Annotated in this window: 40 protein-coding genes and 4 tRNA genes; 19 read left to right on the top strand and 25 right to left on the bottom strand. The window is 61.2% G+C overall.

The window, feature by feature from the left end:
• Positions 1–149 precede the first annotated feature (149 nt).
• From HX873_RS26090 to HX873_RS26080, 3 genes are all read left to right on the top strand, one after another.
• Complete coding sequence (locus HX873_RS26090) at positions 150–1238, top strand: asparaginase (protein WP_003219965.1); 1089 nt, start codon at positions 150–152, stop codon at positions 1236–1238.
• A gap of 230 nt (positions 1239–1468) precedes the next feature.
• Positions 1469–1720 (top strand): DUF1654 domain-containing protein, encoded by a 252-nt coding sequence (locus HX873_RS26085; protein ID WP_008438695.1) that lies wholly within the window; start codon positions 1469–1471, stop codon positions 1718–1720.
• A gap of 4 nt (positions 1721–1724) precedes the next feature.
• Positions 1725–2414, top strand: coding sequence for an endonuclease (locus tag HX873_RS26080; protein ID WP_008438696.1), 690 nt, complete (start codon positions 1725–1727; stop codon positions 2412–2414).
• 43 nt (positions 2415–2457) lie between these two features.
• Here the strand turns inward: HX873_RS26080 and HX873_RS26075 are convergent, their stop codons facing one another.
• A complete protein-coding gene (locus tag HX873_RS26075; protein ID WP_032899812.1) occupies positions 2458–2835 on the bottom strand; it encodes a hypothetical protein in 378 nt (125 codons plus the stop codon).
• Between the two features lie 263 nt (positions 2836–3098).
• Between HX873_RS26075 and csrA the strand changes: the two genes are divergently transcribed.
• Complete coding sequence (gene csrA / locus HX873_RS26070) at positions 3099–3293, top strand: carbon storage regulator CsrA (protein ID WP_003192511.1); 195 nt, start codon at positions 3099–3101, stop codon at positions 3291–3293.
• Positions 3294–3413: 120 nt separating this feature from the next.
• Here csrA and HX873_RS26065 read toward each other — a convergent pair whose 3' ends face one another.
• Positions 3414–3872 (bottom strand): DUF2214 family protein, encoded by a 459-nt coding sequence (locus HX873_RS26065; RefSeq protein WP_008438699.1) that lies wholly within the window; start codon positions 3870–3872, stop codon positions 3414–3416.
• Between the two features lie 170 nt (positions 3873–4042).
• Here HX873_RS26065 and HX873_RS26060 point away from each other — a divergent pair, with 170 nt between their 5' ends.
• A complete protein-coding gene (locus HX873_RS26060; RefSeq protein ID WP_003219977.1) occupies positions 4043–4303 on the top strand; it encodes a hypothetical protein in 261 nt (86 codons plus the stop codon).
• 159 nt (positions 4304–4462) lie between these two features.
• Entirely contained in the window at positions 4463–4777 is a 315-nt protein-coding gene (locus HX873_RS26055; RefSeq protein WP_008438700.1) for a hypothetical protein, read from the top strand.
• Between the two features lie 16 nt (positions 4778–4793).
• Here the strand turns inward: HX873_RS26055 and HX873_RS26050 are convergent, their stop codons facing one another.
• Complete coding sequence (locus HX873_RS26050) at positions 4794–5468, bottom strand: HAD-IA family hydrolase (protein WP_003219982.1); 675 nt, start codon at positions 5466–5468, stop codon at positions 4794–4796.
• 243 nt (positions 5469–5711) lie between these two features.
• Here HX873_RS26050 and HX873_RS26045 point away from each other — a divergent pair, with 243 nt between their 5' ends.
• The 5 genes from HX873_RS26045 to HX873_RS26025 all read left to right on the top strand — a co-directional run bounded on the left by HX873_RS26045 (position 5712) and on the right by HX873_RS26025 (position 9357).
• A complete protein-coding gene (locus HX873_RS26045) occupies positions 5712–5924 on the top strand; it encodes a phage infection protein (RefSeq protein WP_177123411.1) in 213 nt (70 codons plus the stop codon).
• Between the two features lie 161 nt (positions 5925–6085).
• Positions 6086–6856, top strand: a complete 771-nt coding sequence (locus HX873_RS26040) for an alpha/beta fold hydrolase (protein WP_008438701.1) — start codon at positions 6086–6088, stop codon at positions 6854–6856.
• A 111-nt stretch (positions 6857–6967) separates the two neighbouring features.
• Positions 6968–7225: a DUF2790 domain-containing protein gene (locus tag HX873_RS26035; RefSeq protein ID WP_003219985.1), complete on the top strand. Its 258-nt coding sequence runs from the start codon at positions 6968–6970 to the stop codon at positions 7223–7225.
• A gap of 51 nt (positions 7226–7276) precedes the next feature.
• Positions 7277–7948, top strand: a complete 672-nt coding sequence (locus HX873_RS26030) for a heavy metal response regulator transcription factor (RefSeq protein ID WP_003219986.1) — start codon at positions 7277–7279, stop codon at positions 7946–7948.
• The gene (locus HX873_RS26025; RefSeq protein WP_177123410.1) at positions 7945–9357 is read left to right on the top strand and encodes a heavy metal sensor histidine kinase; all 1413 of its coding nucleotides are present in this window, start codon (positions 7945–7947) and stop codon (positions 9355–9357) included. Before HX873_RS26030 ends, HX873_RS26025 begins: the two co-directional genes overlap by 4 nt.
• On the opposite strand, the gene pcp is transcribed toward HX873_RS26025, so the two are convergent.
• The 4 genes from pcp to HX873_RS26005 form a co-directional block, all read right to left on the bottom strand.
• Positions 9350–9997: a pyroglutamyl-peptidase I gene (gene pcp / locus HX873_RS26020; RefSeq protein WP_008438704.1), complete on the bottom strand. Its 648-nt coding sequence runs from the start codon at positions 9995–9997 to the stop codon at positions 9350–9352. The two genes, HX873_RS26025 and pcp, sit on opposite strands and share 8 nt — an antisense overlap.
• Before the next feature lie 7 nt (positions 9998–10004).
• Positions 10005–10955 carry a DUF979 domain-containing protein gene (locus tag HX873_RS26015; RefSeq protein WP_003219989.1) on the bottom strand — a complete coding sequence of 317 codons (951 nt, stop codon included), beginning with the start codon at positions 10953–10955 and terminating at the stop codon, positions 10005–10007.
• Positions 10952–11665, bottom strand: coding sequence for a DUF969 domain-containing protein (locus tag HX873_RS26010; protein WP_003219990.1), 714 nt, complete (start codon positions 11663–11665; stop codon positions 10952–10954). The genes HX873_RS26015 and HX873_RS26010 overlap by 4 nt, the downstream gene beginning before the upstream one ends.
• Positions 11666–12002: 337 nt before the next feature.
• Positions 12003–12428: a GNAT family N-acetyltransferase gene (locus tag HX873_RS26005; RefSeq protein WP_177035808.1), complete on the bottom strand. Its 426-nt coding sequence runs from the start codon at positions 12426–12428 to the stop codon at positions 12003–12005.
• A gap of 165 nt (positions 12429–12593) precedes the next feature.
• Here HX873_RS26005 and HX873_RS26000 point away from each other — a divergent pair, with 165 nt between their 5' ends.
• Positions 12594–13508 (top strand): SGNH/GDSL hydrolase family protein, encoded by a 915-nt coding sequence (locus tag HX873_RS26000; RefSeq protein ID WP_177069224.1) that lies wholly within the window; start codon positions 12594–12596, stop codon positions 13506–13508.
• Between the two features lie 263 nt (positions 13509–13771).
• Here HX873_RS26000 and HX873_RS25995 read toward each other — a convergent pair whose 3' ends face one another.
• The gene (locus tag HX873_RS25995; RefSeq protein WP_174717779.1) at positions 13772–14548 is read right to left on the bottom strand and encodes an AraC family transcriptional regulator; all 777 of its coding nucleotides are present in this window, start codon (positions 14546–14548) and stop codon (positions 13772–13774) included.
• Positions 14549–14759: 211 nt separating this feature from the next.
• On the opposite strand from HX873_RS25995, the gene HX873_RS25990 reads away from it, so the two are divergent.
• The 6 genes from HX873_RS25990 (at position 14760) to HX873_RS25965 (ending at position 22639) form a co-directional block, all read left to right on the top strand.
• On the top strand, positions 14760–16376 hold the full coding sequence (locus HX873_RS25990; RefSeq protein ID WP_177020887.1) for an APC family permease: 1617 nt from the start codon (positions 14760–14762) through the stop codon (positions 16374–16376).
• Between the two features lie 30 nt (positions 16377–16406).
• Positions 16407–17333, top strand: coding sequence for a 4-hydroxyproline epimerase (locus HX873_RS25985; RefSeq protein WP_008438732.1), 927 nt, complete (start codon positions 16407–16409; stop codon positions 17331–17333).
• 38 nt (positions 17334–17371) lie between these two features.
• Complete coding sequence (locus tag HX873_RS25980; RefSeq protein ID WP_177123409.1) at positions 17372–18319, top strand: dihydrodipicolinate synthase family protein; 948 nt, start codon at positions 17372–17374, stop codon at positions 18317–18319.
• A 179-nt stretch (positions 18320–18498) separates the two neighbouring features.
• The gene (locus HX873_RS25975) at positions 18499–20070 is read left to right on the top strand and encodes an aldehyde dehydrogenase (NADP(+)) (protein WP_177123408.1); all 1572 of its coding nucleotides are present in this window, start codon (positions 18499–18501) and stop codon (positions 20068–20070) included.
• A 3-nt stretch (positions 20071–20073) separates the two neighbouring features.
• The gene (locus tag HX873_RS25970) at positions 20074–21333 is read left to right on the top strand and encodes an FAD-binding oxidoreductase (protein WP_177123407.1); all 1260 of its coding nucleotides are present in this window, start codon (positions 20074–20076) and stop codon (positions 21331–21333) included.
• Positions 21334–21547: 214 nt separating this feature from the next.
• On the top strand, positions 21548–22639 hold the full coding sequence (locus HX873_RS25965) for a carboxylesterase (protein WP_250884727.1): 1092 nt from the start codon (positions 21548–21550) through the stop codon (positions 22637–22639).
• A gap of 23 nt (positions 22640–22662) precedes the next feature.
• Here HX873_RS25965 and gltS read toward each other — a convergent pair whose 3' ends face one another.
• From gltS to HX873_RS25950, 3 genes are all read right to left on the bottom strand, one after another.
• Positions 22663–23874, bottom strand: coding sequence for a sodium/glutamate symporter (gltS, locus tag HX873_RS25960; protein ID WP_177123406.1), 1212 nt, complete (start codon positions 23872–23874; stop codon positions 22663–22665).
• A 440-nt stretch (positions 23875–24314) separates the two neighbouring features.
• Complete coding sequence (locus HX873_RS25955; protein ID WP_256349668.1) at positions 24315–25532, bottom strand: hypothetical protein; 1218 nt, start codon at positions 25530–25532, stop codon at positions 24315–24317.
• Between the two features lie 187 nt (positions 25533–25719).
• Positions 25720–25796, bottom strand: a tRNA-Val gene (locus HX873_RS25950).
• A gap of 183 nt (positions 25797–25979) precedes the next feature.
• On the opposite strand from HX873_RS25950, the gene HX873_RS25945 reads away from it, so the two are divergent.
• A complete protein-coding gene (locus tag HX873_RS25945; RefSeq protein WP_008438740.1) occupies positions 25980–27263 on the top strand; it encodes an FAD-binding oxidoreductase in 1284 nt (427 codons plus the stop codon).
• 166 nt (positions 27264–27429) lie between these two features.
• Here the strand turns inward: HX873_RS25945 and HX873_RS25940 are convergent.
• From HX873_RS25940 to HX873_RS25875, 14 genes are all read right to left on the bottom strand, one after another.
• Positions 27430–27506, bottom strand: a tRNA-Asp gene (locus HX873_RS25940).
• A 105-nt stretch (positions 27507–27611) separates the two neighbouring features.
• A tRNA-Asp gene (locus HX873_RS25935) sits at positions 27612–27688 on the bottom strand.
• A 55-nt stretch (positions 27689–27743) separates the two neighbouring features.
• Positions 27744–27819, bottom strand: a tRNA-Val gene (locus HX873_RS25930).
• A gap of 107 nt (positions 27820–27926) precedes the next feature.
• Positions 27927–28691, bottom strand: coding sequence for an SDR family oxidoreductase (locus tag HX873_RS25925; RefSeq protein WP_003212687.1), 765 nt, complete (start codon positions 28689–28691; stop codon positions 27927–27929).
• A gap of 11 nt (positions 28692–28702) precedes the next feature.
• A complete protein-coding gene (locus HX873_RS25920; RefSeq protein ID WP_008438742.1) occupies positions 28703–29914 on the bottom strand; it encodes an O-succinylhomoserine sulfhydrylase in 1212 nt (403 codons plus the stop codon).
• 66 nt (positions 29915–29980) lie between these two features.
• Positions 29981–31486, bottom strand: coding sequence for an amidophosphoribosyltransferase (purF, locus tag HX873_RS25915; RefSeq protein ID WP_003212683.1), 1506 nt, complete (start codon positions 31484–31486; stop codon positions 29981–29983).
• A 41-nt stretch (positions 31487–31527) separates the two neighbouring features.
• Entirely contained in the window at positions 31528–32085 is a 558-nt protein-coding gene (locus HX873_RS25910) for a CvpA family protein (RefSeq protein ID WP_003212681.1), read from the bottom strand.
• 254 nt (positions 32086–32339) lie between these two features.
• Positions 32340–33002 carry an SPOR domain-containing protein gene (locus HX873_RS25905; RefSeq protein ID WP_087693954.1) on the bottom strand — a complete coding sequence of 221 codons (663 nt, stop codon included), beginning with the start codon at positions 33000–33002 and terminating at the stop codon, positions 32340–32342.
• Positions 32986–34293, bottom strand: a complete 1308-nt coding sequence (gene folC / locus HX873_RS25900) for a bifunctional tetrahydrofolate synthase/dihydrofolate synthase (protein ID WP_177123405.1) — start codon at positions 34291–34293, stop codon at positions 32986–32988. Before folC ends, HX873_RS25905 begins: the two co-directional genes overlap by 17 nt.
• Complete coding sequence (gene accD / locus HX873_RS25895) at positions 34290–35210, bottom strand: acetyl-CoA carboxylase, carboxyltransferase subunit beta (protein WP_003212675.1); 921 nt, start codon at positions 35208–35210, stop codon at positions 34290–34292. The genes folC and accD overlap by 4 nt, the downstream gene beginning before the upstream one ends.
• Before the next feature lie 243 nt (positions 35211–35453).
• Positions 35454–36086, bottom strand: a complete 633-nt coding sequence (locus tag HX873_RS25890) for a phosphoribosylanthranilate isomerase (protein ID WP_102606396.1) — start codon at positions 36084–36086, stop codon at positions 35454–35456.
• Between the two features lie 63 nt (positions 36087–36149).
• A complete protein-coding gene (truA, locus tag HX873_RS25885; RefSeq protein ID WP_177123412.1) occupies positions 36150–36974 on the bottom strand; it encodes a tRNA pseudouridine(38-40) synthase TruA in 825 nt (274 codons plus the stop codon).
• 156 nt (positions 36975–37130) lie between these two features.
• Complete coding sequence (locus HX873_RS25880) at positions 37131–39719, bottom strand: FimV family protein (RefSeq protein ID WP_177123404.1); 2589 nt, start codon at positions 39717–39719, stop codon at positions 37131–37133.
• 160 nt (positions 39720–39879) lie between these two features.
• Positions 39880–40890 (bottom strand): aspartate-semialdehyde dehydrogenase, encoded by a 1011-nt coding sequence (locus tag HX873_RS25875; RefSeq protein ID WP_177123403.1) that lies wholly within the window; start codon positions 40888–40890, stop codon positions 39880–39882.
• Between the last annotated feature and the right edge of the window lie 131 nt (positions 40891–41021).

The following is a 41021-nucleotide window of genomic DNA, read 5'->3' as shown; positions in this document are numbered from 1 at the left end:
GATATAAATCAATAGGTTAAATTCTATTGCCAAACAAAATCCCGCTGGTACAAATCCTGCTCTTACTCAGCACCTCGTGGCGTTCAGAACCGCCCGGGTGTTTCTAGATGAACCTGCATCAGCACTCATCAAAACTAGAGAGAAGAATAATGAAATCTGCGTTGAAAACTTTCGTACCGGGCGCGTTAGCCCTCCTGCTGTTGTTCCCCGTTGCCGCTCAGGCAAAAGAAGCTGAAACCCAGCAAAAACTGTCCAACGTGGTGATCCTTGCCACCGGCGGCACCATCGCCGGCGCCGGCGCCAGCGCGGCCAACAGTGCGACCTACCAGGCCGCCAAGGTCGGCATCGAACAATTGATCGCCGGTGTTCCTGAGCTTAGCCAGATCGCCAATGTCCGCGGCGAACAAGTATTGCAAATTGCCTCCGAAAGCATCACCAACGAAAACCTCCTGCAACTGGGTCGTCGTGTCGCCGAACTGGCCGACAGCAAGGACGTCGACGGCATCGTGATCACCCACGGTACCGACACCCTGGAAGAGACTGCCTACTTCCTCAACCTGGTGGAAAAGACCGACAAGCCAATCGTCGTGGTCGGCTCGATGCGCCCAGGCACCGCCATGTCGGCTGATGGCATGCTCAACCTGTACAACGCCGTTGCCGTCGCCGGCAGCAAGGACGCCCGCGGCAAAGGCGTACTGGTGACCATGAACGACGAGATCCAGTCGGGTCGCGACGTCAGCAAGATGATCAACATCAAGACTGAAGCGTTCAAGAGCCCATGGGGCCCGCTGGGCATGGTGGTAGAAGGCAAATCCTACTGGTTCCGCCTGCCAGCCAAGCGTCACACCATGAACTCGGAATTCGACATCAAGACCATCAAAAGCCTGCCGGACGTCGAAATCGCCTATTCCTATGGCAACGTAAGCGACACCGCCTACAAGGCTCTGGCCCAGGCCGGCGCGAAAGCCATCATCCACGCCGGTACCGGCAATGGTTCGGTGTCGTCCAAGGTGGTGCCTGCCCTGCAGGAACTGCGCAAGCAAGGCGTACAGATCATTCGCTCTTCCCACGTGAATGCCGGTGGTTTCGTTCTGCGTAACGCCGAACAACCAGACGACAAATACGACTGGGTAGTTGCCCATGACCTGAACCCGCAGAAAGCCCGCATCCTGGCCATGGTCGCCCTGACCAAGACCCAGGACAGCAAGGAACTGCAACGGATGTTCTGGGAATATTGATCGCTCCCGGGCCCGGCCGGCAACGGTTGGGCCATCCCGCTCGTGGCGTACCGCGAGCGGGTCTGATTTCCCCCGCTTTATCCCCCGCGCAAAAAAACCTTTGAAAAACAAAGCGTTCCTACACCAAATCGGCAAAACCACTGTCAGAAGAACTTCTTGAATTTTAAGCAGTTGCGAAATTGCCCACAGTTAAATACTGTATGCACGTACAGCATAATAAGGAATACTCCGTGGCAAAGCCTTCTTCCGCAGCACCCGCAGCGCCTGACGCCTATCAACGCCTGGCCGTTCGCGTGCAAAAAATCATCAATTCCACCAACGCCCAGAAGAACAAGGCGGCGTTGATCTTCCGTTTGCCGGAGGAACCGGAAGACGAGTGGGCACGACTACTGGAGGAAATCGCAGAAAACGACAACGTCACCCTCGCCTATCGCGATGACGGTGGCGTGCAGATTTTCTGGGTTGTGCCGAAGGAAGATTGAGTCAATGAGTGTCCGTTTTATCAGTCTGTTGTGTGTGTTTTTTGCTGTTACCGCTCAAGCCCAAGCCCCCAGGACGTTCAGCGAAGCCAAGAAAATCGCCTGGAAACTGTATGAACCGCAATCCACAGAGTTCTATTGCGGCTGCAAATACAACGGCAACCGGGTAGACCTGAAAGCCTGCGGCTATATCCCGCGCAAAAACGCCAACCGGGCGGCACGTATTGAATGGGAACACATTGTTCCGGCCTGGCAGATCGGCCATCAGCGCCAGTGCTGGCAGGATGGCGGGCGCAAGAACTGCACCCGCAAGGACGCAGTCTACAAGCGGGCCGAAGCCGACCTGCACAACCTGGTGCCGAGCATCGGCGAGGTGAATGGCGACCGAAACAATTTCAGTTTTGGCTGGCTGCCGGTACAAAGCGGCCAATATGGATCATGCCTGACCCAGGTGGACTTCAAGGCCAAGAAGGTCATGCCCCGCCCTTCCATTCGCGGCATGATCGCCCGAACCTATTTCTATATGAGTAAGCAGTATGGCCTGCGCCTGTCGAAACAGGATCGCCAGCTGTATGAAGCCTGGAACAAGACCTACCCGGTACAGCCCTGGGAACGCCAGCGCAATCAAACCGTGGCGTGCGTGATGGGGCGCGGCAATGAATTTGTCGGCCCGGTGAACTTGAAAGCCTGCGGCTGAACGAAAAAAGCGGGAGCGCCATGGCCTCCCGCTTGTCGACTCTTTACTGCGCAACCTTGTGTTCGATGACCTCGGACACCGTGTCATTCTTCTTCGCAGTGGCCAGTTTCTCGGTCAACTGCGCTTGTTTCGCCTCGGCCTCGGCCTTGGTGCTGAATGGGCCCAGCAGCACCTGGTCCTTACCGTCTTCCTTCGCCAGATAGAAACTGAAACCGTGTTCCAGCAACCACGCGGTCAAGTCAGTCATCGCCTGCAGCTTGTGATCCGGCGGCCCCACCCATACATCCCATTCTTGAGAGGCGATCGCGCCGACCGCAGGTTGCGCCTGGGCGGGCGCCTCGGCAACGGCAGGCCTGGCCTTGGGGGCGTCGACACTTTTACCTTCACCGCAACCGGCCAATGCCAACACCGCAATTGCCATCGCTACTTTACGCACTACCCTGCTCCTTAGAGGATCAAAGAGGCGACTTTATCATTCACTGTCTATTCTGGCCGTCATAAACGTTGGCTTAAACAATGCGAATGATGTATCGCAGACCTGTATGATGGCGGCATGGGAATTAATGCCGCCTCTATGCGTCCTAAAAGAGGCAGCCACAGGGAAGCGCTTCGCAGTAAGCTACACACATCCGACATCTGCCCTGTCTGAAACATGTGTCCTTCAAAGCAATCAAGGAGAAGTCCATGCTGATACTCACCCGCAAAGTCGGTGAAAGCATAAACATCGGTGATGACATCACGATCACCATCCTGGGCGTTAGCGGCCAGCAAGTAAGAATCGGCATCAATGCTCCAAAGGACGTTGCCGTGCATCGCGAGGAGATCTACCAACGTATCCAGGCGGGCCTGACGGCTCCGGATAAAAACCAGACACCTTGAAGCGCCTCCAGTAGCCAGCCCTTTCGTTCACTGTAACGGCTGGCGAAAACCTCTTTCAGCCTGCTCGCGGCTTCCCGCGGCCAGCGCGCCCTATTCCCTTGTTCCAGCGTCAGGCCAGCGTCATCCCAGGCCGACACCGCGTGCCATGCCACTCGCTGCAATCATCATCAGCACCAGCAGTAACGCCTGCACATGGCTGATGCGCGCAAAAAGACCTGCCTGGTGCAAATCGAGGCGCGTGCCACGCGCCAACGCGATGCGCCATTTGATAAAGCGAATCATCGGCGCGAGCTCCAGTAACAAAATTAATACAAGCAGCGTCATCTTCACGTGAAACAACGGCTGGTGCAGGTAATAATCACTGCCCTTTTCGTAGCCGCCAAAGGCCCGCAGGCCACCGGTTACCAATAACACCAGGGCACTGATTCCCCAGATGTTGTCCGCGATCAATACGCGGCGCAGGGTGGATGGGTCACTATCAGATACACCGCGCAATGCCTTGCCACGCGCAAGCACGGCCGACAATGCCATGGCGAATGCCAGTAAATGGACTGCTGCAAGAAACCACTGAACCAACATAAGGCGTACTCCCTTTTGTATGACACATGGCAGGAACACTTCTCAGTAATAGTCGCTGGCTGCGTTCAACGCATGAAACAGCCTGCAAACAAAGGGAACTTGTGGAGTTTTCCAGGGCCGAATCTCGTGACAAATCCCCTACAGTCTGCAGCGCGCCAAGGAGCACGTTGATGAGGCGTACCGTTAAACAGCCTTACTTATCCAAGTCTTGGTTGATTGTCACGCTGATCAGCGTGGCGTTTGTGGCGCTGGAGTATGGCCTCAAGTTCGAAATCGAAGGCTCCTCCGACAAAGCCTACTCATGGCTGGACCTGACGCTGTTCCTGAGCGCGTACTTGTTTTTCTTCTGCCTCAAGCCCATTCAGGTCGCCGTCCATCGCAGACTGTGCCGGCGCGCGCCTCACAGTGATCGCCGCAAAGCCTCATCCTGACGGCTTTGGGTTTCATCTTGAAGTTCGTTGCCCCAGCGCGGTGTATCCCGCAAGCGGGTTGAAACCGTCGCCGCACTTGCTATCAGATCGCCGGTATTTACAGCTGCGCGACACAACCTATGCTTGGGCATGCACGGTCGGTGAAAGGTTGTAGCGCTGATGGACACACTGAGTAAAAGCGAAATCGAATCAGCACTGGCAGCGCGCCTGCCGAGCTACAAAATCGTCTGCACCCTGCATGCCGATGGCACGCTTTCCGCGATTCTCAGCGGCCCGGAAGCTGATCACTTTGCAGTGACCGGCATCGTCCGCGCCCACCATCGAGGGCCGGAGGCGATTGCCAGGCTTGCCAGCGAAATCCTCAAGGAAATGGTCTTGTCCCGCCAGGGGCTCAAGGGCAACCGCCTGCAGACGCTGACTGGAAACGGCTCCAACGTTGAACCGCCCCTTTACGAAGAAGGCCGATCCGGGTAACCGGGTCGGCCTTTTTTTACGCCAGGCGCTGTAGATGCAACAGCCCGGCTTCGTCCCGCTGAACCTGTAGACGCTCATACCCGTCAATCGAAGGATGCGCGGTGACCATGGGCACAAGGTGGGTCGACGTCACCACCATCACATCGGCCCCCGCCGCCTCGCCGGCGCGAATCCCGACGCTGGCATCCTCAAACACCAGGCAGTCCTGTACCGGTACTCCCAGCCGTTGCGCACCGAGCACATAACAGGCCGGATCCGGCTTGCCGCTGGCGACATCCTCCGCGGTGACCAGCACCGCCGGCGGGTTGATCCCGGCCGCCTGCATACGGCGCAGAGCCAGTGCCTTGGGGGCAGACGTAACCAGCGCCCATTGATCGCCGGGCAATGCGTTGAGGAATTCCACCGCGCCCGCAATCGCCACCACCCCTTCCACATCCTCAAGTTCAGCCTCGGTAATCCACTGCGCCTCAGCCTGCGCGTCCACACCGGGCAACGCCTGGCGGGTGATGGTATCGATGGCCCGGGCACCATGGATGGTCTTCAGAAAGGCCTCGACATCCAGCCCATGGCGTTCAGCCCAGGTGGCCCATACGCGCTCGGCGGCGGCAATGGAGTTCAGGAGTGTGCCATCCATATCGAACAGAAAGGCGCGGTAACGGTGGGCGAATACAGCTGAATCGCGGGTGGACACTGCTCGGCTTCCTCTTGCTTTCGTCACCCGGTCTTGGGCGCTGACGAACCACTTGCCTGGTGCAATCTACGGATCGGCCCAAACGCTGTAAACCTTCCCGTGGTTTGTATCGGACTGTATGGGAACCCCGCCTGGATACGCGAACCCGCATTTCGCCACGCCTGGGCACACATGGCAGATACACCCCGGCGATTAACTACGACCACCAGCCAATCCGGCTGACTCACGCGTAGGAGCCTCATCATGTTCAATCTCTCGAAAGCTTCGTCCCTGGTACTCGGCCTGACTGTCATCGCGGGCCTCGGGCTGTCATCCATGGCGTCGGCCGACACCGACGCTGGCGCGGTCAAAGACCAGTCATCCCACCTGCTCGCCGAGGGCGGCGCAGATCGCCTGCACGAACGCGGCCTGGCGGAAGGCGGCGCTGAACGCCTGCAAGCAGCCCGTACTGTCTGATGGGTCACCGTCCAACCAGGGCAGCCTTCCGGCTGCCCATTGCATTACAAACTTGTCATCAAGCTGTCAGTGTTGCCCGCACCCTCACTTCATACAGTGAAGTCGTCAGTCACCCACAGCGGGTGACCCAACTTCCCACTGAAAATGAAGCGAGCCCGCCCATGAAACCTGCAAGCAAACTCTGCCTGATCGCCGCCAGCCTGTTGATGCTGGGGACCGGCGCCGCCGTGGCCGGCCCGATTGCACCGGTGAAAGCCAATAACGTAGTGCTGGTACACGGCTCCTGGGCCGACGGTTCCAGTTGGTCCGAAGTGATTACCCGCCTGCAGGCCGCCGGCTTGCATGTAACCGCCGTGCAAAACCCGCTGACCTCGGTGGCGGATGACGTCGCTGCCACCAATCGCGTACTCGATCAACAGGACGGTCCTACCGTGCTGGTCGGCCATTCCTACGCCGGCACCGTGGTCAGCGACGCCGGGGCCAACCCCAAGGTCAGCTCCCTGGTATACGTCGCCGCCCGCGCTCCGGACGCCAACGAAGACTTCGTCGCCCTGTCCGCCAAGTACCCAAGCACACCCGTGCGGGCCGGTGTGGTGGAGCACGACGGTTACCTGACTCTGAATCAGGACGCCTTCCTCAAGTACTTTGCCGCCGACGTACCCCACGCCAAGGCCATGGAGCTGTACGCCGTGCAACAACCGATCGCCAAGACCCTGTTCAGCGGTCGCACCGTCAACGCCGCGTGGCACACCAAGCCGTCCTGGTATGCGGTGTCCAGCAATGACCAGACCATCAACCCGGACCTGGAACGCTTTCTCGCCAAGCGCATGAACGCCACCACCATCGAGGTGCCATCGAGCCACTTGTCCCTGGTTTCCCACGCCAAGGAAATCACCGACCTGATCCTCGAAGCGTCCGGCCGCCAGCCTTAAGCCCTTCATTACGATCTTGTCATCATCCTGTTGGCTGGCTGTTTGTGTCGCCTGGTTACTGTGAACTCACTGCCGGATACCGGCAGCCAACCCTTAAAGAGAGATACCGCCATGAAACTGTTTATCCTTGGCTTTGCTGCCCTCCTCGCCACCGGCTCGGCCTTTGCCGATACCACCGCCACCACCTCGGTGATCCATGACACCCCCGGCTTCTTCATGCACATGGACGTGGCCAAAGTACTGTCGAGCACCGATACCTACGGCCAGTGCGGCATTGTCCCTGCGCGCCTCGACTACCTCGACAGCCAGGGCCGCGAACACGTGCTGGACTATCAAGTACAGGGCATCGGCTGCCCCAATGACAATTGATCGGGCTACACTTGCGCCACGCAAGAACTGCACATCACCAGGGCGAATCCCATGAATATCCTCGTAGTCGAAGACGAGCCCAAGGCGGGCAACTACCTGCTTAACGGCCTGCAGGAACTGGGTTACTCCGTGAGCCTTGCCCGCGATGGCGTGGACGGTTTGCACCAGGCCCTGGAAACCCCGTTCGACGTGATCGTGCTGGACGTGATGATGCCGAAGATGGACGGCTGGGAAGTGCTGCGTCGCCTGCGCAAGGAAGCCGACACGCCGGTGCTGTTCCTGACCGCCCGGGACGATATTGCCGACCGCATCAAGGGCCTGGAACTGGGCGCCGACGATTACCTGATCAAGCCGTTTTCCTTCGCCGAACTGGTGGCGCGCCTGCGCACCCTGACCCGGCGCGGGCCAAGCCGTGAAGAAGAACACTTGCAGATCGCCGACCTGCAGATCGACGTGCTCAAGCGCCGCGTCAGCCGTGGCGGCGTGCGCATCACCCTGACCAACAAGGAGTTCGCCTTGTTGCACTTGTTCGCCACCCATCAGGACCAGGTACTCTCGCGCTCGCTGATTGCCTCAAGGGTGTGGGACATGAACTTCGACAGCGACACCAATGTGGTCGACGTGGCCGTGCGCCGCCTGCGCCTGAAAATCGACGACCCGTTCCAGCTCAAGCTGATCCATAGCGTGCGCGGCATCGGCTATCGCTTCGATACGCAACCATGAGCAAGCCCCGGCATTACTCCCTGACGCTGCGCCTGGCGCTGATCTTCGCCCTGCTGGCGTTCGCCCTGCTGGCGACCCTCGGCGTGGCGCTGTACCGCGACCTTGAGCGCGAACTGATCCACCGTGACGACGCTGCGCTGATCTACCGCGTCGACCAACTGCGCAACCTGCTGAACGACAGCAACACCCTGGACCTGATCAAGACCAAGCCCGAACTGTTCCAGAACATGCTGGGCAACCGCGAATCGGTGCTGAGCATCGCCGCACCCGGGCAGAAACCGCTGCTGGAAGTGAACCCCGGCAACATCGACATGCCCGACGTTGCACCGGTGCCCCGGGACCACGCCCTGGAATTCGCCGACGTGCAGCATTTACCCGGCGTCAATGGCGTCCCCTTCTCCACCCTCGCCGCCACCATCGATTCAGGCGACCTGGGCAGCCTGCAAGTCACTACCGGGCGGTTGATGACCGAGCGCACCGCAGTGCTCGCCAGCTACCGGCTGAGTGTCTATATCCTCGCCAGCATCGCGGCATTGGTACTGGCGGTGGTCGGTTACCTGATGGTGCATCGCGGCCTGCTGCCATTGCGGCGCCTGGCCGTGCATGCCCAGGGCATTGGCGTCGGCAACCTCGCCGCGCGCCTCGACAGCCACGGCGCCCCCAAAGAACTGCTGCCGATGATTGATTCGTTCAACACCATGCTCGAACGCCTGGCCAAGGGTTTTGTGCAACTGGGCCAGGTCTCCACCGACATGGCCCACGAACTGCGCACGCCGATCAATAACTTGCTCGGGGAAACCCAGGTGGCGCTGCAGCAACACCGTAGCATCGAGGCCTACCAGCAACTGCTGGCCTCCAACGTCGAAGAACTCGAACGCCTGGCGCGCATGCTCGACAACATGCTGTTCCTGGCCCGCACCGACCCGGCCAGTGCACTGCGCCAGCGCCAGGAACTGGACGCGGCCGATGAAGTGGAACGCATGGCCGACTACTTCGAAGGCCTGGCGGGCGATGTCGACATCAGCATCCTCGCCCAGGGCGCCGGTGTGATCTGGGCCGAGCCGATGCTGCTGCGCCGTGCCCTGGCCAACCTGTGCGCCAACGCCATCAAATATGGTGCGCCCGCCTCTGAACTGCTGATCCAGGCCGCACCCTGCGCCGAAGGCATCAACCTGACGGTGACCAACCACGGCGCGACCATCCCGGCGGAGCACTTGCCCAGGTTGTTCGAGCGGTTTTATCGCGTGGATGAAGCACGGGAGCGTTCGGCGCATTCCAATGGATTGGGGCTGTCGATTGTCGCGACCATCATGCAGTTGCATAACGGCCGATACAGCGTGAGCAGCGAGAACGGTGTGACATGCTTTGCGTTGTTTTTCCCGGGACGCGAAGCCGAAAACCTCAGCTGACTTGCCCACCCGTTTCAGTGATATCCACCAGGGTATTCCAGGCCGTCAGCAGCGCAATCCGCAAGCCCTCGACCTGCATCGGCAACGCCATCGAGGCCGGCTCGGGTATTCGGCCCACCACCTGCTCGGGCAGCCACGGCACATGGATGAAACCGCTGCGTACCCCTGACCCGGCGAGCGCGTGCTGCAACAGATAGAACACCTGGTTGCACACGAAAGTGCCGGCGGTTTGCGACACGCTGGCCCCAATGCCGGCCTCGCGCACGGCCCTCACCATGGCCTTGCTCGGCAAGGTGCCGAAGTAGGCCGCAGGGCCGCCGGGCAGCACTTCCGTGTCGACAGGTTGCTCACCCAGGTTGTCCGGGATCCGCGCGTCGTTGAGGTTGATCGCGACCCGCTCGATGGAAATATCACTGCGCCCGGGGCCCAGCCCGACAGCAATGACCATCTGCGGGCGGTGTTCGGCCAACAGCTGAGCCAGGCGCTCGCCCGCCGTGGCAAAGGCACAGGGTAACTGCCGCGCGACAATCCGCACATCAGCGCCCAACTGCACACCCTCCAACAGGCGTACCGCCTCCCAGGACGGGTTGACAAGGTCTTGGTCAAACGGTTCGAAACCCGTCAGCAATACAGTGCGCATTACAGCCTCACATCAGCAGGTAGAGCAGGACAATATTGACCACCAGCATCATCAACGCGGTCGGCATCTGTGCCTTGATGACCGCGTTTTTATCCGGCAGCTCCAGCAACGCCGCCGGGACAATATTGAAGTTGGCCGCCATGGGTGTCATCAGCGTACCGCAGTAACCGGAGAACATGCCGATGGCAGCCATCACCGCCGGGTTGCCGCCGTAGATGCCCACCAGCACCGGTACGCCAACGCCGCCGGTCATCACCGGGAAGGCGGCAAAGCCATTGCCCATGATCACGGTAAACAGTGCCATGCCCAACACATACACCATCACCGCTACCAGCTTGTAATCCAGGTTGATATAGGTGGTGGTGATGTGCGCCACCGCTGTGCCCACGCCCGCTTCGTTGAACAACAGCCCGAGCATCGCCAGCATCTGTGGCAGCACCATCGCCCAGCCCAGCGCTTCGGTGAGGCGCCGGGATTCGCGAAGGGCTTGCACCGGCGTGTCCCGCGTCAGCCAGCAGGCCAGCGCCAGTGCAATCAGGCAGCCGATACCCAGGGAAACAAAGGTGGTGTTCTTCGGGTCCAGCAGCGGCACGCCGCCGATCTCGGTGTGTTTGAGCAATACCGAGCCGATCACCGTGGTCAACGGAATGGCCAATGCCGGGATAAACAATTTATGCCCCAGGCGACCAGCGCTGGCCCGTGCGGCCTTGTCATGCAACTGGGCATGCGCGCCGCGGCCTACGCCGCCCAGGCCCGCGATGAGTGCCATCACCACCACGCCCACGCCGACCACCACCGAGGGCAGGCGCTCCCCCACCAGGAACGGAATGGCAAACAGCAGCCAGAACAACGAACTCGACCAGCGCTTGGGGTGGGTGCGATCCATCAGGATCATCCCGGCGGTGATCACCAGCAGAACGCCGGCCAGCCAGTACAGGTATTGAATGGAAATGATCATTGCGCCGCCTCCGCTGTGTTGGCCGGTAACAGCTCTCGGGTCAGCATTCGGTCAAAGCGGTGCAAGCGAATGGCGTGAATGATGAAGGCGCAGATCGCCGTCGGGATGCCCCAGACCGCAATGTGCAGAGGTTCGACATCAATCCCCGAACCCAGCAGGAAGGTGTGCATCAACGCAATCGCACCAAAGGCGACGAAGATATCCTCGCCAAAAAACAGCCCGACGTTGTCGGTCGCGGCACACATGGCCAGGACCTTGTGGCGAAGCTTGTCGGGGAGTTTGCCATAGCGTTTTTCTGCCGCACCTTCGGCCATCGGCGCCAGCAACGGGCGCACCATCTGCGGGTGCCCGCCCAGGCTCGTCAGGCCCATGGCCGCTGTGGATTCACGCACAAACAGATAGATGATCAGCAAGCGCCCAACCGTGGCCCGCTCAAAGCGCGCGATCCAGTTTTGCGCATGCAGGCGCAAGCCATGGCGCTCCAGCAAGCCGATGACAGCCAGGGGCAACAACAGGATCAATTGCAAGGCGCGAGTCTGGAGGAAGCCGTCGCCCATGGTGGCGAGGATCTTTTCCAGTGGAAAGTGGGCGGCAAACCCGGTGGCAATCGCTGCCGCCGTGACGACCAGCAGCGGATTGAAGCGCAACACAAAGCCGACCACGATGACGAGTACGCCAATCAGCGGCCATAGGTTCACAACAGTTTGCATGGTGGTGAGGTCCTTAAGTGCGCGCTGCGGCGCCAGTAAAGCAGGTAGTGAACAAAGGGTTCACTGCAAGAAAACGGCGTGCAGCCCGGCTCGATTTTTTATTGTTGACCTGGAAGGTCGAGCGTCAGTGGCCGCATCTTTGCTGCTTGGGGAGGGAGGTGTCCAACAAGAAAAATTGTTGCTGCAATCCAATAAAGTTTGTGGGTGTTTGAAGCGTTAGAGGGCATTTGTCGGCCCGTTTGAAGAGAAGGCCCAGGTGCAGAACGTGCTCAGGTACTTGAAGTCCGATAAAGGGCTGGACGGCTTGGTCACGTGGCGGTCGGTGACCCGCTAGCCCTCAGCCCAGGTGCTTCTGGAAAAAGTGGCGCGTGTGTCCTGGCGGGTACTCGGCAATATGCCCGAACTCGCTGAAACCCAGCTTCCGGTAGAACCCGGGCGCCTGGAAGCTGAAGGTGTCCAGCCAGATCCCCGCACACCCTTTCTCCCGTGCCAGCTCCTCAGCCGCGAGCATCAGCCGCGAGCCCATGCCTTGAGTGCGCATTGACTCAGGCACGCTCAACAGCTCAATGAACATCCAGCCATAGGAAATTTTCCCGTACAGGCCGCCCACCACTTCCTGGCTGGCGGGATCACGCAGTAACAGCCCAAACGTTTCGAACGGGTTCTCGCCGCATTGGCTGATGTTGTATGCCCTCAGCGGCTGAAGGATGGCCTGGCGCTCTTGCTCCGTAACTTCAAAAGACAACTCTATCGCTGATGCCATCTCAATCTTCCTGATGTGAATGCCCAATTCTGCGGACACTACCAGCGATAGCCACCTGTCGCATACAGGACAGTCTTTGCGCCCTCAGCTACACACAGGTCGCAACCGCCCGCGGGCATGCACTTCATCGCCAGTACTCTTGGAGCACCACCCGGGAGATTTCCAATGACTCTACGCGCTTGCTTGGCCGCTCTATTGGTACTGACCGCCTCCACCGCCTTTGGCGCTCCCCGCTACGATCACCTCTATGCGTTCGGCGATAGCTACTCCGATAACGGTGCGGGTGAACGCTTCACCAAGACCCTGGCCACTCTGAAGGTCAAGGATGCCCAGGAACTGCCCGGCTCGTTGTACTGGAAGGGCCGCTGGAGCAATGGCCCGACTGCCGTCGAGAACCTGGCCCACGCCTTGAAAACACCCTTGACCGACTACGCAGTGGGCGGCGCCAAGAGTGGCAATGGCAACTACTACGCCTGGATGGAGCCCGCCCGCGACACCGGCGTTTCAGGCCAGATCGCTGACTACCTGAAGTCCGCCAAGGCACAAAAAGCCGACCCGAAGGCGCTGTTTTTCATTTTCATCTCGGCCAACGACTTTTTTGAATGGGCCGACTTCTCGCACACCGAGTCGGTTGCCGTACTCAGCCAGAACAGCGTGGCAAATATTCAGAAAGCCACCGAGACACTGATTACAGCGGGCGCAAAACACGTGATGGTAGTGGGCACCACGGATTTGAGTCATGTGCCAGCCGTGGTGCAGGGCAATCAAGTCGAGAACGCGAAAAACTACCAGCAGGTACTGGAACAAAAACTGCCGGTTGTGCTGAGCACATTGGCTAAGGCGCATCAGGTCAGCATCAGCTACTTCGACCACGTGGCGTTCAGCGACAAGCTGCGCGCAGCTCCCCAGGTGGCGGGGTTGAAAGACCTGGATACGCCCTGCCAACACACCTATCCGGACGTGAAGCCGGTGTGTGAAAACCCGGATGCGCATTACTACTGGGATGAATGGCATCCGACGCGCAAGGTGCATGCGCTGGCAGCACAGGCGATGCTTGAAACGTTGAAGGCCGGCCAGTGATTACCCAGGTGACGCCGTCCTACTGAGTCAAGGCGAACACCCACCGATAACCGCTTCTCTTCTGAACGAATCGGGAGAGCCCCCGGTGCTTTTGTCGGTGACATCCACCACGCAGCCACTCACCGGCACGGACTGGACGACTTGATAAGTCGCACCAACGGCAGGGATAAAACTGACCAGGTTTGCGCAACTGCGAAGAGCGTTGGCGCCCTCCTTGTTGGCGCCACCGCTGCTCATGACATTCACGTAGATCCAATTAGACATCACCGCACACTGGTCGCCTGCCGATACTGGCGCGGCGTAAACCCGGTCAACGCCTTGAACTGCCGGGTAAACGCACTGTGGTCGGTATACCCGCACTGCAACGCCACCTCAGTGATCGGCAGCTCGGTATGCAGCAGCCGGTGCGCATGTTCCAGGCGTACCTTCTGGATCATCTGGCGCGGTGTCAGGTGGAACACGCGCTTGCAGTAGCGCTCCAGCTGCGCCACGGAAATCCCGGCGATCCGCGTCAGTTCACCCAACGTGACCCGCCGATTGAAATGCGCCCGGATGTGCTCGTCCACCGCCGCCAGCCGTTGATAGGCCGGGTGGGTTTCGCTGGCGGTTTGCAGGTCGACCGAGATGCCCGCCAGGCCGATGATTGCAGCGTCGCGGCTGTACAGCGGCCATTTGTGGGTCAGGCACCAACCCGGCTCGCGGGTACCGTAGAGGTGCAGTTCCAACTGGTCTTCGAGGACAAATCCCTGCTCCAGCACCCGCCGATCCTGCTCGGTATAGCCGGGCCCCAACTGCGCGGGAAATACCTCGGCGCTGGTTTTTCCCAACAGCGGTTGCAAGTCCTTCAAGCCGCACCGCTGCACCAGGGTGCGGTTGGCCAATACGTAGCGCGCCTGCACGTCCTTGATAAAGATCGCGGCATTGGGAATCACGTCCAGCATCGGCAACAGCAACCCCACGCCGGCCAGTAATTCTTCGATGGTCTGTGGACGATTGGACTCGCTCCCTTGGCATAGGGTCGCGAACGCGCTCTGCATCATGACGCTCTCTCCTGCATTTTACGGACAGGCCAGGCGCCCGGGGGGCGGTGCCTGGCGAGCAGATTGCCGCATGGCGGTGGCCCTGTCGAGCACTCGAAATTGTGCTGATTTCGTCATCGCAGCCTGCGCAAAACATCAATCGCGGCGCCGTTGATGGGTTCACTGTATGACCACTGCATGCCTATCCAATAACCCACAAGAAGGCGCCGCCATGTCAGCCCAAGGCAAGTTCAAGAAACAGCTTTCATTGATCGACCTCACCTTTATCGGACTGGGAGCGATCTTCGGTTCGGGCTGGCTGTTCGCGGCCAGTCACGTCTCCGCCATCGCCGGGCCGGCGGGGATTTTTTCCTGGTTGCTGGGCGGCTTCGCCGTGTTGCTGCTGGGCATTGTGTATTGCGAACTGGGGGCGGCATTGCCCCGCGCCGGCGGCGTGGTGCGCTACCCGGTCTATTCCCACGGCCCGCTGCTGGGCTACCTGATGGGCTTTATCACGCTGATCGCGTTTTCAAGCCTGGTGGCAATTGAAGTGGTCGCCTCACGCCAATACGCCGCGGCGTGGTTTCCCGAGTTGACGCAGGCGGGTTCCAGCAACCCCACCGTCCTCGGCTGGTTCGTGCAGTTTGCGCTGCTCTCGCTGTTTTTCGCCCTCAACTACCGCAGCGTGAAGACCTTCGCCATGGCCAATAACCTGGTCAGCGTGTTCAAGTTCATCGTGCCGCTGCTGGTGATCGGCGTGCTGTTCACCTTTTTCAAGCCGGAGAATTTCCACGCCCAGGGCTTCGCGCCGTTCGGCCTGTCGGGGATTGAAATGGCCGTGTCTGCCGGCGGGGTGATTTTCGCCTACCTGGGTCTGACGCCGATCATCTCGGTGGCCAGCGAAGTGAAGAACCCGCAACGCACCATTCCAATTGCACTGATCCTGTCGGTGCTGCTCTCCACTGCAATCTACGTGCTGTTGCAGACCGCTTTCCTCGGCGGCATTCCCACCGAAATGCTCGCCAACGGCTGGGCCGGCGTCGCCAAGGAACTGGCCCTGCCGTACCGCGACATCGCGCTCGCCCTGGGCGTGGGCTGGCTGGCGTACCTGGTGGTCGCCGATGCCGTGATCTCCCCCAGCGGCTGCGGCAATATCTACATGAACGCCACGCCACGGGTGATCTACGGCTGGGCGCAAACCGGAACCTTCTTCAAGATCTTCACCCGCATCGACGAAAAGTCCGGCATCCCGCGCCCGGCGCTGTGGCTGACCTTTGGCCTGTCGGTGTTCTGGACCCTGCCCTTCCCGTCGTGGGAAGCGCTGATCAACGTGGTGTCCGCCGCGCTGGTGTTGAGCTACGCCGTGGCGCCGGTGTCCGTGGCCGCCCTGCGCCGCAATGCACCTGACCTGCCGCGCCCGTTCCGGGTCAAGTGGATGGGCTTGCTCGGCCCGCTGTCGTTCATCATCGCCGCGCTGATCGTCTACTGGTCCGGCTGGAGCACCGTGTCGTGGCTGCTCGGCCTGCAAATCCTGATGTTCGTGGTGTACCTGCTGTGCGGCCGTTTTGTGCCGACCCTGCACCTGAGCCTGGGCCGCCAGGTTCGCTCCTCCGCCTGGCTGATCGGCTTCTACGCCGTGACCATCATCCTGTCGAAACTCGGCAGCTTCGGTGGCCTGGGCATCCTCAGCCACCCGTTCGACACCGTGGTCGTCGCCGCTTGCGCGCTGGGGATTTATTACTGGGGCGCGGCCACCGGCGTGCCGGCGCACCTGGTTCGCCTGGAAACCGAAGACGACGAAAGCGAAGCCCCTGAGCCCGATATCGGCCGGGCACAGTTGGCTTCCTGAGCCTCAGCCAACCACTGGATGGATTGTTCTATGAAACGAGTGCACATCATTGATTCCCACACCGGCGGCGAGCCCACGCGCCTGGTGATGACGGGGTTTCCCACGCTGGCCGGCGAGACCATGGTCGACAAGCTCGACGACCTGCGCACCCGGCATGACCAATGGCGCAGGGCGTGCCTGCTGGAGCCCCGTGGCAACGATGTTCTGGTGGGCGCGCTGTATTGCGCGCCGGTCTCGGCCGATGCCACCTGCGGCGTGATTTTCTTCAATAACGCCGGCTACCTCGGCATGTGCGGCCACGGCACCATCGGCCTGGTTGCCTCGTTGCACCACTTGGGGCAGATCGCGCCGGGGGTGCACAAGATCGACACGCCGGTCGGCCCGGTCAGCGCCACGTTGCACGCCGACGGCGCAGTCACGTTGCGCAATGTGCCCGCCTATCGCTATCGCCAGCATGTCTCGGTGCAAGTGCCTGGACATGGCTTGGTCCACGGCGATATCGCCTGGGGCGGCAATTGGTTCTTCCTGGTTTCCGATCATGGCCAAGCGCTGGAAATGGACAACGTCGAAGCCCTGACCGACTACACCTGGACAATGCTCAAGGCCCTCGAAGCCCAGGGCATCCACGGCGAAGACGGTGCCCTGATCGACCATATCGAACTGTTCGCCGACGACCCCCAGGCCGACAGCCGCAACTTTGTCATGTGCCCAGGCAAGGCCTACGACCGCTCGCCCTGCGGCACCGGCACCAGCGCCAAGCTCGCATGCCTGGCGGCCGACGGGAAACTCGCCGCCGGTGAGCCGTGGATACAAGCCAGCATCACCGGCAGCCAATTCGAAGGCAGCTATGAATGGGAGGGCGAACGTGTGCGCCCTTCCATCACCGGCCGCGCCTACATGACCGCCGACAGCACCTTGCTGATCGACGAACAGGACCCCTTCGCGTGGGGCATCTGAACCGCCCCCGCCCCTTCAATCAAACTGGAGCTGAAACAATGAATACCACTATCTTCACCGGTTGCATCCCCGCATTGATGACGCCGTGCACCGCCCAGCGCAAACCGGACTTTGACGCACTGGTCGCCAAGGGCCGCGAACTGATCGATATCGGCATGAGCGCGGTGGTGTACTGCGGCTCCATGGGCGACTGGCCGTTGCTGACCGAGGCCGAGCGCCAGGAAGGCGTGGCGCGCCTGGTGGCCGCCGGTGTGCCGACCATCGTCGGCACCGGCGCGGTCAACAGCCGTGAAGCCGTGGCCCATGCAGCGCATGCGGCGAAGGTCGGCGCCCATGGTTTGATGGTCATCCCGCGGGTGCTGTCCCGTGGCGCATCGGCGACGGCGCAAAAAGATCACTTTGCAGCCATCCTCAAGGCGGCGCCAAACCTGCCGGCGGTGATCTACAACAGCCCTTACTACGGCTTCGCCACCCGCGCCGACCTGTTCTTCGAACTGCGTCGCGAGTACCCGAACCTGATCGGCTTCAAGGAATTCGGCGGTGCTGCAGACCTGCGCTACGCGGCCGAACACATCACCTCCAAGGACGATGACGTGACCTTGATGGTCGGCGTGGATACCCAAGTGGTGCACGGCTTCGTCAACTGCAACGCCACCGGCGCAATCACCGGCATCGGCAATGCACTGCCACGGGAAGTCCTGCAACTGGTGGCCTTGAGCAAGAAAGCCGCCAAGGGCGACGCCACTGCACGTCGCCAGGCGCGGGAGTTGGAGTCGGCGCTGGCGGTGCTGTCGTCCTTCGACGAAGGCTGCGACCTGGTGCTGTTCTACAAACATCTGATGGTGCTCAACGGCGACAAGGAATACACCCTGCACTTCAACGAGACCGATACCCTCAGCGATGCCCAGCGTCGTTATGCAGAGAACCAGTACGCGCTGTTCCGCCAGTGGTACGCCAACTGGTCGGCCGAGCAGAACGTCGTTTAACACTATTCAAGGCAGCAAAGATCAAATGTGGGAGCTGTCGAGCTCCGGCGAGGCTGCGATGGGATCACTGCGGTGTACCTGCCAGACCGCAGCGCCTGCATCGCAGCCTCGCTGGGGCTCGACAGCTCCCACAGTGGATTCTCTTCGCCAAGCCAATCTTTACTTTCCAGGACTACGCCATGACTCTGACGGGCACCATGCTGATTGGTCAGCACTCCATTCCAGGCAGCCGCGAGGCCATCCGGGCGATCAATCCTGCCACCAACCTTGCGTTGGAACCCGCCTACGCCGGCGGCACTGCCGAGCATGTAGACCAGGCTTGCGCCCTGGCCTGGAGCGCCTTCGATAACTATCGCGAAACGCCGTTGGCGGCTCGCGCCGAATTCCTTGAAACCATCGCCAACGAAATCGAAGCCCTGGGCGATGAACTGATTGAACGGGCGATGGCCGAGACCGGCCTGCCGCGCCCACGCATCCAGGGCGAACGCGGGCGCACCTGCCAACAATTGCGCACCTTTGCCCGCACCGTGCGCGCGGGTGAATGGCTGGATGTGCGGGTGGATACTGCACAACCGGAACGCCAGCCGCTGCCTCGCTCGGACCTGCGTCAACGCCACGTACCGCTGGGGCTGGTGGCCGTGTTCGGCGCGAGCAATTTTCCGCTGGCATTCTCGGTGGCGGGCGGTGATACAGCGTCGGCACTGGCGGCCGGTTGCCCGGTGATCGTGAAGGCACACGGCGCGCATCCTGGCACCAGCGAACTGGTGGGCCGCGCGGTGGCCCGGGCCGTTCAGCAATGTGGCCTGCCTGAGGGTGTGTTTTCGCTGTTGTATGGCTCGGGCCGCGAGGTCGGTATCGCGCTGGTGTGCGATCCGCGCATCAAGGCCGTGGGTTTCACCGGCTCGCGCAGCGGCGGTATTGCCTTGTGCCAGGCGGCCCAGGCGCGCCCCGAGCCGATCCCGGTGTATGCAGAGATGAGCTCGATCAATCCGGTCTACCTGTTTCCCGCTGCGTTGAGCGCACGCGGTGAAGCATTGGCACAAGGTTTTGTCGCGTCCCTGACCCAGGGTGCCGGCCAGTTCTGCACCAACCCCGGGCTGGTGATTGCCGTTGCAGGGCAAGCGCTGGACCACTTCGTCGGCACGGCTGCCAACCTGCTTCAACACAGCACTGCCCAGACCATGCTGACACCGGGGATCTTCAAGGCTTACGAAGACGGCGTCAGCGCCCTGACCCGGCATGCTCAGCTCGCAGGTACCGGTCTGCCGGCAGAAGGGCCGAACCAGGGACAGGCCCATTTGTTCGTGACCCAGGCCCGGGACTTTCTCGCCAATCACAGCCTGCAAGCCGAGATATTCGGCGCCGCGTCATTGATCGTGCAATGTGCCAACGTCGATGAGGTCCGCCGGGTCAGCGAACACCTGGAGGGCCAACTGACCGCAACCCTGCATCTGGATGACGACGACCTGGCAACTGCCCGCGCGCTGCTGCCGACCCTGGAACGCAAGGCCGGCCGCCTGCTGGTCAACGGCTGGCCGACCGGCGTTGAAGTGTGTGATGCGATGGTGCACGGCGGACCATTCCCGGCCACCTCGGACTCACGCACCACCTCGGTGGGCACCGCCGCGATCCTGCGATTCCTGCGGCCGGTGTGCTACCAGGATTTCCCGGATAGCTTGCTGCCGACGGCCCTGCAACACGGCAACCCATTGCTGCTGCGGCGCTTGCTCGACGGTCAGAGGGAAGCCTAGAACATGTCCGATAACGTCATGCCAGACGTCGCCGTAGTGGGCGCCGGCATCATCGGCGTCGCCTGCGCGCTGCAACTGGCGCGCCAGGGCCGGCGGGTGGTCATCATCGATCAGCAGGAACCCGGCCACGGCGCCTCGTTCGGCAATGCCGGCCACCTGGCGACCGAGCAAGTGTTCCCCATCGCGGATGCGTCGATCCTGACGCGTTTGCCCGCCATGCTCATGGACCCGATGGGCCCGCTGCGCCTGGACTGGAAATACCTGCCGCGTGCACTGCCGTGGTTTACCCGGCTGCTGCTGAACCTGCGCCCGGCGCCCTTCCAGCGCACCGTCGCCGGGATCCGCGCGCTCAATGAAGGCAGCCTGGGCGCCTGGCACCGGCTGCTGGGCAGCATCGAGCGCCCGCACCTGATGCGCGAAGACGGCTCGTTGCTGGTCTTCGAGCGCGCCGAGTCGCGACAGGCCATTGATGCATTGCAGGCACGCATGAGTCAGCAGGAAGTGCCGGTGGACCACTGGCACGCCAGCGTGGTGCAGGACGCGGCGCCACAACTCAGCAAAGGGATTCAGGGCGGGTTGTTCTTTCCTCGCACCGGGCATTTTCTCGATCCCTATGGGGTGGTTTGCGAGCTGATGGAAGCGGCCAAGGCCAGCGGGGTGCAATTTCTCAAGCGCCAGGTCGTGGGCGGGAAGCTGGACGAGCACGGAGTTTCATTGCGGACTGACCAAGGCACCGTGGCCGCGCGTCAGGTGTTGATCGCATGCGGTGCGCACTCAGCCAGCCTGACCGGCGCACTGACTGGCAAAAAGGTCCCGCTGGATACAGAGCGCGGCTATCACCTGATGTTGCCCCATGAGCATGGACGGTTGCCGTTTGCGGTCACGTCATTGGAGCGCAAGTTCATCATGACGCCCATGGACGGCGGATTGCGGCTGGCAGGTACCGTGGAGTTCGCCGGCCTTGATCGCCCACCGAACATGGAACGCGCGTGGCAGTTGCATCGACTGAGCCAGGGGCTGTTTCGTCGTGACTTGAGTGCCGAGGACGCGACGCCGTGGATGGGGTTTCGCCCTTCCCTGCCGGACTCGCTGCCGATTATCGACAAGGTGTGCGAGGGCAAGGTGCTGCTTGCCTTTGGGCATCAGCATTTGGGCCTGACGCAGGCTGCGGTGACGGCGGAGTTGATTGCACGGCTGGCATCGCCTACGGCCGCGTCCAACGGGCTGCCCGCACTTGGGCCCTACCGGCTGGATCGATTCTGAGATCATCGGAAACGTCTTGCTACTGTTTCGCACTTTCGGCGATACAAGGCAGGTCATTATCGTGCATGACCTTACGGTTACGCTCCGTTGAGAACCTGCCTTGAACAACCACACCTGTATGCAGCCCCGTCCATCGATGCGCAGAACGCTCCGAAGCCTTGCTTGCGGCATGCTCGCCCTATTGCTCTGCACGACAGCCCTGGCAGAACCGGGCATGCCGCTTGGCCAGAAGTCATTCGAAGCGTATCGCGCCGCTACCTTGCAATGGCTGCGGGACCATCGTGACTTCCAGGGCACCGACAAGGATGCCGAACTCAACTGGAACGCCCCGCAGGAATGGCGCCCGGCGGGTGCCCCCAAGCGCGGGATCATTCTCGTGCATGGCCTGGGTGACTCACCCTGGTCTTTCCACGATATCGGCAGCGCACTGGCCGCCCGCGGCTTTCTGGTCAGGACCGTGCTGCTGCCCGGCCACGGCACGCAACCGGCCGACATGCTGCAGGTACGCATGGAAGACTGGCGCCGGGTGGTGGACGAACAGGCTGCGATCCTTCGCGCAGAGGTAGGAGAAATCTACCTCGGCGGCTTTTCCACCGGCGCCAACCTGGTACTCGACTACGCCTACAAACACGACGACGTCGCGGGGCTGCTGCTGTTCTCTCCCGCGTTCCAGTCCAGCATGACCTACGACTGGCTGACACCCCTGATCAGTTGGGCGCGCCCCTGGCTGCTGGCGCCAGACGCCAGCCGGCCACAACAGAGCCTGGTGCGCTACATGACAGTGCCCACCAACGGTTTTGCCCAGTTCTACCGCAGCAGCCGGCTAGCCCGCCAGGACCTGGAGCGGCGCCCCTATGACAAGCCGGTGTTCATTGCCGTCGCAGCCCACGACTCAGTACTCGATACGCACTACGTGCTGGAGACCTTCCAGCAACGCTTCAGCAACCCCCATAGCCGCCTCGCCTGGTACGGCACATTGCCAGAGAGCGCCTGGGATACACGCCGTGTAAAAGCGCGTACCGACTACCTGCCGGAGTTAAGGATCAGCCAGTTCTCCCACATGGGGTTGCTGTTCTCACCCGACAACGCTCTGTATGGCGAACAGGGCAGCCTGCGGTTTTGCTGGAACGGCCAGACGGACGACGCAACCCGCGCCTGCGAACAAGGGGCCGACGTGTGGTATTCGGACTGGGGCTACCGTGAGCCGGGCAAGATGCACGCGCGGTTGACGTTCAATCCGTATTTCACCTGGCAGCTTGGGGTGATTGACGAGGTCCTGGGCAAGCAGGACCTGGCGAGTCATTAAACGGCAAATCCGGTAAACCGCGTTTATCCCGCGACGCCCAGGAACGGCAGCGCCAGGTACAACTTGATCACGATCGCATTGGTGATATCGATGAAAAAGGCGCCCACCATCGGCACCACCAGAAATGCAATCTGCGATGGCCCGAAACGCTGGGTCACCGCCTGCATGTTCGCAATGGCAGTTGGCGTGGCACCGAGCCCGAAACCGCAGTGCCCCGCCGCCAGGACCGCCGCGTCATAGTTGCTCCCCATCACCCGGAACGTCACGAAAATCGCAAACAGCGCCATCATGAACGCCTGCGCAGCCAGCAGGATGAAAATCGGCAGGGCCAGCGCGGCGAGGTCCCAGAGCTTGAGCGACATCAATGCAATCGCCAGGAACAACGACAGGCTGACGTTCCCTAGCACCGAGACTTCGCGCTCGAATACCTGGTGCCAGCCCAGCGCCGACAGGCCATTACGCAACACCACACCGACAAACAAGACACACACAAACGTCGGCAGCTCAAAGGCCGTGCCCTGGATAAAACCGCTGAGGAACGTGCCCACTTGCAGGCTGATGGCGAGCAGCGCCAGGGTCTCGATAAACGAGAAGGAGGTGATCATGCGCTCTTGATTCGGCTGCTCGAATCCTTTTGGCCCACACGGTTGTACCGGCGCCAGGGCGGGCGTCTGGACGCGCTTGATCAGCAGGCGAGCGACCGGGCCGCCAATCAGGCCGCCGAGCACCAGGCCAAAGGTCGCGGAAGCAATGGCCAGTTCGGACGCCGACGCCACGCCATACTTCTCGCTGAACACCGCGCCCCAGGCCGCGCCGGTCCCGTGCCCACCCGACAGCGTAATGGAGCCCGCCAACAACCCCATCAACGGATCGAGCCCCAGCGCCTTGGCCAGCGCAATCCCCATCGCGTTCTGGACCACCAGGAGCGCCGTCACCACCAGCAGGAAAATCCCCAGCACCCGCCCGCCTTTCTTCAGGCTGGCGAAATCCGCATTCAAACCAATGGTGGCAAAGAAAGCCAACATCAGTGGCGTCTGCAGCGACGAATCAAACCGGACCTCAATGCCAGCGAGCATACGCAGGACCAGGAGCAGCACCGCCACCACTAAACCGCCGGCCACCGGCTCCGGAATATTGTAAGTGCGCAGGAAACCGACTCGAGCGACCAGCCCGCGCCCAAGTAAAAGCACCAGGGAGGCGGCGACCAGCGTTGAATAGAAGTCGAGTTGAAGCATGGGGCAGCTCTCTGTAGTTATTTATGACGAATCGGGGCATGCCTATCGATCCTTCGGAACAACACAGGAAGAGTAGTAGTACGACGCCATCTTTAACCTCGGAAAAGTCCTAACGTTGCCGAACGGAATCCCCAGGACGTTCAGGCGAAAGACTTGCGAAGCGCAATCTGAAGGGGCACGACGAGAAAATCGAGTGCATGACAATGGCTGCAGAACTGCGTCTGGACGGGCGCTTTACAGGTTCCGCGGCATCCTGCCGACTCAGCGCCCATTCGAATCTGCCCTACCTGGCCGTGCTTCTGTGTTGGCCAATGATTACCAAGGGACAATTGCGGCCGCTCTGTTGCTGGGCGTCGCAACGGCGCTGGCCGCGAACCTATACCCTGGGAATAAATATTTCCAATAAAAAAGCCCGCTCAATGCGGGCTTTTTTTCCATGATTATCCGGAAAAAGGTATGGGTTCAACCATATAGCAATCAACGCAGTCTGAAGTGATGACGTTATCCAGGATCAGAGGGGATTCGGTCGCAGGTCGAAGGAACCCCGTACGAATGGATGCGGTATAGACCCCAACGTTTACTGTATTGAGGCGAGCCCTTGCGTTAATCGACACACAATCAATGCTGTAATTCATCCCCATCCCCAAGCCGCAATTTTCACCACCTGAATTAATCACGCGGGTAGAGTCCTGCCCCTCGATGACGACACCCCAGGCGGTCTGTTCAGGATCGACACCTGGCTCTGTAGCCGTGCAATAACTATCAAGAATGGTGTTGTACTCACCACCGTTGTCCAGCAGCAGCATGCAGCGCCCAGTCCAGTCGACCGACGTGATGTTCTCGATCACACAGTGTTGTGCGTAGTGCAGATGCAGCCCTACCGCAGCGTCCCCGGTGAATTCAAGGTTGCGGATGTACACGTTTTTAATCGGGTCACATAAAGCCACGATTGCGCCCTGGGGATGATCACGTTTGATTACGCGATTAACAATCAATGAGTTAGCCAGCACATAAATAACCTGGCGAACCTCCAGCGGGCCGTCGAGTGGCATCGGGTAGGTTGCAAAATCGGTTGAAGCGTCCGAGATGACGATCCAGGAACCGTTTGTGTACGGAGTCGTGTCGGCCACGGAGATTTCGGTCGTATTGACGTAGGCCGGCGCGGTCAAATAACTGCCCGGGCGAACATTGCCTTGGTAGTCGATGGCGGCATAACTTGGATCTGTGGGGTCCAGCGGGTTACGGCCGATCCCTGAAACGTCAATAGTGACCTTATCGATCCCTGGGGCAGGCTCGATGATCTGCCCACTGTAAGGCCAGTTGTCATCACGGTTTAGCAGGACTGTTGTCCCGATAGGGCAGTCAGTGCCATTGATTTGAATCCAACGGTATCCGGCCTTCATCACCGACTGGAGTTGAGGGCCGTTATCCGCAGAGGGATTCGGGGTAAAAACATAAGGGGTATCGATGTAAATTGACATATGACTTCTCCTGATTTCCCATGGCCATTTTTCGGCGAAACAACTGTACATGCATACAGCTAAAAATCCTACAAAAGCAGCATTCTCAATGCTCACTTTATTGCCCACAGACACCGACATACGCATCACACGCGCCGGACGCGTGATCAAGCCGTTATCGCGTTCAGTGAGGCTCATGGGAGACGGGAAAAGAAGATGCCGAAGCACGCTCAGAAAGGCGCAACGGGAAAAAATCGACAAGCCAGGAGGAGCCGCCGAATCGTCATTCTGAGGGGGTAGGTTGCAAAGGCTTCGCAAATCGCAACAAAAAAGGGCCCACCTTTCGGTGAGCCCTTCTAGACCGCCCAGCAGAGCGGATTTTGTTTGGTAGGCGCGATTGGACTCGAACCAACGACCCCCACCATGTCAAGGTGGTGCTCTAACCAACTGAGCTACGTGCCTGCTGTGAGGCGGCATTCTACGGAATTCCCGAGGGGTGTCAACACCTTTTTTGCAGCTAAGCCTATGAATATGCGAATTTTTTATTTGTGGCCAGCACAACCGTATTTTCCGGCGGCTGGCAGCGGATTTTCAACTCAGGTAGGATCGGCGCACTCGTAAAAAATATAAAACAGAGGTTCCAGGATGGCGAACACCCCCTACCCCCAGTCGTATTACGCCGCGTCTGCGAATGCGGTACCTCCTCGCCCAGAGCTGCAAGGTGAAGTCGAAACCGATGTGTGCGTGATTGGCGCCGGTTATACCGGCCTGTCCAGTGCGCTGTTCCTGCTGGAAAACGGCTTTAGCGTGACAGTGCTGGAAGCTGCCAAGGTAGGCTTTGGCGCGTCGGGCCGTAATGGTGGGCAGATCGTCAACAGCTACAGCCGTGATATCGATGTGATCGAGCGCAGTGTCGGCCCCCAGCAGGCGAAATTACTCGGCGACATGGCATTTGAAGGCGGCAGGATCATTCGGGAGCGGGTGGCCAAGTATCAGATCCAGTGCGATCTGAAGGACGGCGGTGTATTTGCGGCACTGAACAGCAAGCACATGGGCCACCTGGAGTCGCAGAAGCGCCTGTGGGAGCGCTACGGCCACACCCAGCTGGAGCTGCTGGACGAGCGGCGCATTCGAGAAGTGGTCGCCTGTGACAACTATGTGGGCGGCCTGCTCGACATGAGCGGCGGGCACATTCACCCGCTGAACCTGGCGCTGGGCGAAGCGGCAGCCGTGGAGTCCCTGGGCGGCACCATTTATGAGCAGTCGGCGGCGACTCGCATCGAGCGCGGCGCCAATCCGGTGGTGCATACGGCGCACGGCAAGGTCAGGGCCAAGTTCATTATTGTCGCGGGCAACGCCTATCTGGGGAACCTGGTTCCGGAACTGGCGGCCAAGTCGATGCCGTGTGGTACGCAGGTGATTACCACCGCACCACTGGGCGATGAACTGGCGAAGACGCTGCTGCCACAGGATTACTGCGTCGAGGACTGCAATTACCTGCTGGACTACTACCGCCTGACGAGCGACAAGCGCCTGATCTTCGGCGGTGGCGTGGTGTACGGCGCGCGTGACCCGGCGAATATCGAGGCGATCATCCGGCCGAAGATGCTCAAGGCCTTCCCGCAGCTCAAGGACGTGAAGATCGACTACGCCTGGACCGGCAATTTCCTGCTGACCTTGTCGCGCCTGCCGCAGGTCGGTCGCCTGGGGGATAACATCTACTACTCCCAGGGCTGTAGCGGCCATGGCGTGACGTATACCCACTTGGCGGGCAAGGTACTGGCGGAAGCGCTGAGAGGCCAGGCAGAACGTTTTGATGCGTTTGCCGGCCTGCCGCACTACCCCTTCCCCGGCGGACAACTGTTGCGCACGCCGTTTGCGGCGCTGGGGGCCTGGTATTACGGGTTGCGGGACAAGCTGGGATTCTGACCCCGGACCACGGGGCTGGCTTGCCGGCCCCTGTACTTGCCGCGCCGGCACCCAATCGCAGACACAAAAAACCCCGGTCTTTCGACCAGGGTCTTTGCTATCGATCCAACCAAGCCAGCGGCTTGCTTTGGCGTCTCAGGGCGTTCAGTGGGCCCTGGAACAGATATGGCGCAGCGGACGGGACTCGAACCCGCGACCCCCGGCGTGACAGGCCGGTATTCTAACCGACTGAACTACCGCTGCGTATCGCTCAGACTGCTGAAGTGTCACCTTCAACCGCCTTCAAACATCTGACTGACCAGCCTTGGCTGTTCAATCTCAAATCTGAAACATCAGACCTGGAAAATATGGCGCAGCGGACGGGACTCGAACCCGCGACCCCCGGCGTGACAGGCCGGTATTCTAACCGACTGAACTACCGCTGCGCGTCGGTGCAACCTTTAACGTTGCGTCTTGCCCTAGGGCAAAACTCTCAAGAAGTGGTGGGTGATGACGGGATCGAACCGCCGACCCTCTGCTTGTAAGGCAGATGCTCTCCCAGCTGAGCTAATCACCCTTTGCTTCGTTGAGGCCGCGAAATTTACGCAGGTAGCGGACCTAAGTCAATAGCCTGCTTGAAGTTTTTCTGAAAAAGACAAAATGGCTTCAGGACCGCGACCCGCCCTACTCGGTGTAAATCATCTTCTTGCTCATGCCGCCGTCGACGACGAACTCTTGCCCGGTGACAAACCCGGCATTGCGCGACAGCAACCACGCCACCATCGCCGCTACGTCTTCCACAGTGCCTACCCTGCCCGCCGGGTGCTGGGCGTGATCCGCATCCGTCAGCGGCTCGGCACGGCGTGCAGCCGGGTCACGGGCATCGATCCAGCCCGGGCTGACGGCATTGACCCGTACTTCCGGCCCGAGGCTGATAGCCAACGCGTGGGTCAGGGCAAGCAAACCGCCCTTGCTCGCCGCATAGGCTTCGGTGTCCGGTTCCGACTGGCGTGCCCGGGTCGACGCCAGGTTGACGATGGCGCCGCCGTGGGCCCGCAGGTAGGGCGCACAGTGCTTGGCCAGCAACATGGGACCACTGAGGTTCACCGCCAGTACACGATTCCAGTAAGCCAGGTCGAGACTTTCCAGGGTGATGTTGCGCGGGTCAGCCACGGCAGCATTGCACACCAGCGCATCCAGGCGCCCGAACTGGCCAAGCACCTCGGCCACGCCCTGGGCAACCTGCCGCTCATCGGCCACGTCCATGGTAATAAACCAGGCGTTGTCGCCGAGCACCTTGGACACCTTGGAACCGCGCTCACGGTCCAGGTCCGTCAATACCACCTGCCAGCCTTCGCTGATCAACCAGGCGGCAATCCCCAGGCCGATGCCCCGCGCCGCGCCGGTCACCAGCGCGACCCGCCCGTTACTGGCGCTCGCCGCCTCCATGGACCACTCGATCACAGGGCAGCCAACCCACGGGCCAGGTCGGCCTGCAGGTCTGCGACGTCTTCCAGGCCTACGGCAATGCGGATCAGGCTGTCACGAATCCCGGCAGCTTCACGCTCCTGCGGCGCCAGGCGGCCGTGGGAGGTGGTGCTCGGGTGAGTGATAGTGGTCTTGCTGTCACCCAGGTTGGCGGTGATGGAGATCAGGCGAGTCGCATCGATAAAGCGCCAGGCGCCCTCTTTGCCGCCCTTGACCTCGAAACTCACCACGGCGCCGAAACCACGTTGCTGGCGCTGGGCCAACTCGTGTTGCGGGTGGCTCTTGAGGCCGGCGTAGTGGACTTTCTCGATGCCGTCCTGCTGCTCCAGCCACTCGGCCAGGGCCTGGGCGTTGGCACAATGGGCCTTCATCCGCAGGCTCAGGGTCTCCAGGCCTTTAAGGAAGATCCAGGCGTTGAACGGGCTCAGGGTCGGGCCGGCGGTGCGCAAGAAGCCCACCACTTCCTTCATCTGCTCGCTGCGGCCGGCAACCACGCCACCCATGCAACGGCCCTGGCCGTCGATGAACTTGGTGGCCGAGTGCACAACGATGTCTGCGCCCAGCTTCAGCGGCTGCTGCAATGCAGGGGTGCAGAAGCAGTTGTCGACGATCAGCATCGCGCCCTTGGCGTGGGCCACTTCGGACAATGCGGCAATGTCCACCAGCTCGGCCAACGGATTGGACGGCGACTCGACGAACAGCAATTTGGTGTTGGCCTTGATGGCCGCGTCCCAGCCGGACAGGTCCGCCAGCGGCACGTAGTCGACTTCAATACCAAAACGCTTGAAGTACTTTTCGAACAGGCTGATGGTCGAACCAAACACGCTGCGCGATACCAGGACGTGGTCGCCGGCGCTGCACAGGCTCATGACTACCGCGAGAATCGCAGCCATGCCCGTGGCAGTGGCGACAGCTTGCTCGGCGCCTTCCAGCGCGGCGATACGCTCTTCGAACGCGCGCACGGTCGGGTTGGTGTAACGCGAATAAACGTTGCCTGGCACTTCACCGGCAAAACGCGCAGCGGCGTCGGCCGCAGTGCGGAACACATAGCTGGAGGTAAAGAACATCGGGTCACCGTGCTCACCTTCCGGGGTGCGGTGCTGGCCGGCGCGCACAGCCAGGGTATCGAAAGCTACGCCATCGAGGTCGCTGTCCAAGCGACCGGCATCCCATTCCTGACTCATGCTCTACTCCTCAACTCGAATGCTTTATCAAAGATACAAAACCGGCCCCTCAGGGCCGGTGTCTACTCAGTTGTTGTACAGGTCGATGATCGCGCTGACCGCCTGGGTCTTGATCTTCGAGGAATCGTTACGGGCCTGCTCGATCTTGTTCAGGTAGGCCTCGTCGACATCGCCGGTGACGTACTTGCCGTCGAACACCGCGCAATCGAACTCCTCGATCTTGATCTTGCCACCACCGACGGCTTCGATCAGGTCCGGCAGGTCCTGGTAGATCAGCCAGTCGGCGCCGATCAGGTCCGCAACGTCCTGGGTCGAACGGTTGTGGGCGATCAGTTCGTGGGCACTCGGCATGTCGATGCCGTACACGTTCGGGTAACGCACGGCAGGCGCGGCGGAACAGAAGTAAACGTTCTTCGCACCGGCTTCGCGGGCCATCTGGATGATCTGCTTGCAGGTGGTGCCGCGTACGATGGAGTCATCCACCAGCATCACGTTCTTGCCGCGGAACTCCAGCTCGATCGCGTTGAGCTTCTGGCGCACCGACTTCTTGCGCGCAGCCTGGCCAGGCATGATGAAGGTACGGCCGATGTAACGGTTCTTGACGAAGCCTTCGCGGAATTTCACGCCCAGGTGGTTCGCCAACTCCAGCGCAGCGGTGCGGCTGGTGTCCGGGATCGGGATAACCACGTCGATGTCGTGATCCGGGCGCTCGCGCAGGATCTTGTCCGCCAGCTTCTCGCCCATGCGCAGGCGCGCCTTGTACACCGAAACACCGTCGATGATCGAATCCGGACGCGCCAGGTAGACGTGTTCGAAGATGCACGGGGTGAGTTTCGGGTTCAGTGCGCACTGACGGGTGTGCAGCTTGCCGTCTTCAGTGATGTAGACCGCTTCGCCCGGCGCCAGGTCGCGAATCAGGGTAAAGCCCAGCACGTCCAGGGACACGCTTTCGGAAGCGATCATGTACTCGACGCCTTCGTCGGTATGACGCTGGCCGAACACGATCGGGCGGATGCCGTGGGGGTCGCGGAAACCGACGATACCGTAGCCGGTCACCATCGCCACTACCGCATAGCCACCGACGCAGCGGTTGTGCACGTCAGTCACGGCAGCGAACACGTCTTCTTCGGTCGGCTGCAGCTTGCCGCGCTGGGCCAGCTCGTGGGCGAACACGTTCAGCAGTACTTCGGAGTCCGAGTTGGTGTTGACGTGGCGCAGGTCAGATTCGTAAATCTCCTTGGCCAGTTGTTCAACGTTGGTCAGGTTGCCGTTGTGCGCCAGGGTGATGCCATAGGGCGAGTTGACGTAGAACGGCTGGGCTTCGGCCGAGGTCGAGCTGCCCGCTGTCGGGTAGCGCACGTGGCCAATGCCCATGTGCCCGACCAGGCGCTGCATGTGGCGCTGATGGAACACGTCACGCACCAGACCATTGTCCTTGCGCAGGAATAACCGGCCGTCGTGGCTGGTCACAATACCGGCAGCATCCTGGCCGCGGTGCTGGAGGACGGTTAGCGCGTCATACAGCGCCTGATTCACGTTCGACTTACCGACGATACCGACGATGCCACACATGCGACGCAACCCCTACTTAATGAATCTTGACTGAACACAACTTACTGAGGCGTTTTGGCCGGCAAGAGGTGTTCCTTGAACGGAAGATCAGCGGGTACGCTGATCCCGCTGGCCAGCCACTGACTGCTCCACCCCAAAATGAGGTTTTTGGACCAATCTGCAACCAATAGAAATTTTGGCACGAGTACCGACTCCTGCCACCACGAATCCTGCTGTACCGGCCCCAGGCTCAACAGCCCGACCGCCACGACCACCAGCAAGCCGCCACGCGCGGCGCCGAAGGCCATGCCGAGAAATCGATCGGTCCCGGAGAGGCCGGTGACGCGTATCAATTCGCCGATAAGATAATTGACCATTGCCCCCACCAACAACGTGGCGATGAACATGATGGCGCAGCCCGCGATGACGCGAGCCGAAGGTGTCTCGATGTATCCGGCCAGGTAGACAGACAATGAACCGCCGAACATCCAGGCTACAACTCCTGCGATGATCCATGTCAGCAGCGACAATGCTTCTTTGACGAAGCCGCGGCTCAGACTGATCAAAGCGGAGATGGCGACGATTGCAACGATCGCCCAATCAACCCAGGTAAATGGCACAGTTCAGCCTACAGACGGATAAGGCGGCGCATTTTAGCAGAGCGCTGGGCTATCGGTAAGCTGTGATTGGCAGTGCATTTGAAATCAATGAGTTATAGGGGAAACCGGCCTGTTGCGGCACACCCAAAACACTTGTGGGAGCGGGCCTGCTCGCGAAGGCGGTGGGGCAGCCAATAAATCTGCTGACTGATACACCGCTTCGCGAGCAAGCCCGCTCCCACATTGACCACATTCCAGCTTGAATCCTTGCAGCCTCAGCCTTTTTCGGGCTGGAAGCGAACCACAAAACCCTTGAGGTTCTGCTGGCGATCCAACAGATCCCGCAAGCGATCGGCTTCGGCGCGCTCGATCAGCGGCCCGATGAATACCCGGTTCTTGCCATCGGCGCTGCGGATATAGGCGTTGTAACCCTGGGTGCGCAGCTTCTTCTGCAACGCATCAGCACTTTCGCGGTTAGCCAGGCTGGCCAGCTGGATCGACCAACTGATCGGCAAGCCATTCGGGTCAATACGGCTCTGGCCCACGTCCGGCTTGCCTGGTGCCGCAGGTTGCGGGGCCACAGGTTTTGGCGCTGGCGCTGGCGCCGCAGGCTTCGCAGCAACTGCAGGAGCAGCAGGCGCAGGCTTAACCACCGGCACGCTCGGCTGCACCGGCATCGACGGCGCTTGCTGTGCAGCCACTTCGTCATCGGTCGGCACCGGCTCTTCTTCCGGCAGCGCTTGCGGCTCGGGAACCACCACCGGCTCAACCTGAACCTGAGGCACCGCAGGCGCCTGGGGCGCAGCTGGCGCTTCAACGGTCACTTGGCGCTGCTCATCCTGACGGGAAAACAGCATCGGCAGGAAAATCACCGCCAACGCCACCAGGACCAGGGCTCCAACCATTCGCTGCTTGTATGCGCTATCCAGTAATGCCATGTGCAGCTTCCTCCGTGGAGCGCCGGGCCAACCATTCGAGCGCCTCGGCAACACAATAAAATGATCCGAACAACAGAATCTCATCCTCAGGCGTCGCAACCGCGCACTGGGCTTCCAGGGCGGCTGTCACGCTTGCATGGGACGTCACGGACGCGCCAAGGTTCTGCAAGGCAACCTGCAACTCGATGGCAGGACGACTGCGGGACGTATCCAGCGGTGCAACCGCCCAGGCCTGGACGTCACCCAACAAGGGTGCAACCACGCCGTCCAGGTCCTTGTCGGACAACAACCCGAACACCGCGAGGCGGCGACCGGCGGGCGGCGTGCGTGCCAGGCGCCTGGCCAGGTATTCAGCGGCGTGAGGGTTATGCCCCACGTCCAGCAGCAGGTTCAGGCGCTTGCCCTCCCAGTCGAACGTGCGCCGGTCAAGGCGCCCCACCACGCGAGTAGCCTGCAACGTAGCGGCAATCTGCTCGGCATGCCAGGGCAAATCCAGCAACAGGTAGGCTTGCAGCGCGAGCGCGGCGTTTTCCATCGGCAGGTTCAGCAGTGGCAAGTCGCGCAACTCGACGGTTTGACCGCGCGCGTCAAGCCCGCGCCATTGCCAGAATTGGTCGCCAATCTCGAGATTGAAATCACGCCCGCGCAGGAAGAACGGGCAATCCAGCTCGCGCACCTTGTCCAGCAAGGTATGCGGCGGGTCCAGGTCGCCGCACAGTGCAGACTTGCCCTGGCGGAAGATCCCGGCTTTTTCATAGGCCACGGACTCACGGGTGTTACCCAGGTAGTCCGCATGGTCGACGCCAATACTGGTAATCAGCGCCAGGTCGGCATCCACCACGTTGACCGTGTCCAGACGCCCACCCAGACCGACTTCCAGCACCACTACATCCAGCTGCGCACGCTCGAACAGCCAGAACGCCGCCAGGGTGCCCATCTCGAAATAGGTCAGGGAAATCTCGCCACGCCCGGAATCAAGTGCGGCGAAGGCTTCGCAGAGTTGCTCGTCAGTGGCTTCGACGCCATTGAGCTGCACCCGCTCGTTGTAGCGCAGCAGGTGCGGCGAGTTGTACACGCCGACCTTCAGGCCCTGGGCTTGCAGCAAGGCCGCGACAAAGGCGCAGGTAGAGCCCTTGCCGTTGGTGCCGGTCACCGTGATCACACGCGGCGCCGGCCGGCCCAACCCGAGGCGGGCCGCTACCTGTTGCGAGCGCTCCAGGCCCATGTCGATGGCTGACGGATGCAACTGCTCAAGGTAGGCGAGCCATTCGCCCAGGGTACGTTGGGTCATATGTTTGCAGGCACCGGTGGCACGACAATCGGCTCGATTTTAGGCGCGACGTACACAGGTGTCGGCAGGCCCATCATTTGCGCCAGCAGGCTACCCAGGCGCGGACGCAGTTCGCCGCGCGGAATGATCAGGTCGATCGCGCCGTGCTCCAGCAGGAACTCGCTGCGCTGGAAACCTTCCGGCAGTTTTTCGCGAACGGTCTGCTCGATAACACGCGGGCCGGCAAAGCCGATCAGCGCCTTCGGCTCACCGACGATCACGTCACCCAGCATCGCCAGGCTGGCGGACACTCCGCCGTAGACCGGGTCGGTCAGCACGGAGATGAACGGAATACCTTCTTCGCGCAGACGCGCCAGTACCGCGGAGGTCTTGGCCATTTGCATCAGCGAGATCAGTGCTTCCTGCATCCGCGCACCACCGGAGGCGGCGAAGCAGATCATCGGGCAACGGTTTTCCAGCGCGTAGTTGGCGGCACGTACGAAACGCTCACCGACAATGGCGCCCATCGAGCCGCCCATGAAGGAGAATTCGAAGGCCGAAACCACCACCGGCATGCCCAGCAGCTTGCCGCTGACGGAAATCAGCGCGTCCTTTTCACCGGTCTGCTTCTGGGCCGCGGTCAGGCGGTCCTTGTACTTCTTGCCGTCGCGGAACTTCAGACGGTCAACCGGCTCCAGGTCAGCGCCCAGTTCGGAGCGACCATCGGCGTCGAGGAAAATATCAATGCGGGCGCGGGCGCCGATACGCATGTGGTGATTGCACTTGGGGCAAACGTCCAGGGTCTTTTCCAGCTCCGGGCGGTACAGCACCGCGTCGCAGGATGGGCACTTGTGCCAAAGACCTTCAGGAACCGAGCTTTTCTTCACCTCGGAACGCATGATCGAAGGGATCAGTTTGTCTACTAACCAGTTGCTCATGCTTTCTTTCTCCAGTACCGGTGGCTTGAACACAGCCCCGCGTATGCCCTTGAGCTAAATTCATATGTGGCGATGACACAAACTGGACGGGGTCAGACGTTCGACCAGCCATTTCCTGCCTGTGCCCTCAGCCTTCCAGACAACCTGCCGTGCAGGGTTGCCACTTCATTTCCGGGCCTCCCACAGGCGGCGCCGGGCTGTTTTACACAGTGGTAGTTATGGACGGCGGCAGACTGCCAGCCGTCACATCGTCCCGCTGCTGTCGCGCACGGCCTGCATGAATGCGCGAATCCTTGCGTGATCCTTGATGCCTTTGCCCTGCTCTACCCCGCCGCTGACGTCCACGGCATACGGCCGAACCTGCTGGATGGCACTGGCCACGTTGTCCGGATTCAGGCCGCCCGCGAGGATAATCGGCTTGCTCAACCCTTCGGGAATCAACGACCAGTCAAACGCCTCGCCCGTACCACCGGGAACGCCTTCGACGTAGGTGTCGAGAAGAATCCCGCGAGCCCCGGCATAGGCAGCGCATGCCGCAGCAATATCATCCCCGGCCTTGACCCGCAGCGCCTTGATGTACGGGCGCTGGTAGCTCTCGCACTCGTCCGGGCTCTCATCGCCATGGAACTGCAGCATGTCCAGTTGCACGGCGTCGAGGGTTTCATTGAGCTCGCAGCGGCTGGCGTTGACGAACAACCCCACGGTGGTCACGAACGGCGGCAACGCGGCGATGATCGCCCGCGCCTGCAACACATTCACCGCCCGCGGGCTTTTGGCATAAAACACGAAACCGATGGCATCGGCCCCCGCCTCGACCGCCGCCAACGCGTCTTCTATGCGGGTAATCCCGCAAATCTTGCTGCGAACGGCAGACATGTCGATGAAACCTCAGGGCGTGTCCGGGAAAGTCCCGGATGGTAACAAATGCTTTTGAGGGCGTCAGCCGCCAAGTTCGCTGAAACCTGTGAGGAAGTGTGGCCCGATGAATCGCTGGGGCAATTCGAACTCGTCGCGGTACTCCACATCCACCAGGTACAGGCCGAACGGATGCGCCGTGACGCCGCCGGTACGGCGAATCCGGCTTGCCAGGACTTCCCTGGCCCATTCCACCGGGCGTTCGCCGGTACCGATGGTCATCAGCACCCCGGCGATATTGCGCACCATATGGTGCAGGAACGCGCCGGCGCGGATATCCAGCACGATCATCTTGCCGTGGCGCGTCACCCGCAGGTGATGGACCTCCTTGATCGGCGACTTGGCCTGGCACTGGCCGGCACGGAACGCGCTGAAATCGTGGACACCTACAAGATGCTGGGCCGCCTCGGCCATGCGCTCGGCGTCCAGCGGGCGGTGGTTCCAGGTGATTTCTTCGTTGAGATGGGCCGGGCGGATCTGATCGTTGTAGATCACATAGCGATAACGCCGGGCGATGGCCTTGAAGCGCGCGTGAAAGTCCGCCGGCATCACCTTGGCCCAACTGACGCTGACGTCGTGGGGCAAGTTGATATTGGCGCCCATCACCCATGCCTTCATCGAGCGCTCGGCCTGAGTGTCAAAGTGCACCACTTGCCCGCAAGCGTGCACGCCGGCATCGGTCCGCCCGGCGCACATCAGCGACACCGGTGAGTCGGCGACTTTCGACAGCGCCTTCTCCAGGGTTTCCTGCACCGTCGGCACACCGGAGGCCTGGCGTTGCCAGCCACGATAGCGCGAGCCTTTGTATTCCACGCCCAGGGCGATTCTGAAAAAGCCTGCGGCCGCCATTTCGGCGGCCGCGTTATCTATATTTGCCAAGAACTGAGAGCCTGATGAGTTGCGCAAAGGCGGCCATTATAAGGCCGCGCGCCTGGGACGCCATGGATTTGGTGCCTGGATGGCAAAACGGCAGCCCGAAGGCTGCCGTTGTATTTACCGCGCGTATCAAGCCAGCCGGCTGAGCATTTCCTTGGCTTCGCCCTTCTGACCGTCATCGCCTTCCTTGAGCACCTCGCCAAGAATGTCCCGCGCCCCGTCGGCATCGCCCATGTCGATGTAGGCCTGCGCCAGGTCGAGCTTGGTGGCCACTTCGTCGGTACCGGAGAGGAAGTCGAATTCCGGCTCATCGCCACCCAACGCCGCGTCGTCGGCGGTGAAGGACGGTTCGATTGGCGGATGTTCCAGGCTTTGCGACAGGCGATCCAGCTCGGCGTTGACATCATCAAGCTCCGACGCAAACGCGTCCGGCTTGGCCGCTGCGGGCGCCTCGGGCTCGTCGGCCAGGGACAGGTCGAAATCCTCCGGCAGGTCGAGGTCGTCCAGGTCGGCCGGCGTCAGTGTCGGCGGCTCTACCGGCGGCAGGTCCTTCATCTGGTCTTCAAGGCCGGAGAGGAAGTCGTCGTCTGACTGGGTCGACGAGGGTGGATCGAGTTGCAGGTCCAGGTCGAAATCCGAGAGGTCTTCCGCGCTGGCCTTGGCCTCGGCCTGCTGTTGCAGCACCGATTCAAAGCTCAGGTCGTCGTCCGACGTCGGGCGGACCACGGCTGGCGAAGCAGCCTCCAGATCGTCCAGGCTGAGGTCGAAGTCAGTGTCAAACGCGTCCGGCACAGGCTCAGGTGCAGGCGGTGCCGGGTCGTCCTTGAGCAGGTCCTTGACGTATTGGGCGTCGAGAGCGGCAGCGGCAACGGCAGCGCTGACGCCTGCTGCGAACACGGCCATGGCCGGGAAGCGGCTTTTCAGCTGTTCGACCTGGGCATGGTTGTCGCCATTGGCGACCAACTGGCGCTCCTGGGTGACAAACCCGTCCTTGTTGCCCTGCAAGCCGTGGACTTCCATCAGCTTGAGACGCAGGTCGCTGCGGGCGGGCTCTTGCTTGATTGCATCTTCCAGCACTTCCGCAGCCTGGTTCAGGTGGCCACGGTCGATATGCGACTGGGCTTGCGCCAGGGCGTCGGTCGGACGCTGCACAGCAACAGGTGCGACCACCGGGGCAATCACCGGGGCAACCACCGCCGCCGAGGCTGGAGCTGGAGCTGGAGCTGGAGCTGGAGCTGGAGCTGGAGCTGGAGCCAGCTTGACGTTCGGCGGCGGCACATCAAGGCCTTCGAAACTGTCAGATGGCAGGTCGTGATCAATGTTCGGCGCAAATTCCGGCTCTTCAGCCAGGGCCCGTGCCATGCGCAGGTGCTTTTCTTCTTCAAGCCGCGCATTGCGATGACGGGCCCACAGCAGCAGAAGCAACAGCACCAGCAAACCCGCTGCGCCGCCGATCACACCCAGCACGATCGGGTTGGTCAGCAGGTCATTGAATTTACCTTCAGTGCTGGCAGGCGCCGCATCCGGCTTGACCGGGGTCTCGACCGGCGCAGCCACGGGGGTTGCTGCCGGAGCTGCCGCTGCCGGCGCCGCCGGTTGTGCAGCCAGCTCGGCCGGCATCGCCGCCGTTGCAGCAGGCTGCGCCGCAGCGCCACCCGGGGTCTGCAACTTGGCCAGCTGGTTATTCTTGAGCTCGATCAGCCGCTGCAGCTTGTCCAGCTGACTTTGCAGGTCAGCCATGCGGCTTTTCAGTTCTTCATTCTCGCGACGGGTCGAATCCAGGCTTTCCTGGGTCACCGCCAGCTTGTTGTTCAAGGCCCGGCTGTCGCCCGCCGCGCCCTTCCCGCCCTTCCTGGCCGCTTCGGCCGAGACCAGGCTCAAATTGTCCTTGGTATTGGTCTGCGACGGCGCATTACCCGCCTGGGTACGCTTGGTCGCGTCCAGCTGCGCCTTGCCGGCGAGCTGATTGCCGCCACGGCGGCCCTCGCGCCACGCCGCGTTTTGCGCCGTCACTTCAGCAATCGCCTCGGGCTGCGGCAGGCTGGTGCTTTGCCCCGAATCCGGCAGGCGCAGGACCTGGCCGGTTTTCATGCGGTTGATGTTGCCGTCGATAAAGGCGTCAGGGTTCAGCGCCTGAATGGCCAGCATGGTCTGCTGCACCGAGGCGCCATTGCGGTTTTTCGCGGCGATTTCCCACAAGGTGTCACGGGAAGTCGTGGTGTGTTCCTTGGCCTTGGTGACTGCCGGAGCCGTCGTCGCAGGCGCACTCAAGCGTGGCGTGGGTGCAGGTGCACCGGCGGCCGGGGTCGACTGGTCGAACTTGGCCGGGTCCAGCAACACGCTGTAGTCGCGCATCAGGCGACCGTTGGGCCATTGCACCTGCAGCAGGAAACGCACGTAGGAATCCGGCAGCGGCTTGCTGGAGGTGACACGCACCACACTGCGGCCGTTGGGATTGACCACCGGGGTAAAGGTCAGGTCGTTCAGGAACGCCTGGCGATCGACGCCCGCATCTACAAAGGCCTGGGACGACGCGAGGCTGGGGGTGATCTCGGAGGCGGTCAGGCCACCGACATCGAGCAACTCGATTTCCACCGACAGCGGCTGGTTCAGCTTCGACTTGAGGGTCATCTCCCCAAGCTGCAGTGCTTGCGCCATACCGGAGGACAGCGCCGAGGCGGCCGCTATTGCTAACACCAGTTTGCGAACTTGAACCATAGCCTCATCCTTTTTGAACACTCCCCGGCCGGCGAGAAGGTGGGTAACCGCTGCCATTAGGCATGGCGAGCCGATAGGTCACCGACGCGCAATTTTTCCAGCTTGGGGCCAAGCATAGCGCTTGGCTAGAATCAATCTACAAATTGCCGCCAAGTATCTTTTACACAAGGCCTTTTATCAACAACTGCGCCAGCTGTACGGCGTTCAGTGCCGCCCCTTTGCGTACGTTATCTGACGCCAGCCACATATTTAGTTCCGCGGGGTCATCAACACCGGCACGAACCCGGCCCACGTAGACCACGTCCTGACCGACCGCATCGCCCACAGCCGTGGGGTAATCGCCCTCTTCCACCAATTCGACACCCGGTGCCGAGTCCAGGGCACGGTTGACGGCAGCGAGATCCACCGCTGCCCCCAATTGCAGTGACACAGTCAGGCTATCGCCAAAAAACACCGGGGCTTGAACGCAAGTGACGGAAATCTTTAGCAAAGGCATTTCCAGCACGGCGCGCAATTCGTGCACCAGGCGTTTTTCCAGGGCGGTGTGGCCTTGCGCGTCAGGCTTGCCGACCTGGGCCAGCAGGTTAAAAGCCATTTGCCGGTCGAAGAACTTCGGCTCCAGCGGGCGCACATTCAACAACTCGGCGGTCTGCCGGGCGAGTTCGCTGACAGCCTCACGGCCCTGGGCGGAAACAGCGAGGTTGGCGGTGACGTTGACGCGCTCAATGTCCAGCAAGCCGCGCAGTGGCGCCAGCACCACGGCCAGGGCAGTGGCCGACGGGCTTGGGCTGCTGACCTGATAAGGTTTTTTCAGGCCATCGAGGATCTGCGCGTTGGCTTCCGGCACTACCTGCGGCGCCTGATCGGCCGGCAAGGCGCCGGACAAGTCGATCAGGGTGCAGCCCGCAGCGGTGGCGCGCGGGGCAAAACTCAAGGTGACCGCAGGGCCGGCGGCGAAGAACACCAGTTGGACTTTGCTGAAATCGAATTCATCGACTTCCCGCACCCGCACGTTCTTGCCACGAAACGGCACCGAATGCCCGGCCGACTCGCTGCTGGCCAACAGGTGCAGGCTGCCTACCGGGAAGTCCTGCTCTTCGAGGATCTGCACCAGGGTTTCGCCAACGGTGCCGGTGGCGCCGATCACGGCAATATCAAAGGTCTGGGTCATGGGGGCTGCCTCGGGCATTGCGGGGGGAGCGGCACTTTACCGGGTGGCTGGGGGTGAGGCAATTAACCTGGGGGTTGTGGTGTGGCTGATGGCCTCTTCGCGAGCAAGCCCGCTCCCACATTTGATCGCAT

Source organism: Pseudomonas sp. P7758, from assembly GCF_013386485.1.
Taxonomy (GTDB): domain Bacteria; phylum Pseudomonadota; class Gammaproteobacteria; order Pseudomonadales; family Pseudomonadaceae; genus Aquipseudomonas.
Note: the sequence above shows the minus strand (reverse complement) of the source record. Positions and strands in the feature narration are given on the sequence as shown.

Coding starts and splice junctions, on each gene's coding strand:
- HX873_RS26090 (WP_003219965.1), top strand. CDS start 150: ATGAAATCTGCGTTGAAAACTTTCGTACCGGGCGCGTTAGCCCTCCTG.
- HX873_RS26080 (WP_008438696.1), top strand. CDS start 1,725: ATGAGTGTCCGTTTTATCAGTCTGTTGTGTGTGTTTTTTGCTGTTACC.
- HX873_RS26075 (WP_032899812.1), bottom strand. CDS start 2,835: ATGGCAATTGCGGTGTTGGCATTGGCCGGTTGCGGTGAAGGTAAAAGT.
- csrA (WP_003192511.1), top strand. CDS start 3,099: ATGCTGATACTCACCCGCAAAGTCGGTGAAAGCATAAACATCGGTGAT.
- HX873_RS26065 (WP_008438699.1), bottom strand. CDS start 3,872: ATGTTGGTTCAGTGGTTTCTTGCAGCAGTCCATTTACTGGCATTCGCC.
- HX873_RS26060 (WP_003219977.1), top strand. CDS start 4,043: ATGAGGCGTACCGTTAAACAGCCTTACTTATCCAAGTCTTGGTTGATT.
- HX873_RS26055 (WP_008438700.1), top strand. CDS start 4,463: ATGGACACACTGAGTAAAAGCGAAATCGAATCAGCACTGGCAGCGCGC.
- HX873_RS26045 (WP_177123411.1), top strand. CDS start 5,712: ATGTTCAATCTCTCGAAAGCTTCGTCCCTGGTACTCGGCCTGACTGTC.
- HX873_RS26040 (WP_008438701.1), top strand. CDS start 6,086: ATGAAACCTGCAAGCAAACTCTGCCTGATCGCCGCCAGCCTGTTGATG.
- HX873_RS26035 (WP_003219985.1), top strand. CDS start 6,968: ATGAAACTGTTTATCCTTGGCTTTGCTGCCCTCCTCGCCACCGGCTCG.
- HX873_RS26030 (WP_003219986.1), top strand. CDS start 7,277: ATGAATATCCTCGTAGTCGAAGACGAGCCCAAGGCGGGCAACTACCTG.
- HX873_RS26025 (WP_177123410.1), top strand. CDS start 7,945: ATGAGCAAGCCCCGGCATTACTCCCTGACGCTGCGCCTGGCGCTGATC.
- pcp (WP_008438704.1), bottom strand. CDS start 9,997: ATGCGCACTGTATTGCTGACGGGTTTCGAACCGTTTGACCAAGACCTT.
- HX873_RS26015 (WP_003219989.1), bottom strand. CDS start 10,955: ATGATCATTTCCATTCAATACCTGTACTGGCTGGCCGGCGTTCTGCTG.
- HX873_RS26010 (WP_003219990.1), bottom strand. CDS start 11,665: ATGCAAACTGTTGTGAACCTATGGCCGCTGATTGGCGTACTCGTCATC.
- HX873_RS26005 (WP_177035808.1), bottom strand. CDS start 12,428: ATGGCATCAGCGATAGAGTTGTCTTTTGAAGTTACGGAGCAAGAGCGC.
- HX873_RS26000 (WP_177069224.1), top strand. CDS start 12,594: ATGACTCTACGCGCTTGCTTGGCCGCTCTATTGGTACTGACCGCCTCC.
- HX873_RS25995 (WP_174717779.1), bottom strand. CDS start 14,548: ATGATGCAGAGCGCGTTCGCGACCCTATGCCAAGGGAGCGAGTCCAAT.
- HX873_RS25990 (WP_177020887.1), top strand. CDS start 14,760: ATGTCAGCCCAAGGCAAGTTCAAGAAACAGCTTTCATTGATCGACCTC.
- HX873_RS25985 (WP_008438732.1), top strand. CDS start 16,407: ATGAAACGAGTGCACATCATTGATTCCCACACCGGCGGCGAGCCCACG.
- HX873_RS25980 (WP_177123409.1), top strand. CDS start 17,372: ATGAATACCACTATCTTCACCGGTTGCATCCCCGCATTGATGACGCCG.
- HX873_RS25975 (WP_177123408.1), top strand. CDS start 18,499: ATGACTCTGACGGGCACCATGCTGATTGGTCAGCACTCCATTCCAGGC.
- HX873_RS25970 (WP_177123407.1), top strand. CDS start 20,074: ATGTCCGATAACGTCATGCCAGACGTCGCCGTAGTGGGCGCCGGCATC.
- HX873_RS25965 (WP_250884727.1), top strand. CDS start 21,548: ATGCCGCTTGGCCAGAAGTCATTCGAAGCGTATCGCGCCGCTACCTTG.
- gltS (WP_177123406.1), bottom strand. CDS start 23,874: ATGCTTCAACTCGACTTCTATTCAACGCTGGTCGCCGCCTCCCTGGTG.
- HX873_RS25955 (WP_256349668.1), bottom strand. CDS start 25,532: ATGAGCCTCACTGAACGCGATAACGGCTTGATCACGCGTCCGGCGCGT.
- HX873_RS25945 (WP_008438740.1), top strand. CDS start 25,980: ATGGCGAACACCCCCTACCCCCAGTCGTATTACGCCGCGTCTGCGAAT.
- HX873_RS25925 (WP_003212687.1), bottom strand. CDS start 28,691: ATGGAGGCGGCGAGCGCCAGTAACGGGCGGGTCGCGCTGGTGACCGGC.
- HX873_RS25920 (WP_008438742.1), bottom strand. CDS start 29,914: ATGAGTCAGGAATGGGATGCCGGTCGCTTGGACAGCGACCTCGATGGC.
- purF (WP_003212683.1), bottom strand. CDS start 31,486: ATGTGTGGCATCGTCGGTATCGTCGGTAAGTCGAACGTGAATCAGGCG.
- HX873_RS25905 (WP_087693954.1), bottom strand. CDS start 33,002: ATGGCATTACTGGATAGCGCATACAAGCAGCGAATGGTTGGAGCCCTG.
- folC (WP_177123405.1), bottom strand. CDS start 34,293: ATGACCCAACGTACCCTGGGCGAATGGCTCGCCTACCTTGAGCAGTTG.
- accD (WP_003212675.1), bottom strand. CDS start 35,210: ATGAGCAACTGGTTAGTAGACAAACTGATCCCTTCGATCATGCGTTCC.
- HX873_RS25890 (WP_102606396.1), bottom strand. CDS start 36,086: ATGTCTGCCGTTCGCAGCAAGATTTGCGGGATTACCCGCATAGAAGAC.
- truA (WP_177123412.1), bottom strand. CDS start 36,974: ATGGCGGCCGCAGGCTTTTTCAGAATCGCCCTGGGCGTGGAATACAAA.
- HX873_RS25880 (WP_177123404.1), bottom strand. CDS start 39,719: ATGGTTCAAGTTCGCAAACTGGTGTTAGCAATAGCGGCCGCCTCGGCG.
- HX873_RS25875 (WP_177123403.1), bottom strand. CDS start 40,890: ATGACCCAGACCTTTGATATTGCCGTGATCGGCGCCACCGGCACCGTT.